Source organism: Sorangium sp. So ce448, from assembly GCF_051520915.1.
GTDB lineage: Bacteria > Myxococcota_A > Polyangia > Polyangiales > Polyangiaceae > Sorangium > Sorangium cellulosum_B.
In genome coordinates, this window is the sequence record NZ_CP150343.1 from 11,944,083 (window position 1) to 12,001,753 (window position 57,671).

42 protein-coding genes, 1 tRNA gene and 1 pseudogene (2 of these 44 cut by a window edge) are annotated in these 57,671 nt (G+C 70.9%); 20 read left to right on the forward strand and 24 right to left on the reverse strand.

The window, feature by feature from the left end; all coding sequences use genetic code 11:
* Positions 1-1,359: the 3' portion of an ATP-dependent chaperone ClpB gene (gene clpB / locus WMF45_RS44995; protein ID WP_437712949.1), read on the forward strand. Its footprint begins 1,251 nt before the window's first position; 1,359 of the gene's 2,610 nt are visible here — the last part of the coding sequence; the start codon falls outside the window, past its left edge; the stop codon is at positions 1,357-1,359.
* A gap of 16 nt (positions 1,360-1,375) precedes the next feature.
* Here clpB and WMF45_RS45000 read toward each other — a convergent pair whose 3' ends face one another.
* The 6 genes from WMF45_RS45000 to WMF45_RS45025 all read right to left on the reverse strand — a co-directional run bounded on the left by WMF45_RS45000 (position 1,376) and on the right by WMF45_RS45025 (position 8,945).
* Positions 1,376-2,617, reverse strand: coding sequence for a CinA family nicotinamide mononucleotide deamidase-related protein (locus WMF45_RS45000; protein ID WP_437712951.1), 1,242 nt, complete (start codon positions 2,615-2,617; stop codon positions 1,376-1,378).
* 160 nt (positions 2,618-2,777) lie between these two features.
* A complete protein-coding gene (locus WMF45_RS45005; RefSeq protein ID WP_437712953.1) occupies positions 2,778-3,650 on the reverse strand; it encodes a formylglycine-generating enzyme family protein in 873 nt (290 codons plus the stop codon).
* 30 nt (positions 3,651-3,680) lie between these two features.
* Positions 3,681-5,321 (reverse strand): carboxypeptidase-like regulatory domain-containing protein, encoded by a 1,641-nt coding sequence (locus WMF45_RS45010; protein WP_437712955.1) that lies wholly within the window; start codon positions 5,319-5,321, stop codon positions 3,681-3,683.
* Complete coding sequence (locus WMF45_RS45015) at positions 5,318-6,031, reverse strand: hypothetical protein (protein WP_437712957.1); 714 nt, start codon at positions 6,029-6,031, stop codon at positions 5,318-5,320. The genes WMF45_RS45010 and WMF45_RS45015 overlap by 4 nt, the downstream gene beginning before the upstream one ends.
* A 50-nt stretch (positions 6,032-6,081) precedes the next feature.
* Positions 6,082-6,654 carry a cytochrome c-type biogenesis protein gene (locus tag WMF45_RS45020; RefSeq protein WP_437712959.1) on the reverse strand — a complete coding sequence of 191 codons (573 nt, stop codon included), beginning with the start codon at positions 6,652-6,654 and terminating at the stop codon, positions 6,082-6,084.
* A complete protein-coding gene (locus tag WMF45_RS45025; protein WP_437712960.1) occupies positions 6,651-8,945 on the reverse strand; it encodes a heme lyase CcmF/NrfE family subunit in 2,295 nt (764 codons plus the stop codon). The genes WMF45_RS45020 and WMF45_RS45025 overlap by 4 nt, the downstream gene beginning before the upstream one ends.
* Positions 8,946-9,103: 158 nt before the next feature.
* On the opposite strand from WMF45_RS45025, the gene WMF45_RS45030 reads away from it, so the two are divergent.
* A complete protein-coding gene (locus WMF45_RS45030) occupies positions 9,104-10,366 on the forward strand; it encodes a LeuA family protein (RefSeq protein WP_437712962.1) in 1,263 nt (420 codons plus the stop codon).
* Positions 10,367-10,465: 99 nt separating this feature from the next.
* Positions 10,466-13,465 carry a carboxypeptidase regulatory-like domain-containing protein gene (locus WMF45_RS45035; RefSeq protein WP_437712964.1) on the forward strand — a complete coding sequence of 1,000 codons (3,000 nt, stop codon included), beginning with the start codon at positions 10,466-10,468 and terminating at the stop codon, positions 13,463-13,465.
* 9 nt (positions 13,466-13,474) lie between these two features.
* On the opposite strand, the gene WMF45_RS45040 is transcribed toward WMF45_RS45035, so the two are convergent.
* Entirely contained in the window at positions 13,475-13,867 is a 393-nt protein-coding gene (locus WMF45_RS45040; protein WP_437528227.1) for a hypothetical protein, read from the reverse strand.
* A gap of 217 nt (positions 13,868-14,084) precedes the next feature.
* Here WMF45_RS45040 and WMF45_RS45045 point away from each other — a divergent pair, with 217 nt between their 5' ends.
* Positions 14,085-14,840 (forward strand): HAD family hydrolase, encoded by a 756-nt coding sequence (locus WMF45_RS45045; protein ID WP_437712966.1) that lies wholly within the window; start codon positions 14,085-14,087, stop codon positions 14,838-14,840.
* Entirely contained in the window at positions 14,837-16,138 is a 1,302-nt protein-coding gene (locus tag WMF45_RS45050; RefSeq protein WP_437712967.1) for a hypothetical protein, read from the forward strand. Before WMF45_RS45045 ends, WMF45_RS45050 begins: the two co-directional genes overlap by 4 nt.
* Positions 16,139-16,184: 46 nt before the next feature.
* On the opposite strand, the gene WMF45_RS45055 is transcribed toward WMF45_RS45050, so the two are convergent.
* Positions 16,185-16,631, reverse strand: coding sequence for an acyl-CoA thioesterase (locus WMF45_RS45055; RefSeq protein ID WP_437712969.1), 447 nt, complete (start codon positions 16,629-16,631; stop codon positions 16,185-16,187).
* Positions 16,632-16,782: 151 nt separating this feature from the next.
* Here WMF45_RS45055 and hpt point away from each other — a divergent pair, with 151 nt between their 5' ends.
* Positions 16,783-17,304: a hypoxanthine phosphoribosyltransferase gene (gene hpt / locus WMF45_RS45060; RefSeq protein WP_437712971.1), complete on the forward strand. Its 522-nt coding sequence runs from the start codon at positions 16,783-16,785 to the stop codon at positions 17,302-17,304.
* Positions 17,301-17,630 (forward strand): tetratricopeptide repeat protein, encoded by a 330-nt coding sequence (locus tag WMF45_RS45065; protein ID WP_437712972.1) that lies wholly within the window; start codon positions 17,301-17,303, stop codon positions 17,628-17,630. The genes hpt and WMF45_RS45065 overlap by 4 nt, the downstream gene beginning before the upstream one ends.
* Positions 17,631-17,663: 33 nt before the next feature.
* Here the strand turns inward: WMF45_RS45065 and WMF45_RS45070 are convergent, their stop codons facing one another.
* From WMF45_RS45070 to WMF45_RS45080, 3 genes are read right to left on the reverse strand one after another with little or no spacing between them, the layout of a single operon-like run.
* The gene (locus WMF45_RS45070; RefSeq protein WP_437712974.1) at positions 17,664-19,052 is read right to left on the reverse strand and encodes a replication-associated recombination protein A; all 1,389 of its coding nucleotides are present in this window, start codon (positions 19,050-19,052) and stop codon (positions 17,664-17,666) included.
* A complete protein-coding gene (locus WMF45_RS45075; protein ID WP_437712976.1) occupies positions 19,049-19,642 on the reverse strand; it encodes a TlpA family protein disulfide reductase in 594 nt (197 codons plus the stop codon). Before WMF45_RS45075 ends, WMF45_RS45070 begins: the two co-directional genes overlap by 4 nt.
* Positions 19,639-20,337: a YggS family pyridoxal phosphate-dependent enzyme gene (locus WMF45_RS45080; RefSeq protein WP_437712978.1), complete on the reverse strand. Its 699-nt coding sequence runs from the start codon at positions 20,335-20,337 to the stop codon at positions 19,639-19,641. The genes WMF45_RS45075 and WMF45_RS45080 overlap by 4 nt, the downstream gene beginning before the upstream one ends.
* 214 nt (positions 20,338-20,551) lie before the next feature.
* On the opposite strand from WMF45_RS45080, the gene WMF45_RS45085 reads away from it, so the two are divergent.
* Together WMF45_RS45085 and WMF45_RS45090 are read left to right on the forward strand one after the other, a co-directional pair.
* Positions 20,552-20,974 (forward strand): hypothetical protein, encoded by a 423-nt coding sequence (locus WMF45_RS45085; RefSeq protein WP_437712980.1) that lies wholly within the window; start codon positions 20,552-20,554, stop codon positions 20,972-20,974.
* Between the two features lie 155 nt (positions 20,975-21,129).
* Positions 21,130-21,588 carry a hypothetical protein gene (locus WMF45_RS45090; protein WP_437712982.1) on the forward strand — a complete coding sequence of 153 codons (459 nt, stop codon included), beginning with the start codon at positions 21,130-21,132 and terminating at the stop codon, positions 21,586-21,588.
* 65 nt (positions 21,589-21,653) lie between these two features.
* On the opposite strand, the gene WMF45_RS45095 is transcribed toward WMF45_RS45090, so the two are convergent.
* Both WMF45_RS45095 and WMF45_RS45100 read right to left on the reverse strand, forming a co-directional pair.
* On the reverse strand, positions 21,654-22,157 hold the full coding sequence (locus WMF45_RS45095; RefSeq protein ID WP_437712984.1) for a Crp/Fnr family transcriptional regulator: 504 nt from the start codon (positions 22,155-22,157) through the stop codon (positions 21,654-21,656).
* A gap of 173 nt (positions 22,158-22,330) precedes the next feature.
* Entirely contained in the window at positions 22,331-22,765 is a 435-nt protein-coding gene (locus WMF45_RS45100; protein ID WP_437712986.1) for an N-acetyltransferase family protein, read from the reverse strand.
* Between the two features lie 172 nt (positions 22,766-22,937).
* Here WMF45_RS45100 and rpe point away from each other — a divergent pair, with 172 nt between their 5' ends.
* The 5 genes from rpe (at position 22,938) to WMF45_RS45125 (ending at position 28,792) form a co-directional block, all read left to right on the forward strand.
* The gene (rpe, locus tag WMF45_RS45105; RefSeq protein WP_437712987.1) at positions 22,938-23,651 is read left to right on the forward strand and encodes a ribulose-phosphate 3-epimerase; all 714 of its coding nucleotides are present in this window, start codon (positions 22,938-22,940) and stop codon (positions 23,649-23,651) included.
* A 245-nt stretch (positions 23,652-23,896) separates the two neighbouring features.
* Complete coding sequence (locus WMF45_RS45110; protein ID WP_437712988.1) at positions 23,897-25,129, forward strand: hypothetical protein; 1,233 nt, start codon at positions 23,897-23,899, stop codon at positions 25,127-25,129.
* Between the two features lie 176 nt (positions 25,130-25,305).
* A tRNA-Ser gene (locus WMF45_RS45115) sits at positions 25,306-25,392 on the forward strand.
* A 588-nt stretch (positions 25,393-25,980) separates the two neighbouring features.
* Positions 25,981-26,202, forward strand: coding sequence for a hypothetical protein (locus WMF45_RS45120; RefSeq protein ID WP_437712989.1), 222 nt, complete (start codon positions 25,981-25,983; stop codon positions 26,200-26,202).
* A 181-nt stretch (positions 26,203-26,383) separates the two neighbouring features.
* Positions 26,384-28,792 carry an AAA family ATPase gene (locus WMF45_RS45125; protein ID WP_437712990.1) on the forward strand — a complete coding sequence of 803 codons (2,409 nt, stop codon included), beginning with the start codon at positions 26,384-26,386 and terminating at the stop codon, positions 28,790-28,792.
* Positions 28,793-29,568: 776 nt separating this feature from the next.
* Here WMF45_RS45125 and WMF45_RS45130 read toward each other — a convergent pair.
* The 4 genes from WMF45_RS45130 to WMF45_RS45145 all read right to left on the reverse strand — a co-directional run bounded on the left by WMF45_RS45130 (position 29,569) and on the right by WMF45_RS45145 (position 34,772).
* Positions 29,569-31,470: a hypothetical protein gene (locus WMF45_RS45130; protein WP_437712991.1), complete on the reverse strand. Its 1,902-nt coding sequence runs from the start codon at positions 31,468-31,470 to the stop codon at positions 29,569-29,571.
* 139 nt (positions 31,471-31,609) lie between these two features.
* Positions 31,610-32,986, reverse strand: coding sequence for a hypothetical protein (locus WMF45_RS45135; protein ID WP_437712992.1), 1,377 nt, complete (start codon positions 32,984-32,986; stop codon positions 31,610-31,612).
* A gap of 17 nt (positions 32,987-33,003) precedes the next feature.
* Positions 33,004-33,531, reverse strand: coding sequence for a hypothetical protein (locus WMF45_RS45140; RefSeq protein WP_437712993.1), 528 nt, complete (start codon positions 33,529-33,531; stop codon positions 33,004-33,006).
* A complete protein-coding gene (locus tag WMF45_RS45145) occupies positions 33,528-34,772 on the reverse strand; it encodes a hypothetical protein (RefSeq protein ID WP_437712994.1) in 1,245 nt (414 codons plus the stop codon). Before WMF45_RS45145 ends, WMF45_RS45140 begins: the two co-directional genes overlap by 4 nt.
* 452 nt (positions 34,773-35,224) lie before the next feature.
* Between WMF45_RS45145 and WMF45_RS45150 the strand changes: the two genes are divergently transcribed.
* Complete coding sequence (locus tag WMF45_RS45150) at positions 35,225-36,304, forward strand: response regulator transcription factor (RefSeq protein ID WP_437712995.1); 1,080 nt, start codon at positions 35,225-35,227, stop codon at positions 36,302-36,304.
* A gap of 223 nt (positions 36,305-36,527) precedes the next feature.
* Entirely contained in the window at positions 36,528-38,978 is a 2,451-nt protein-coding gene (locus tag WMF45_RS45155; protein ID WP_437712996.1) for a hypothetical protein, read from the forward strand.
* On the opposite strand, the gene WMF45_RS45160 is transcribed toward WMF45_RS45155, so the two are convergent.
* Positions 38,912-40,018 (reverse strand): hypothetical protein, encoded by a 1,107-nt coding sequence (locus WMF45_RS45160; RefSeq protein ID WP_437712997.1) that lies wholly within the window; start codon positions 40,016-40,018, stop codon positions 38,912-38,914. The genes WMF45_RS45155 and WMF45_RS45160 overlap by 67 nt on opposite strands.
* Positions 40,019-40,446: 428 nt before the next feature.
* Here WMF45_RS45160 and WMF45_RS45165 point away from each other — a divergent pair, with 428 nt between their 5' ends.
* Positions 40,447-40,650 carry a hypothetical protein gene (locus WMF45_RS45165; RefSeq protein ID WP_437712998.1) on the forward strand — a complete coding sequence of 68 codons (204 nt, stop codon included), beginning with the start codon at positions 40,447-40,449 and terminating at the stop codon, positions 40,648-40,650.
* Positions 40,643-41,272: a hypothetical protein gene (locus WMF45_RS45170; RefSeq protein ID WP_437712999.1), complete on the forward strand. Its 630-nt coding sequence runs from the start codon at positions 40,643-40,645 to the stop codon at positions 41,270-41,272. The genes WMF45_RS45165 and WMF45_RS45170 overlap by 8 nt, the downstream gene beginning before the upstream one ends.
* 1,094 nt (positions 41,273-42,366) lie before the next feature.
* On the opposite strand, the gene WMF45_RS45175 is transcribed toward WMF45_RS45170, so the two are convergent.
* The 3 genes from WMF45_RS45175 to WMF45_RS45185 all read right to left on the reverse strand — a co-directional run bounded on the left by WMF45_RS45175 (position 42,367) and on the right by WMF45_RS45185 (position 53,089).
* A complete protein-coding gene (locus WMF45_RS45175; protein WP_437713000.1) occupies positions 42,367-47,343 on the reverse strand; it encodes an nSTAND1 domain-containing NTPase in 4,977 nt (1,658 codons plus the stop codon).
* Positions 47,344-47,527: 184 nt separating this feature from the next.
* The gene (locus tag WMF45_RS45180) at positions 47,528-51,460 is read right to left on the reverse strand and encodes an SNF2-related protein (protein ID WP_437713001.1); all 3,933 of its coding nucleotides are present in this window, start codon (positions 51,458-51,460) and stop codon (positions 47,528-47,530) included.
* A gap of 177 nt (positions 51,461-51,637) precedes the next feature.
* The gene (locus WMF45_RS45185) at positions 51,638-53,089 is read right to left on the reverse strand and encodes a B12-binding domain-containing radical SAM protein (protein ID WP_437713002.1); all 1,452 of its coding nucleotides are present in this window, start codon (positions 53,087-53,089) and stop codon (positions 51,638-51,640) included.
* 242 nt (positions 53,090-53,331) lie between these two features.
* On the opposite strand from WMF45_RS45185, the gene WMF45_RS45190 reads away from it, so the two are divergent.
* On the forward strand, positions 53,332-54,198 hold the full coding sequence (locus WMF45_RS45190; protein WP_437713003.1) for a hypothetical protein: 867 nt from the start codon (positions 53,332-53,334) through the stop codon (positions 54,196-54,198).
* Between the two features lie 31 nt (positions 54,199-54,229).
* On the opposite strand, the gene WMF45_RS45195 is transcribed toward WMF45_RS45190, so the two are convergent.
* From WMF45_RS45195 to WMF45_RS45205, 3 genes and pseudogenes are all read right to left on the reverse strand, one after another.
* A complete protein-coding gene (locus WMF45_RS45195; RefSeq protein WP_437713004.1) occupies positions 54,230-55,510 on the reverse strand; it encodes a sigma 54-interacting transcriptional regulator in 1,281 nt (426 codons plus the stop codon).
* A gap of 7 nt (positions 55,511-55,517) precedes the next feature.
* Positions 55,518-55,844 carry a hypothetical protein gene (locus WMF45_RS45200; protein ID WP_437719688.1) on the reverse strand — a complete coding sequence of 109 codons (327 nt, stop codon included), beginning with the start codon at positions 55,842-55,844 and terminating at the stop codon, positions 55,518-55,520.
* Positions 55,845-56,576: 732 nt separating this feature from the next.
* Positions 56,577-57,599 (reverse strand): annotated as a pseudogene (locus tag WMF45_RS45205) (serine/threonine-protein kinase); the annotation flags it as partial.
* Positions 57,600-57,626: 27 nt separating this feature from the next.
* Between WMF45_RS45205 and WMF45_RS45210 the strand changes: the two are divergent.
* Positions 57,627-57,671, forward strand: the 5' portion of a protein-coding gene (locus WMF45_RS45210) for a hypothetical protein (RefSeq protein WP_437713005.1). The gene runs 126 nt beyond the window's last position; only the first 45 of its 171 coding nucleotides appear in the window; the start codon lies at positions 57,627-57,629; the stop codon falls past the right edge of the window.

The window sequence follows — 57,671 nt, forward strand, 5'->3', positions numbered from 1 at the left end:
CTGCTCAAGCTGCAGATGGAAGAACAGGCGCTCAAGCGCGAGAGCGACAAGGCGAGCAAGGTCCGCCTCGACGAGGTGCGGCGCGAGATCGCCGACCTCCAGGGGCAGCGCGACGCGATGCGGGCGCAGTGGATGCGCGAGAAGGAGCTCATCTCCGAGCTGCGCCGGAGCAAGCCGCAGATCGAGGAGCTCCGGCTCGAGGAGGAGCGGCTGAAGCGCGCGGGCGACCTCGGGCGCGCCGCGGAGATCCATTACGGCAAGATCCCGGAGATCGAGAAGAAGCTCGAGTCAATCCGCGCCACCCTCTCCCAGGTGCAGTCGAAGCAGAGCTACCTGAAGGAGGAGGTCACCGACGAGGACATCGCCGCGGTCGTCTCGAAATGGACCGGGATCCCCGTCTCCAAGATGCTCGAGAGCGAGATGCAGAAGCTGCTGCGCCTCGAGGAGGAGCTGCGTCGGCGCGTCGTCGGGCAGGAGGACGCGCTCCGCGCGGTGTCGAACGCCATCCGGCGCTCGAGGGCCGGGCTCGGCGACGAGCGCCGGCCGATCGGATCGTTCCTGTTCCTCGGGCCGACCGGCGTCGGCAAGACCGAGCTCGCGCGCGCGCTCGCCGAGATCCTCTTCGACGACGAGCGGGCCATGGTGCGGCTCGATATGAGCGAGTACGGGGAGCGCCACGCGGTGGCCCGGCTGATCGGCGCGCCGCCCGGGTACGTCGGCTACGAGGAGGGAGGCCAGCTCACGGAGCCGGTGCGCCGGCGGCCGTACAGCGTGGTGCTGTTCGACGAGATCGAGAAGGCCCACCCGGACATCTGGAACACGCTCCTCCAGGTGCTCGACGATGGACGCCTGACCGACGGCCAGGGGCACACGGTCGATTTCAAGAACACGATCATCATCCTGACATCGAACCTCGGGACGCCGGCGGCGGCGGCGATCGAGGAGCGAGCGAACCTGCCGGCGGACGAGAAGGCCGAGCTCGTGAGGAGGGCCGTCATCGAGGAGGTGCGGAAGCACTTCCGCCCGGAGTTCTTGAATCGCCTCGACGATCTCATCGTGTTCCGGCGGCTGGCGCGCGAGCAGATGGAGCAGATCGTCGATATCCAGCTCGACCTGCTGCGCAAGCGCCTGGATCGACGCGGGCTGCTCTTCACCATCTCGTCGGAGGCGAAGGGCTACCTCATCGAGCAAGGGTGGGATCCGCAGTACGGCGCGAGGCCGCTGAAGCGCGCCATCCAGCGGAGCATCGAGGACGAGCTCGCGAAGCGCATCCTCGGCGGCGAGTTCAAGCAGGGAGACACGGTGCGGATCGAGCGCGGGGCCGGAGGGCTCACCTTCACGCGCGCAGCGCCGAACTGACGCTCATCAGCCCGCGTCAGCGCTCAGGGAGATTGCCGGCGATGCGGCGGAGGAGGTCCAGGACGGCGTACGCGGCGCCAAGCTGGACCTCCTCGCGATCCCCCGAGAACACCCGGTCGCGCACGACGAGGCCGCCGGGGTGCGACACAGCCCAGTAGCAGAGGCCCACCGGCTTGGTCGCCGTGCCGCCCGTCGGGCCGGCGATGCCCGTCACGGAGATGGCGACGTCGACCTCGCAGAGGCGGCGGACGCCCTGCGCCATCTCGGCGGCGACCTCGGCCGACACCGCGCCGTGGCCGCGCAGGGTGTCCTCCGCGACGCCGAGCAGCCGCGTCTTGGCGCTGTTCGCGTAGGTGACCGCGGCGCCAACCAGGTAGTCGCTCGCCGGATAACTGGTGAGCAGGTGAGAGATCAGGCCGCCGGTGCACGACTCCGACACGGCGAGCCTCCAGCCACGGGCGCGCACGGAACGCCCGACCATCTCCGGGAAGGCGTCGCCCCCCTCCCCGTACACGGCGGTGCCGAGCCGCTCACGGACATCGGCCGTCGCCTTCAAGGCCAGCTCGTGCGCCATCGACTGCGTGGCGGCGCGGGCGTGGACCTTCACGTCGACCTCCGGGTAGTGCACGCGGTAGCCGAGCGTGACGCCGGGATGGGCCTCCTCCACGCCCTTCAGGAGCTCGCCCAGCGTGGACTCGGGAAGGCCGTAGGTGCGGAGGCGGACCTGAAAGGTGTTGTTCGGAGCGGCCGGCCGCACGCGCGGCAGCACCTGCTCGGCGAACATGCTCTTCATCTCCCGCGGCACACCCGGGAGGAAGAACACGGTGGACTCGCCAAGGTGAATGCCGAAGCCGGGCGCGCTGCCGGAGGAGTTCGGAAGGATCTCCGACCCGGTGGGGACCTCGGCCTGCTTCTCGTGGCCCGCGTTCATCGTCTTGCCCCGGCTCTCGACGCGCCGGCGAATGGCGAGCAGCGTGCTCTCGTCGCGCACGAGGTCGGTGCCCATCGCACGGGCCGCGGCACGCGCGGTGAGGTCGTCGGTCGTGGGGCCGAGGCCGCCGGTGGCGATCACCAGCCGGTGCGCGCTCGCGAGCTGGCGGACCGCGGCGACGATGCGATCGACGTCATCGTCGACGGTGCTGGATTCGCTGACCGTGAAGCCCGCTGCGGTGAGCTCGGCAGCGAGCCAGGCCTCGTTGGTGTTGATGATCTCGCCGCGGGTGAGCTCGGTCCCGATCGAGAGAAGCGCGACAGTCATTGGGACTTGGGACTCTAACTCCATCCGGCGCCGCCGGAGCGCGTTTCCGGATTGTTTTACGGTCGGAAAGCGGGGTGGTTTTGTCGCCCCGCGCCATTTGTTCCCCCACCGCATCCCCTCCCCCACCCGCCCGCCGCCGAGCGGGGCGCGCTTGCGAGCGCTACGGTGGATAGACACACCGGAAGCCGAGATCCGGCGCTCGGATGGATACCGGGACAAGGCGACGATTCCAGGTGCGGAGCGCCGCCGCAGCCCCATCCGTCCAGGATCCGCCGTGAGTTCCCGAGAACTCGCCCTCGAGCGGATCAGGGGCCGCCCACTCGGCAACATTGCCGGCCAGATCGAACACCCGACCGCCGGTGTGCACGGCGGCGCCGTCGGGGCGCGAGCCGGCGAGCTCGGGGCCCGTCGCGCCCCAGCCGCACGGGCCCGCTCGCAAGCCGAATGCGGCGCGCCGGCAGACCGCGCCGGTGTCTCCCCACGGATACCGCCGGCCCGGGTCGCCCGCCGCGGCGAAGGCGAGCTGATCCCGCGAGGGGAGCGCCCCGCCCGCGAAGGCGCAATACCGAGCCGACTCGGCCAGGGTGACGCCCGTGACCGGGACCCCGGGCTCGCCGCGCAGCGGGAGCGGGGCGCACGCGCCGGCGTCGACGCAAGCGGCGTAGCGCTGCTCGGTGATCTCGAACGCGTCGAGCGAGAACGCCGGGACGAACACCGCGCGCGGGTCGACGATGCCCTGCGCCTCCCAGTCGCTCGGCCCGAGGCGCAGCGTCCCGGCGGCGATGCGGACGGCCGCGGCCGGCGCGACGCAGCCAGCGGGGGTCACCGAGAGGCCGGCGCCGCAACGCCCCGGCGCGCCTGCGCAGCGGCCGGCGTCATCGAGGCGCTGGCCCTCGCCGCAACACCGCGGGCCGAGCGCGACCATCCCCGGCGCGCAGCGCGCCGGCGGCTCCGCGAGATGGAGCGCGAGCGCGACGGTGGCGCCGATCAGGAGGGCCGCGCCCGCGGCGAGACCGGCCTTCCACCACGGCATCCGCCCGACGTCCGGTGCTGCCCCCACCCCTCAGGAGCGCGGCGATCCAGCGGCGTCGGCCTTGAGCGCGCCGGCGGCCTGCCCGCGCGCGCCGGCGGCCTTCCCGCGCGCCGGCCTGGCCTCGATCATGGCCACGATGCGCGCGAGCGCGTCGAGGAGCGCCGCTCGGACGCGATCGTACGTCTTCGGGCCGACATCGCCCCGCTTGCGCGCGCGCTCGAGCTCGACGAACTCGTCGAGCAGCGCGTTCCGCGCCTCGAGCAGCTCCCGCCGCTCCTCGTCGTCGGGCCCGCGGTCCTGGTCGCGCCGCCGGACCAGGTTCAGCGCGGCCCCGCCGATCACGGTCGCGCCGGCCAGCACCAGCGCGATCCACCGGCCCACGCCCGGCGTCGGCAGGCCGCCGAGCGTGATCTCGACGACCTTCATCCCGCCCTCCATGCGGGTGCCCTGCATCTCGGTGATCAGGATCTTCTTCCCGTCCCGGTTCTGGGTGCGCTGGGCCGCGGGGAAGCCGGCGACGTTCAGCGTCATCGATTTGGACGCCTCGGCCATCACCCGCATCTGGGCGATGCGCGGCGGCAGCTCGATGCGGATCGTCTGGCGCTCTTCGCCCTGGAGCGGGACCTGCCAGCGGAACTGCCCTTCGTGCCGGCCAGGGCTCACGGTGCCGCGCAGCGCCACGCCGGTGCCCTTGACCTCGTCGAAGCGCATCTCCTCGCCCATGCCTTCGGTCTTGTTGAAGGCCTTGTAGTCGCCAGGGAGCGCGAACGTCTCGTTGGGCAGCCAGGCGACGCGGCCGAGGTTGAAGACCTGGAACAGCTGCTCCACCGAGATCGAGTCTTGCCGGAGCTGGAGGTAGACGATGCCCTGCGTCCCGACCATCAGGCCGCTCACGTTCGGCGTGGCCTCGTAGATGTGGAGCACGGCCCGCTTTCCGGCCTCGGCGCTGAGCCCGAAATGCGGGATCGAGAACGTTGCGCCGTCGCGCGTGACCGAGATGCCGTAGCTCGTGCCGCCGGCGATCGCGAGGTTCTCGAGCCGGACGGCGCCCGCGTCGTCCGTCTCCCGGCTGATGCGCTCGCGCGAGTCGCCCTTCGCCACCGAGCTCTGCAAGATGTCGACGTCGACGGAGATGCGAGGGACGGGGTTCCCATCCGCGTCCTGCACGGTGAGCACGAGGACGCCGGGCGGGAGCCCCGTGTCTTCCTGGACGGTGTCATCGGGCGCATCGAACAGGCCCGTCAGCTGCTCCGAGGCGCGCCGGGAGGCCGCATCTGCCGCAGGAGGCTTCCCCACCGGCGGATGGCCCGAAGGCAGCGCCTGCCCCACCTCGGGATGCCCCGGCGGGAGCTCGCTCGCAGCGTCGGGCGCGCCTGCGTCCGCCGCCGCGGCCGTCGAGGTCGCAGCAGGACCGCCGGCGCCGGCAGGCGCGGCGCCGCCCGGCGTCGCCGCCGGCTTCTCCCCCGGCTTCGCCGCTGCGGGCTGCGCCGGCGCGGCCTTCCCGGCCGCGGGCTGCGCTGGAGCAGCCTTCGCCGCTGCGGGCTGCGCCGGAGCGGCCTTGTCCGCCGTGGGCTGCGCCGGCGCCGCCGGCTGCGCCTGCACCGCCTGCGCGGCGGTGATGCTCAGCGAGGCGATCGCGGCGAGCGCGGTACACTCGGTCCAGCGCATCACGAGGCCCTCCTGCGGTCGTTCTCGTCCTCATCGACGCTGGCCGCGGCGTCGTCCGTCGCAGCCGGGTCGTCCTGAGGCGCGCCGAGCGCGCGCTTGGTCCCGCACTTCTTGCAAAACACCGCGTCTTCGTCGTTCAGCGTGCCGCACTCCCCGCACGCCACGCCCTGCGTCGCCGCGGGCTCCGCCGTCGCCGCGGGCTCCGCCGTCGCCGCGGCCTCGTCCGGCTCCTTGGGCGCGCCGTCGTCCTGGAGCCCGGCGCGCCGGAGGTGCCTCGCCACGAGCGCCGCGACCTGCTCGCGCCGCGGCTGCGCGTCGGCGTCCAGCAGGCGGAGGAGCCGCTTCGCCTCGGCGCGGTACTTCGCGACGAGCTCGGCGTAGTCCTCATCGCTGATCTTCCCGACGCTCCGCTCGAACTCGAGGTCCTTGAGCGCACGCAGGACGGCCTGCTTCTGCTCCTCTTCGGCGCGCGGCGCGCCGATCGCGTAGGCGTCGGCGCCGCTCAGCGGCGTCTCCCCGATCAGCACGCGGAGGCTCGCCCAGAAGATGGCGATGACGGCGACCAGCGCGCCGCCCGCGAGCACGAGGATCGCCGCGGGCGGCCCGGCGACGAGCCCCGCGACGCCGGCGCCGACGAGCGCCGCGAGCGGCGCCCCGAAGCGGGCGTAATGCACGATCTGCCGCTCCAGCGGCGAGTCAGTACCCCTGGTCACGGTCTCGTCGGCCGTGGCCGAGGTGGCGCTTTTGGCGGGCTGTTCGGCGCTCATTCGCGGTCTTCGCGGTCCAGGCTCTTGAGCTCCTCGTCGAGCTTGTCGTCGTAATCGTCACGGGCGCCGGGGACAACGCCCTTCGCGGATCGCTGCTGACTGGCGGCGCCCGCCTCGTCGCTGCGCCGCTTCCATCGGCGGAGCGTCGCGACGACGATGCCCGCGCCGACCACGATGGCGCCGAGCGGGAGGAGGTAGAGCAGCCGCTGGCTCCCCTTGTTCGGCGGCACGGCCAGCGCCTCCGCCCCGTAGCGCTCGGCGTAGGCGGCCTGGATGGCCTCGATCGACAGCCCCGACGCGAGCGCCTCGCGGAGCTGGTCGCGGCGCTCGTGCGCGGTGCCGCACGTGCACGTCCCGAGGGTCTCGCGCGGGCAGCCGCACGTGCAGATCAGGCTCCAGAAGAGCTTGCGCTCGATGTCGTTCGCGATGCCGACGACGCCCGAGCGCTGCATCCCCTCGCCGAGCTGCTGGCTGTGGGCGAACTCCGGCGAGCGCAGCAGGACGACGAGGGCGAGGGCGCCCGCGACGAGGAGGGTGATGCCTTGGATGAGTCTTCGCGTGCGGCTCATTCGAACGCCGGCTGCATCGATTCGGCAGCGGTCGGGAGGATGGCACCTTTCGCGGGCGACCGCCCGGGATCAAGCGACGCGCCGGAGCCCGGGGCGCGGACGTCGCCGTCCGCCGCGCCGGGCGCGACCAAGACGGGCCGCCCGAGCCCCTCCTGGACGGGGTGCCCGTAGGCCTGCGACGGGCCGCCGGCGAGCAGGAAGGCGAACACGACCGACGCGGTGACGGACCCCGCCGCCCGCACATAACCGAACGCGCCGGCCTCCTCGAGCGCGATGTCAGGCCACATCGCGACGAGCGCCCCCAGGATGAGGATGCCCGCGCCGAACCACATGAACGAGATCAGGTTGTTCACGTGGATCTGGAACGAAGCGACCTTCGTCTGGGGGTTCGCCATCCCGATGATCACGTAGAGGTCGTTCTTGACGGTGATGTGCCGCGCGACCTCGGTCGACGGCGCCTCCGGGGACGCCTTGTAGATGAACTTCGCGGGGCTGATACGGCCGATCGGCGCGCCGTGGCGCTCGACGTCGAGGTCGGCGAAGACCATCCGCTTCTCGCTGTCGACCTCCATGCGCGGGCCGGCGTAGGTGAGGCGGTACTCCTCGATCTGCACGGACTCGCCCGGGTGGAGGCTGATCTCCTTGTCGACGCCCCACGCGCGGCCGGCGAACCCGAGGAACATCACCGCGATGCCGACGTGCACGATGTAGCCGCCGTAGCGGCGCCGTGACCTGGCGACGAGGTTGTAGAAGGAGGTGAAGAGCGGCTCTTTCCCGCGCTTCTGCCGCGCCGCGATGCCGCGGGCGAACTCCTGCGCGACCACGGCGATGTTGAACGCGGCGATGGCCACCGTGAAGAACGGGTAGGTCGACGCGAGCTTCGCGAGCGCGTCGCCGAACTGGCCGGGGTAGATCGGGTCCACGGCGACGAACGGGGCGAAGCCCACCCTCTTCCCGAGCGTCAGGTGGAGCGCCACCGTGACGACCGTGGCCAGCACCGGCCAGCGGAAGCTCTTCCGGAAGAGCTCCGGCGACGTCTTCCGCCACCCGAGCAGCGGCGCGACGCCCATGAGCAGGAAGACCACGAGCGCGATCGGGGGCAGCCACATGTTGTAGAACGTCGGCCCGAGCGTCGACTTCTGGTCGAGCAGCCACTCGCTGATGCGCGGCCACACCGTCGCGACCGCGATGAAGATCATGATGCTGAAGAAGCCCCAGTTGTTGAAGAGGAACGCGGCCTCGCGCGACAGCATCGACTCGAACTGCCCGTCGCTGCGCAGCCGCGGCAGGCGGTAGACGATCAGCGCGGTGCACGTGGCCAGGATCACGGCCATGAAGCCGACGAACCAGATGCCGATGCCGGACTGGGCGAACGAGTGGACGCTCGCGATGAGGCCGGACCGCGTGAGCCAGGTGCCGAAGATGGTGAGGAAGAACGTCCCGCAGATGAGCGAGATGTTCCACACCTTCAGCATGCCGCGGCGCTCCTGGATCATCGTCGAGTGGACGTAGGCGCTCGCGGTGAGCCACGGGAGGAACGCGGCGTTCTCGACCGGATCCCAGGCCCACGGGCCGCCCCAGCCGAGCTCCTCGTAAGCCCACAGCATGCCGAGCACGTTGCCGATGGAGAGGAACAGCCAGGAGAAGAGCATCCACTTGCGCGTCGCCACGATCCACTCGCTGTCGAGCCGGCCCGTGGCGAGCGCGGCGATCGCGAACGCGAACGGGACCGCCGCGCTCGTGAAGCCGATGTAGAGGCTCGGCGGGTGGATGATCATGTAGAAGTTGCGCAGCTGGTAGTTCAGCCCGTTGCCGTCGAGCGGGGCGCCCGCCACGCTCGTCCGGAACGGGTTCACCGCGAAGATCATCAGCGCGGCGAAGAAGATCAGGACGCTCATCAGCGTGGCGATGACGTAGGGCTGGAGCTCCAGATACCGGCGCTGCAGCCAGACGACGCAGGTGCCCGAGAAGAGCGCGGTCAGGAACATCCACCAGAGCAGCGAGCCGTCCTGCCCGCCCCAGAGCGCGGCGATGAGGTACGGCGTGCTCATGGACCGGTCGCTGTACTGCGCGACGTAGGCGATCCGGAAATCGTGGCTGACGAAGGCGTACGCCAGCACGAGCACCGCGAGGCCGACCAGCGCGATCGTGCCGTACGCGCCGAGGCGCGCGGCCTGGAGCAGCCGCGGCCGCCCGCGCGCCGACGCGAGCCCGACGGCGAAGGTATACGCCGCGGTGACCAGAATGGCGTAAAGGACACCGGTCCCGAACTCAGGTAGGGATTGCCACATCGTCGTGGGCGCAAGCTTAGGCTTGCCGGGCGCGCAGGGCCAGCGCACCGCAGCGCGCGACCGATCACCTGCCTTCACCTGCGCCGTGCGTCATGTCGAGCGCCCCGCAAAAGCTTCGCTTCAGGCCCGGCGTCGAGCGAGGCGCACTATAATAGTGCATGGCGATCGCTGCCTCCGGTAACCGCCCGACCGAGCTGATCTACGACTGGAACGAGGTCGGGCGCGTCGGGCGGGTCATCCCGGAGAACATCGGCTTCTTCGACGAGACCCTGCGCGACGGCCTGCAGAACCCCTCGGTCGCCGATCCGAACATCGAGAGCAAGCTCAAGCTGCTCCACCTGATGGCCAAGATCGGTATCCAGATCGCCGACGTCGGCCTGCCCGGCAGCTCGCAGCGGGCGTTCGAGGACGTGCTCCGGATGTGCAGGGAGGTGGCCGACAACAACCTGCCGCTCCGCGTCGCCTGCGCGGGCCGCACGGTCGTCTCGGACATCACGCCCATGATCGAGATCTCCCAGCGCGCAGGGATCCCTGTGGAGATCTACGCCTTCATCGGATCGAGCCCGATCCGGCAGCTCGCGGAGGCGTGGGACGTCGAGCTCATCGCGCAGCGGAGCGCCGCGGCGATCGACGCGGGCGTGAACGCCGGGCTCCCCGTCGCCTACGTCACGGAGGACACAACGCGCTCGCGCCCCGAGGTGCTGGCGACGCTCTTCAAGGTCGCCATCGATCACGGCGCGTCCCGGCTGTGCCTGTGCGATACCGTCGGGCACGCGACGCCGGACGGGGTTCGCAACCTCATCAACTTCACGCGGGCCATCGTCGCGGGGGCCGGGGCGTCGGTCGGCATCGACTGGCACGGCCACAACGATCGCGGCCTCGCGCTCGAGAACGCGATCTGGGCGCTCCAGTTCGGCGCGGACCGGGTGCACGGCACCGCCCTCGGGATCGGCGAGCGGGTCGGCAACGCCGCGATGGAGCTCATCCTGCTCAACATGAAGCTCCTCGGCCTCCTCGAGCACCAGGACCTCACCCACCTCCTCGAGTACTGCACGACGGCCGCGCAGGCGGTCGGCTGGCAGGTGCCCATCAATTATCCCCTGGTCGGGCGGGACGCCTTCCGCACGGCGACCGGCGTGCACGCGGCGGCCATCATCAAGGCCGAGTCGAAGGGCGACTCCTGGATGGCCGACCGGATCTACTCCGGCGTGCCCGCCGGCATGTTCGGGCGAAAGCAGGAGATCTGCGTGGGCTACATGTCCGGGGCCTCCAACGTGAACTACTGGCTCCGGCAGCGAAAGATCGAGCCCTCGAAGGAGCTCGTCGACGCCATCCTGGCGAAGGCCAAGGCCACGGATCACATCCTGTCCGAGGAGGAGATCCAGGCCGTGATCGAGCTGCACCGCGGCCGCCAGGCCTGATCTCGGGACGCCGGCGCGGCGCCGCGGATCCGGGCACGGCCGCGGGAACGGCGGCGGGACGTTCGGCGTTTTCGCGGATCCGGAGTAGAAATCCAGGCCGTGGCCGAGCAGGACAAGCAACCCGCAGCGGAACAGGACAAGCGACCCGCAGCGGAAGCCGACCGGGCCGAGCGCCGGTCGCGGCTCGATACCGTCCTGGCCGCGATCGCCGCGCTGGTCTGCTTCCTCGCCGCGACCACGCTGCGCGATCTGGGGCCGCGGTTCCTGCCGCGGGCGCCGATCCCGGCGCCGCCGGTGCCCGCGTGGGTGGAAGGGCGCTCGGCAGAGCTCACCGCCACCGTGCGCGACGAGCAGGGGCGCCCGCTGAAGGACGCCACCGTGCGCGTCTTCGCCCTGCGCGAGGACCGCGCCTACTTCGCGGGCGAGCTGAAGACCGATCCCTCGGGCGAGGCTCGCTTCGCCGGGCTGCCGTCCGGGGAGGCCTGGATCATGGCGTACGGCGCGGAGCGGGCCCGCGCCTCGACCCGCGTCGCGCTCGAGCCAGGCCCCCGCGCCGTCGACCTCGTGCTGCGGCCCGCGAAGGTGCTGGACGTGCTGGTCGTCGACGAGGCGGAGCGCCCGATCGACGGCGCCGAGGTGACGGTCGCGACCGCCGATCCCCTCCCCTTCGTGGCGACCACCGCCGAAGGCGGCCGCGCGCGGTTCGATCGGCTCGGGGCGGCGCCCTACGTCGTCCGCGCGTCGGCGCTCGGCTTCGAGGACACCGTGCGGACGGGCATCGTGCCCGGGCCGGCGCCGCTCAGGCTCCGCATGGATCGGCTCGGCGCCCTGACGGTCCGCGTTGTGGATGCGGAGGGGCAGCCGGCCGACGGCGCGACCGTGCTCGCCGCCGGCACCGGGCTGTGGCCAGCGCGCAGCACGACAACGGACGCGACGGGCGCCGCGAGGATCGCCGGGCTCCGCGACGGGGTGTACGACCTCAAGGCCCGGCGCGGCGCCGCCGTGAGCGCGACCGCGCTGGCCGTGCCCGTGAGGCGCGGCGAGGGCAAGGAGGTGAAGCTCGTCCTCGGGCCCGGCCGCCACGTGCGGCTCCTCGTGACCGACGGCGACGGCGAGGACGCGCCGGCCGTGAAGGGCGCGAACGTCGTGCTCGTCGAGCAGGGGCTGTCGGCGTTCCCGCTGCACGGCCGCACGGGCGACGACGGGTCCGTGACGCTCGGGCCCATCGCGCCCGGGTACGCGAGCGCGTCGGCCCTGGCGGCCGGCTTCGTGCCGAGGAACGCCGTGCAGGTCGACGCAGGGGCCACCGAGGTGCGCATCCCCCTGCTCCGCGGCGGCGCGCTCGTGGGTGAGGTCGTCGACGACCGCGGCTACCCGGTGCCGGGCGCGACGATCGAGGTCGTGGGCGCCGACGCCGAGGGGATGCCCATCGACGAGACCACCGCGATGTCCGACTTCAGGGACGAGCACTTCGAGCGCGCCCTGCCCGGCCCGGCGCCGCTGATCCCCGCGGGCGAGCTCGGGGTCATGCCGGGCCCGATCCCGGACCTGCCGCGTGGCGACGCGGTCCTGCCGGCCGCCTCGGTGCGCTCGGGCGAGCCGTGGGTCACGCGCGCCGACGGCACGTTCCGGGCCGAGCCCGTCACCCCCGGGCGCGTCCACGCCATCGTCCGGCACCCGGAGTACGTCGAGACGCCCAGCGAGATCGTGACCCTGCAGCCGGGCGGCGAGGCCCGCGTGCGCGTGGTGATGCGCCAGGGTGGCCTGCTCGAGGGCCGCGTCCTCGAGGAGGACCGCAAGCCGGTCGCCGGCGCGCGCGTGGAGCTGGCCGCGACCGCCGGCTCGCTCGAGCGGGTGACGTACTCCGCGGACGACGGCACGTTCGCCTTCGCCGCGGTCCCCGACGAGGTGCTCGTCTCGGTCTCCCGGGCCGAGTCGCCCGGCGACGTCGTGGCGCGGCTCGTCGTCGAGGTGCCGGAGCGCGATCGCAAGGAGATCGAGGTCGTCCTCCCGAAGGTGCGCGAGGCGGTGGCCATCCACGTCGCCGACGATCGCGGCTACCCGCTCGATCGCGTGGAGGTGCGCGTGCTCTCGCTCGACGTGGCCGTCCCGCTCCGCAAGACGCTGTTCACGGACGACGACGGCGACGCGCTGCTGCCCGACGCCGCCGGCTTGCCGCTCCGGGTAAGCCTCGTGCGCTCCGGGAAGTCGCCGCGCGTCGAGCAGGTCGACGCCGCGCCGAAGGAGCTGCGCCTCGAGATGGGCGCGGCCCTCAAGGCGACCGGCACCGTGACCGGGCGCGGCGGGCGGGAGCGGCTCGAGGGCGCGCGGATCACGCTGTTCTCGACGACCGGGCCGCGCCGCGCGACGAGCGACGCGGAGGGCGCCTTCACGCTCGCCGACCTCGCGCCGGGCCAGTTCCGCGTGACGGTGAGCCGCGACGGGTACGCGCCGGCGACGCTGCGGGTCACGATCGCCGGCGATCCCGATCGCCCGACGGACCTCGGGCGCATCGACCTGTCCGAGGCGGGAGAGGTCGCCGGCCAGGTCGTCGATCAGCGCGGGGACGCGGTGGCGGGGGCCCGCGTCGCGCGCGACCGCGTGCCGACGTACCTGCCGCTCGGCCCGCTGCCGCCGGGCGTGGTGACCACCGACCGCGACGGGCGGTTCCAGCTCGGCGGGCTGCCCGAGGGCACCGCGATCCTCGAGGCGTACAGCGCGGATCTCGGGCGCGCCGAGTCGCAGCCGGTGCAGGTCCGGGCCGGCAGGACGACCGAGCGCGTGAGGATCGCGCTGCCAGGAGACGGCGCGCGGCAAGACCCGAAGGGCGCAGGGAGCCTGGCGGTGACGCTCGGCGAGGAGCGAAAGACCGTGACCGTGGTGTCGGTGCCCCCGGCGAGCGAGGCCGAGGAGGCCGGCATCGAGCCCGGCGATCGGCTCCTGTCCGTGAACGGCGTCGAGGTGCGCTCCATCGAGGAAGCGCGGCGGCGCCTCACCGGGCCGCTCTCGGAGGATGTCGTGGTGCTGCTCGCGCGGGACGGCGATCGCGGCGAGGCGCGGTGGCTCACCCGGGTGCGGAGGGAGCGGGTGCGGCGATAGCCGCCGAGATCAGTTCTTCGCCTTCGTCAGCACGATGGCGCGGCCGTCGCCGATCTCCCAGCGCAGCGTCTGATCGGCGGCGAAGCGGAACGCCGCTTCATCGAGGCCGCCCTCGGGGCGGAGGAACGCGACGGTCACCTGATCGCCGTCCGCCTTCGTCACCTTGAAGGTGCCGCTGCGCGGCGTCTCCGCGGGCACGGTCACCGTCACCTTGCTGCCGTTGAACTCGAGCGCCGTTCCCTTCACCCATCCGGTCGCCTTGGTGAGCTGGTCCACAGGGGCGTTCTCGATGGCATCGCCATACCAGCGCCCCTGAAGACGATCGCGAGGGGTCTTCGAGCAGCCCACCACGGCGGTCATCGCCATCCCCAGGGCCAGAGCGGTCTTGATGCGGTTCTGCATGGGCCTTCCTTCGGAACCTCGAGGGGTCCCGATTTGGAAAATCCTACGAAGAACGGAATGAATAGGCCAACAATGTAGGATATTTCTGCACACTTACGCAGGGTCGCAGGGCCCGGCGAGGGGGTGGGCGCCGCCGCTTCTGGGGAGGGCGAGTTCGCGCTAGGGTTCCGGCCCGAGGAGCCGCGCGGAGGGCGCGCGTTTCCACGGCGCGACGACCTTGAGCACGCTGTTTCACGAGAAGCGCCTCGTCCCTTTCGAGCGGACGCGGCTCCTGAGATCCATCGTCGAGCGCGCGGCCGATTGTTCTGAGGGGCCTCCCGTGATCGTCTTCGATCTGGACGGCACCCTCATGGACAACCGGCCGCGGGTGGTCGCGATCCTCCATGAGCTGGCGGAGGAGTGGCGCCGCAAGCACCCGCACGCCGCCGGCCTCCTCGAGCGCGCGTCGCCCGACGGCATCGTGTACGGGTTCCAGGACAACCTGCGGCGGCTCGGCATCGACGACGAGGCGCTCCACCTGCACGCGTTCGATTTCTGGCGGGCCCGCTTCTTCAACGATCCGCACATCCGGCACGACGTCGAGGTGCCGGGCGCGAGCCAGTACGCGCGCGACTGCCACGCGGCGGGGGCGACCCTCGTGTACCTCACCGGCCGCGACCTGCCGAAGATGGCGCTCGGCTCGTTCGCGAGCCTGCGCGACCTCGGCTTCCCCATCGGGGTCATCGGCACGGAGCTCGTCGTGAAGCCGAGGTTCGAGATGCCCGACACCGAGTTCAAGCGGAGCGTCGCGCCGCAGCTCTCGCGGCTCGGGCGGGTCATCGCGGTGTTCGACAACGAGGCGGCCAACTGCAACCTGCTCCTGGGCTGCCACCCCCGCTGCACCGCGGTCTTCCTGGACACGCAGTGCGCGCCCGACCCGCCGCCGCTCGACGCGCGCGTGCGTGTCATCGACACGTTCGAGCTGGAGCCGTGATCGCCGCGCGCGCCGCCGCGGCCTTCCTGCTGCTCGCCGCCGCCGGGTGCGAGCCGTCGCGCCACGCGCCCGTCGATCCCGTGGACGCCGGCGCGAGCCCGAACGCGAAAATCCTCCCCGCGCCGCTCGCGAACGAGACGCCGGACCTGCTCGACGCGTCCGCCGCCGAGGCGACCGCGAAGATCATCGCCGACGACTACGGCCGGCTCATCATGTCCGAGGCGAGCCCGCAGTCGCCGCTGCCGCTCTCGCCCGCCACCCCCCTGCCGGACGACGCGCTCTCGCCCCGCGAGCTCCCCGGCGTGATGCTCGAGGCGGCGTTCCGCTTCCGTGAGGTGCCGCTGCCCCCCAAGTCGCCCGAGGTGGCGGCCTCCGGGATCCACGCGGCGCAGAAGCTCACCGAGCTGACGTGGAAGGTCGAGCTCGCGGAGACGGGCCGGATGCGGGTCCAGTTCACGTCGCGCGCGCTCCCGCTGCCCGCGGGCTCCGAGCTCCGCGCGCGCCACGACGTGTACGGCGAGGTGCTGCTCTGGCCGTCCCTGACCCAGTACCGGGTCGTGCCGCCGGGGGCGCTCCGCACGCTCCTCGGCGAGCGGCGCGTCGACGTGACGCCGCTGTCGACGGGCTCGGCGCGTCCTGTCGGCGACGGCAGGCGGCTCGAGATCGACGTCCGCAAGGTCGAGGTGCACGGGAGCCTCGGCGCGCTGTACGTCGAGCTCGGCAGGGTCCCCGAGGCCGGCGACGGGGGGCCGCTGCTCTGCCGGGCGCTGCTGGAGATCCTCGGCGTGGATCCGAAGTCGCCCGAGTGCGTGGCCGGCGAGGTGCCGCTCTACGCGAGTTATGCCTGGCAAGGCGGCGGCGGCGTCGCGTTCGAGGTCACGTCGATGGCCCGGCGAACGGACCTGATCTCGACCGACATGCTCATGCCGCCCCCGAGCGCCGCGTACGCCGCCGCCGGGCTCCCGTCGGCGCAGGGCGGCGTCTTCCTGACGCGCGACGAGCTCGCGGCCATCCGAGAAGAGCCGCTCCAGCTGCCCGCGAGCGTCGACCCGGGCGCGCCCGGCGAGGGGTTCGTCGCGGTCAACCAGACCGACGCGCTGCTCTACCTGCTCGTCGACGGGATCCCCGCGGTCGCCGTGCCTCCGGCGAGCGAGCGCTACGTGATCGGGCCCCTGCGCGGGCGCTACGTCGTCCAGTGGCGCACGTTCCTCGGCGAGCGCATCGAGCCGCCGCAGACGGTCGAGATGCCGGCGCGCATCGTGCGCAGCGGGGCCGAGGCGGGGGCGGACGGCGGCTGAAGCGGGGCGGCGGACGGCGGCGGAAGCGAGGACGGCGTCCCCTGCCCTAGCGATCGGCCGTCGTCTCGGGGCTCGCCAGGAGCTGGACGATGTCGTCCGGGATCCGCGTCAGCGTCAGGTTCGATCCCAGGCACGCGAGGAGGATGTCGCCGTCGCAGATCACGTCCTCGCCCCGGAGGATGCGGTAGCTGAAGCGCGCGGTGACCCGCTGGACCTCGCGGCAGGTCGTCTCGATCACGAGGTCGTCGCCGAACCGCGCGGCCTGGCGGTACTTGATCCGCAGCTCCGCGACGGCGAGGTGCAGGTCGCGCCGCACCATCTCCTCGTAGGAGAGGCCGCGGCGCTTCAGCCAGTCGATGCGGCCGGCCTCCAGGTAGATGACGTAGTTCGCGTGGTGGACGATGCCCATGAGATCCGTCTCGCAGAAGCGGACGGCCAGGGGCGTGCGCGAGGTGAGGTGCGGGGGCGCGTCGGGCGGAGAAGGGAGCGGCATCGCGGGAGGCGCAGAGACTAACCCAGTTTCGACCCGGGCAGCAGCAGAGCGACCACGCGACATCAGCGGCATGACATGGGATCGCGGCGCGCGGCGACGGAGGGTCCGCCTGGGCGCTGGTGGCGCGGGCGCCGCGATGTTAGCGGGCACCATGGCGAATGTCCGGACGCTCCTGTCCGCCGAACACATCGGCGATCGCGTGCGCGAGCTCGGCGCGCAGATCACCCGGGACTACGCGGAGCGCCGGCTCGTGCTCGTCTCCGTGCTCAAGGGGAGCTTCGTGTTCACCGCCGACATCGCGCGCCACATCGACCTGCCGGTGCGCATCGAGTTCCTCGGCGTGCGCAGCTACGGCGAGGGCACGGCCTCGACCGGCGTCGTCCAGATCACGCAGGACCTCACCCGCCCGATCGAGGGCGAGGACATCCTCCTCGTCGAGGACATCGTGGATACGGGCCTCACGATCTCGCACCTGCTCCAGCTCTTCCGCACGAGGATGCCGAACAGCGTGAAGGTCTGCGCGCTCCTGCACAAGCCGGCGCGCGCGCGGGTCGAGGTGCCCATCGACTACCTGGGCTTCACGATCGAGGACAAATTCGTGGTCGGCTACGGGCTCGACTGGGCCGAGCGCTATCGGAACCTGCCGTTCATCGGGGTTGTGGAGGCGACGTGAGCAAGCGGCTGCTGATGCTCGAGAAGATGACCCGGGATGGGTCGAAGGATCCGTTTCACTGGTACGCGCTCGCGCTGGAGTACGCGGGCCAGGGCCGCCACGACGACGCGCTCGCCACGTTCGTCGCGCTCCGGGCGATGGATCCGGCGTACGTGCCGATGTACCTCATGTGCGGGACGACGCTGGTGAAGGCGGGCCGCCTCGACGAGGGGCGCGCCTGGCTGGCCGACGGCATCGTGGTCGCGCGCAGCAAGGGAGATCAGCACGCGCTGAGCGAGCTCCAGCAGGCCCTCGCCGGCGCGGGCGGCGACGACGACGACGCGTGACGCCGTGACGGCTGGGCCGGACGGCGCCGCGCCTCAGCCGCCCTCGCCCTCCCCCTCGCCGCGGATCCGGCGGAGGCGCTCGCCGATGGTCCGCTCGTAGCCGCGATCGGTCGGCTCGTAGAACCGGCTGCCCGCGAGCGGCTCGGGGAGGTAGGCCTCGCCCCGCGCGACGCCGCCCGGCTCGTCGTGCGCGTAGCGGTAGCCCTCGCCGTAGCCCTCGTCGCGCATGAGCCGCGTGACCGCGTTGCGCAGCGTGAGCGGGACCGGGAGCGCGCCGTGCTCGCGCACGGCGGCCTGCGCCGCGTGCCAGGCGGTCTTGCAGGCGTTCGATTTCGGGGCCGTGGCGAGGTAGAGCGCCGCCTGCGTGATCGGGTAGAGCCCCTCCGGCATCCCCATGCGCCGGAACGCGGCGTCCGCGGCGACGGCGATCTCCAGCGCGCGCGGGTCGGCGTTGCCGATGTCCTCGGAGGCGAAGATCATCATCCGGCGCAGCAGGAAGAGCGGGTCGTCGCCGGACTCGATCATGCGCATCAGCCAGTAGATGGCGGCGTCGGGATCGGAGCCGCGCATCGACTTGATGAAGGCGCTGATGACGTTGTAGTGCTCCTCGCCGGCCTTGTCGTAGAGCAGCGTCTTGTGCTCGCTCGCGCCGGCGATGAGCTCGCGCGTGATCGTGGAGGCGCCCGCGCGCCCCGCCTCGTCCGCGGCGATCTCCAGCGTGGTGAGCGCCCTGCGCGCGTCGCCCTGCGCGAGCGCCGCGATCGCCGAGAGCGCGTCGTCGTCCGCGGCGATGGCGCCGGCGAGCCCGGCGGGCGACTCGAGGGCGCGGCGCAGGAGCTCGACGAGCTCCGAGGCGCCGAGGCCCTGGAGCCGGAAGACCTTGCACCGGGAGAGCAGCGGCGCGTTGACCGCAAACGAGGGGTTCTCGGTGGTCGCCCCGATGAGCGTGATCGTCCCGTCCTCGACGTGCGGGAGGAAGGCGTCCTGCTGGGCCTTGTTGAAGCGGTGGATCTCGTCGACGAACAGGATCGTCCGCTTGCCCTCGTAGGAGCGCGCGGTGCGCGCCTGGGCGAGGATCTCGCGGAGCTCCGGCACGCCGCCCAGCACGGCGTTGAAGGGGACGAAGCGGGCGTTCGTCGTGTGCGCGACGACGCGCGCCAGCGTGGTTTTACCGGCGCCCGGCGGGCCCCACAGGATCATGGAGGGGATCCGGTCGGCCGCGATCGCGCGCGCGAGCAGCTTGCCCTCGCCGAGGAGGTGGCCCTGGCCGATCATGTCCTCGAGCGAGCGCGGGCGCATGCGCTCGGCGAGGGGGACCGTGGCCTTGAGCTCCGGCTCCCGCTGCCGGGCGGCGTCGAAGAGCGTCGGGTCGTCGCCCGCGGGCCGCCGTCGCGCGCCGCCGCCGCCCCGGGGCGCGCTCATTCGAAGACCGACCGCGCGCCCGCGGGGCGCTCCGAGAGGAGGACCTCGACGGCGCGGCGCGCGCCCGCCGGATCGTGCCCGACCCAGCGCACGGTGCCCGCGCCGTCGACCACGAACGTGAGGGGGACCTGCGCGACGCCGTAGGTCCCGGAGAGCCGCTGATCGAGATCCGCGACGATGGGAAACGTCGCGCCGAGCTCGTGGGCGGCGGCCGCCGCGGCGGCCTCCGAGTCGTCGACGTTCACGCCGATCACGGCCACCCCGTCCGCCTTGCGGTCGCGCCAGAGCCGGTCGAGCGCCGGCATGGTCCGGCTGCACGACGCGCACCAGGACGCCCAGAAGTCGATCACGGTGACCCGCGTCCTGCGCGTGCCGGGCACGCCGACGGTGACCGCCGCCGTGGACTCTGCGTGGAACTCCGGCGCGGCGCTGCCGACGAGCGGGTGGCGCACCGACGCGGGCATCGCGCCCGGCCCGCACCCGAGCGCGAGCAGCGCGCACGCAGCAAGCGTGGGGCGGCGCGCGGCGCGCGCGACGCCACCGCCAGGGAGGGCCGCGCCGAGGCGCGCCGCGGCGGACGTCGCCGTCATCCGCGGGCTCCGAAGATGGCGGTGCCGACGCGGACCCACGTCGCGCCTTCCGCGATGGCTGCCTCGAAATCGTGCGACATGCCCATCGAGAGCTCGGGCAGCGCGGCCCGGCCGCCGTGCGCGTCGCGCAGGGCGCGCAGCTGCGCGAAGAACGGCACGACGTCGCTCGGGTCCTCGAGGAACGGCGCGATGGTCATGAGGCCGATCGGCCGGAGGTGCGCGCACCGGGAGATCGCGGCGAGGAGCGGCGCGAAATCGCCGGGGGCGCAGCCGCCCTTCGAGGCTTCGCCGCCGACGTTCACCTCGATCAGGACGTCGAGGGTGCGGCTCAGCGCGGCCGCGCGCCGATCGAGCTCCACGGCGAGCTCCTCCCGGTCGACCGACTGCACGACGTGCGCGACGCGCGCGACGAGCTTCGCCTTGTTCCTCTGGAGCTGGCCGATGGCGTGCCACACGAGCCCGTCGAGATCGGCGAGTGCCTCGGCCTTTTCGACGAGCTCCTGAGCATAGTTCTCGCCGAAATCGCGCTGCCCGGCGGCGTAGGCGGCGCGGATGGCCTCCGCGGGCTTCCCCTTGGACACGGCGATGAGCCGGACCTCCTCTGGCCCCCGCCCTGCACGCGCGGCGGCGCTCGCTATCCGGCGCCGCACCTCGTCGAGCCGCGACGCGACGTTCCCCAGGTCTTCCGAAATCACGCCGCACGATACCGCGAGCTGCCGCCGTGGACACCAGGGGGACCACCCGCAGCGGACGGTCCGCGCAGGTCGCGGCGCGGAGGGAAGTGCCGGATCCAACCGCCCGAGCGGCGTGCCAGAGTGTGCCTGAGCACCGCGTCAACGGCGGACCGATCGAGGCGCTTTCAGGCTATTTTCATGTGGCATGTTGATTGCCATACTCGGCGTACCCGCCATGCGAAGCCTGCTGTTCCTCACCCTGCTCCTCGCGGTTGGATGCTCGTTCAACCCGCAGCCTGAACCGCCGTTCGATGACAGGGATCCTTATCCCTCGGGGTCGACGTCGACAGGTGCGGCGGTCGGCAGCTCGGGTTCGGGTGGCAACGGCGCCGGCAACACAGCGGCAGGGACCAGCGCTGGCAGCGGCGAGACCACGGGCGCGGGCGGCAGCGGCGATGGGGGCGCGGCGGGCGGCCACGGTGGCGCGGGCGGTCAGGGCGGTGCTGGAGGGGGCGAGGGCGGTCAGGGCGGCGCGGGCGGCCAGGGCGGCGCGGGCGGTGCGGGCGGCGCGGGCGGCGCGGGCGGCGCGAGCGGCGAGCCCTGCGGTGTGGGGGGCGCTGGAGGCGCCGGAGGCGCTGGAGCGGTCGAGTGCGGCTGAAGGAGCACGCGGGCCGGGTCTGACGGCGGCGTCGACCCGGCGATAAGAGCGAGCGAGAAGCAGCCGACGGAGCGCGCTCGACGCAGCATTCCCGCGGACGAGGGCGCCGCACAAGCGGGCAGGGAGATGCGCAGGGTGCTATGAGGAGGGAGCTTATGCGCCAGCTTGTCGTCCTTGTGTTCGGGGTCGTCCTCGCGGGCTGTGTGTTCAATCCACAACCGGAGCCTCCCGCCGAGGGGGGCATCGGGTGCGGTGATTGCGAGGACGTCGGCGCGACCGGCGCAGGAGGGGGCATCGCATCCGGCGATCCCAGCGAAGACGACGGCGCGGGCGGCGGTGGCCTCCTGCCACCAGACGCAGCCGCCAACGGCGCCGGTTCGACTGGGTCCGCTAGCAGCGCCGGTTCAACCAGCGCGGGTGGCGAACCGGCCAACCCTGCCGGCGGCGGTGGTGCGGGCGGCGCGGGTGGCAAAGCCGACGGCGGTGGCGCGGGTGGCGAAGGCGGCGCCGGTGGCGACGCCGGCAGCGGTGGTGCAGGTGGCGCGGGTGGCGGCGCTGGCGGCGCTGGCGGCGAAGCCGGCGCCGGTGGAGCGATCGGCCCAGACGGCGGATGAGGCGACCGCTGGGCGCGGCGCCCGCAGGCAGAGCGCCCGGCGTCGACTGACGCGGCGGCGCCGGCTCAGATCCCGGGTCGCCGCGGCCGCGCGTACTCGTCGAGCATGTTCGCTACCAGCTCGGCGAGCAGGCTGTCCGCCACGCGAAGGCGGCGCGACATCTCGCGCGCGATGTTCAGCACCAGCAGCGTGTACGACTTGAGATCGCGCCGGTAGAGGGCGTCGAGATCGTGCGCGGTGACGCGCAGCAATCGCGACGGGGCGATCGCGCGGACGGTCGCCGAGCGAGGCATCACGTCGAGGATCGACATCTCGCCGAACCAGTCGTTCGGCCCGAGGACCGCGACGCGCGCCTCGACGTCGCGCTTCGACCGCTTGAGCACTTCCATCTCCCCCGAGAGCAGCACGAACATCTCGCGGCCGTTGTCGCCCTCGCGAAAGGCGACGGCGCCCGGCTCCAGATCGAGCAGCTCCAGCGTGTCGGCGAGGGCCTGGAGGACGTGATCGCCCAGGCCTCCGAACAGCCCGATCTCGCGCAGCTGCGTGATCAGCGAAGGGTTAAGGCTCACCTGGATGCACCGAGGGCGCCCGCGGCGACCGTCCTGCGGGCTGACCCGACAACGCCTACCACCACGTCGCGAACATGCCCGCCTTCTCGCATCGCTTCACCTCGCGGTCCCGAGCAGATGTACCCCGTCGAGTGCGTACGCCGCAACACGCGCGTGCTCCGCGCGATCCGCGCCTAGAGGTCCTTGGTGAACACGATCCGCGGACGCCCAGGCCCGGCGTAGTCCTCGACCTCGGCCGCCGACCAGCCGACCGCGGCGTGGAAGCGCACCGAGCCCTCGTTGCCCAGCGTCGTGATCGCCTTGAGCTGCCGGCAGCCCTCGCGGCGGCAGTCCTCCTCGAACGCCGCATAGAGCATCCTGCCGACGCCGCGGCGGCGATAGTCCGGGTGAATGCCGACGAGGTGCACGTACCCGACCGCCGCGTCCGGGCACCTGAACCCGAGCAGGAAGCCGACGAGCAGCCCGCGATCCTCGATGACGCGCGCGAGCCTGCCGAGCTCGTAGAAGAAGATCGGGTGCGCGAGCGCGCTGGTTGGGCCCGCCCACCACCGATCGATCTCGCCCACGATCCGGTCGTAGTCGGGCTTCGTCAGCGGCCGTGTCTCCATGCATCACCTCACTCGAACGGTTCGGATCCCCAGACTTCGATCTGCAGCGTCCGCGCGCACGACACGAACGCTTCGAAGACCTGCGCAGCCTAGCAGCCGCGCCGGCCTCCCCGTAAGCGCGCTCGTGGATGCTCGGCTAGCCGCCGCGCGTCACGCCTGCTAGCGCTACCCTGTGCGTCACGACAAAATCATCGTCGCTCCGTCGATCCTGTCGGCTGACTTCGGTCGTCTCGCGGAGGAAGTGCGGGCCGCTGAGGCCGCTGGCGCCGACTGGATCCACGTCGATGTGATGGATGGCCGGTTCGTGCCAAACATCACGATCGGGCCGCTCGTCGTCCGCGCGGTTCGCGCCGCGACGCGTCTTCCCCTCGATGTCCACCTGATGATCGTCGAGCCCGAGCGCTACGTCGCGGAGTTCGCGGCCGCCGGCGCCGATCGCATCTCGGTCCACGTCGAGGCGTCGCCGCACCTGCACAGGACGCTCCAGCAGATCAGGGACGCAGGCGCGAGCCCCGGCGTCGTGCTGAACCCCCACACGCCGGAGGAGTCGATCCGGCACGTGATGGCGGACATCGATCTGGTGCTTGTGATGAGCGTCAACCCCGGGTTCGGCGGCCAGCAGTTCATCCCCGGGGCGCTCACCAAGCTGCAGAGCCTGCGCCAGACGATCGACCAGGCAGGCCTGGACATCGCGCTCGAGGTCGACGGCGGCGTCGCCCCGTCGACCGCCGGGCAGGTCATCGCCGCCGGGGCGCGGGCGCTCGTCGCGGGCTCGGCGGTGTTCGGCGCGGTGGCGCGGGGCGAGGATCTGCCGTTCGATGCGCGCGTCGCGCGGTATGCCGAGGCGATCCGCGCGCTCCGCGCGCCCGGCGGGGAGCCGTCGTGACCCGGCGCGTCGAGGACGCTGCTGCGGTGGGTCGGGGGCGCTGCGCGATCGGGTTGGTCGGGGCGGCTGTGCTCGCGGGGTGCGCGCCGACGGCCGCGCCTGCGGCGCCGCCGCGAGCGCAGGCCTCCGCTGTGGCGCTCCCTGCGGCGTCGGTTGCGGCTGGACCGGCTGGGGGCGCAAGCCCGGTGGATGCGGGCGAGGTTGATGAGGACGCGGCTCGCCTGACCGACGGCGAGATCGCGCGTGTGCTCGCACGCGTGGCGAAGGCGCGGGGCCTGCCGGTCCGCAGCGAGGTGCGGAGCCGCGTGCTCGCCCGCGGGCAGATCCTGGAGCGGGTCCGCGCGCACGTGGAGCGAGAGATCCCCGAGGGCGTGCTCGATCACCAGCGCGAGGTGCTCGCGGCGCTCGAGCTCATCCCGGCCGACTACGACTTCACCGCCGGGATGTACCGCCTGCTCGAGGGCCGCATCGCGGGCTTCTACGAGCCGGAGGACGCGACGATGTACCTCGTCGACGATCTCAGCGAGGCCGAGGCCGAGGAGACGCTGGCGCACGAGCTCGTCCACGCGCTCCAGGACCAGAGCTTCTCGCTGGGGAGGCTGCTCGACTTCAAGCTCGGCGACAGCGATCGCCTGGCGGCCACACACGCGCTCGTCGAGGGCGAGGCGATGAGCGCGATGTTCGACGTGCTGGTCGGCTCGGCGTTCCAGGTCGACGAGTCGATGCTCCGCAGGCTCGTGGCGATGTCGACGGCGCTGTCGTCCGTGGGCGACACGCCGCTCGTGCTGCAGGAGTCGCTGGGCGCCCCGTACACCGACGGCTTCGCGTTCGTGCAGGCGCTGCGGCGGGACGGCGGGTGGGCTTCGGTGGACGCGGTCTGGCGCGCGCTGCCGGAGACCACCGAGCAGCTGCTCCACCCGGAGAAGCTCGCAGCACGGGAGCCCGCCGTCGCGGTGGCGGTGCCGACGGCCGCGGCGCTCGGCCCGGGGTTTCGTGTGGTCTTCGATGACGTGATGGGCGAGCAGGCGCTGCGCATCGCGTTCGCGGCGTATGCCCACCGCGATGCGGCCATCGGCGCGGCGGCAGGGTGGGGCGGGGATCGGTTCGCGGTGGTGCGGCGGGACGACCCGGAGGACCCGTCGCGGAGGGAGTTCGCGCTCGCGTGGCGGCTGCGGTTCGACAGCGCGGCCGACGCGGCAGAGGCGGGGAAGGTGATCGAGCGGCGCTTCGGGAAGGTGTGCAGGCGGCGGCCGACGCTCGGGCCGATCGCGTGGACGGCGCGAGGGAGCGACGTGGCGATCGTCGCGGGGCCGTACGCGAGGCGCGGGGGAGGCGGGGGAGGGGAGGTCAGCGCGGTGGGGACGTGCGCGGGGGCGGGGAAGTGGCTGGCGGAGGTGATGAAGGGCGGGGTGGGGGGGCAGGGCGCCGGGGCGGTGGCGGCGGTGGCGGGGGCGGCGGCGGTGGGGAGGGAGAAGTAGGGGCGGTGGCGAGGGCGGTGGGGGCGGGAAGAGACGCGGTGGGGGACGGAAGCGGCGGGGCCGGGGCTGGAGGGCACAGGCGATGCCCTGAGCAGGCAGGGTAGGGGGCGGGTTCTCAGGGCGGCGTTGACAGGGGGCGATAGAAGAGGCAGAAAAGCGAGTCGTTCTGGATGTTTGGAGGAGTGGCCGAGCGGTCGAAGGCAGCGGTTTTGAAAACCGCCGTTGGGGCAACTCAACCAGGGGTTCGAATCCCTTCTCCTCCGCTGGTTTCTGCAAGGATGTCGGGTAGTTCGCGCGGTCCGGGACGTGGACGGGAGTGGACACGCGCGGACAGGTCTGGACGCAGGTTCTGGCAAATTTCTGGCACGGCAGGTTCCTGATTCCGGGCATAGCTGTGTGAGGCGGCTTACGGCGCGAGCGGCCAGGATTCGCGGTCGCCCTGCGACGAGCTCTCTCGATAGCTCGTGGCCTGGTGACGCATCGCCCGGATGCGTCGTGCTCGGGGCCAGGATCTCCCGAGCTTTGACGACCTCGCTGCGTACTGCCGGAGCACGCACATCCAGCCCAGCGCCGAGCGAGAGGCTTGGCGCCGGCCATCGCTAACGGGCAGGGCACCACGACGAGACCACCGCTTCGCGAAGCGAGAGCGCTTTGAGGAGAACGATCCGTCCAACTTGGACTAGTGGCTCAGGCGTGAGCGCGTTTCGGACGAAAACGTGATCGAGATGGAGCGGGAGGCAGATCGGATCTGCCCCCTTGTCGAAAGGGCAACCCAACCTGTCCGGCGAGGTCCGGCTGGTGCCCATCGATGACGTGGTTGTTCCCATGACGTGGTTGTTCCCGAGCGGTGAATGCGCCAGCGCGGCGGCATCACGTCGATCATCGAGTCCATCCGGGACATCGGCCTCATTGAGCCGATCATCCTCCGGCACGACACGCCATGTCGCGCGACCTCCACCATGTCGCGCGCCCCGATCCGCGGCGTCACGCTCAGTACGCCGAGTAAGAGCCTCAGCCATGTCCCTGCGGCTTCGCCCGAGCGTACGCCTCCCCACCCGGTCCGTAAGAACTGAAACTCGATGAGCCGGGGGATTTCGCTTACGAGCATGCCAGGTGCCGGCGATGATCACGTCGAATCCCTCGCCCACCGCGGACTTGTAGGTGGCGGTTCCCGTGCGCCGTGGCGAGACCGTGCAGGGCTCGCTCGCCGCCAGGGCTGGTACGCTCGCGCGCAGGTACTGCGGAGATCGACCCATGCCCGACCGCACTGACTTCCTCGACACCATCAGCGAGCACTTTCGCGAGGAGCTCGCGACGACCATCGCCCGCTCGGAGCGCGGCCGCACACGGATGAAGCTTCGGACCTTTCTCGAGGGCTTCGGCTATACCGCGAGCGCCCGGGTGCGGCAGACATCGCTCTCGTCCGCGCTCGAGAACATCCAGAGATGGGGCTACGCCCACAAGCTCAGCGGCAGCACCGTCAACGACTACATCACCATCTGGAAGAGCGACGCGCCCGTCAGCAGCGAGCAGCCCCAGCGCGCGGCGCGCGACGGCGACGGGAGCGCACGGGGCGTGGTCGCGTGGAAGGACGGCGAGCTTGATCTGCCGGTCGATCCGCTCACCTTCGGCTTCCACGTCGACGATGCGCCGACGGGCGAGCGCTCGGGTGCCCTCTGGCACGACATCACGGCGGCGATCTGGTTGTGCCGCACGGTGTGCCTGATGGTCGATGCGTCCGACGAGATGTTCACGCTGCTCGCCGGCGTCCTGGCGGCGCTCACACGGCGGCGGGCGCTGACGTTCCGGTTCGACGACATGGGGCGGTGGGTCGCGCAGGCCCCCGAGGTCCTCACGCTGTCGCGCCTGCGCTCCGTGACCGGACAGGGCGATCGCCGCGAGAGCGACGACTTCCCCGGCGTCGGTGCGGTCTACCTGATCCGAGACGACCCGCACGACGTGGTCGACGACGAGCTCACGGCGTTCGTGCGTGAGGCGTTCATCCCGCACACCTACCGGGTGCGCGCGATCTTCGCGACGACGACGGCCGACCCCGGCCCTGACGCGCGCCGCGCCGCCGACGATTCGCACTACCCTCAGCTTCTCCGCTGGCTTGCCGCATACACCGGTGCGCCGTCGGTGGAGGCAGACTGGCAGGACGGCGACGTGGAGGTGCAGCTCTCGAGCCTCTTCGCTGATGCGGCCCGCGCGGCCGATGCGCTCCTCGATCGGGCCACGTACGAGGTGACGCATCCCAAGTTCGACGCGGGCTACGAGGGGACTGAGCACATGGTGCTCAAGGCTGTGATGTTGGAGCACCTCACGACCCGCTTCCCGAACGAGAACGTGCTCGTTGAGCGCGTGCTCGAGATCCCCGCGGATGTCGACGAGCCCGAGGCGGATGTACCGGACATGAAGGTCGCACGCCCCGACCTTCGCGTGGTGAAGAAGCTCTGGGTCGAGGTCGAGACACTGCGCGGCATCGCGCTCCGCGGGTCGAACCCCTTCTTCTTCCTCGAGAACAAGCTCCGCCGGAAACGGGCTGCGATGCTCGAGTGCGAGCAGGTGTGGCTCCTCTTCCCGCGCGACGTCGCGTTGCTCGCCCGGCACCAGGTCTCCGCAATCGTACGGAACGTTGCTGGCGACGCGCTCGATCGCGTTCGCCTCGGCTTCGTCGATCTGCAGGACCGTCGCCCCATCTTCGTGCGCCTAATCGGTCCTCCTCGCCAGCAGGTCCGCATCCGAGGGGTCGCGTGGCGCGAGGCGCGCAAGCCGATCGTGGAGCGGCCACTCGACTGGACCGACGTCGCTGGTTACGCCGATCTGAAGGCCCGCTTGCAGAGCGATCTGCTCGCGCCGCTTGTCGAGCCGTCCCGCTACCAGAGCTTCGGCGTGAGCGCCCCGAACGGCTTGCTGCTGTACGGGCTCCCAGGGTGCGGCAAGAGCTTGATCGGACGCGTGCTGGCGGGTCAGGCGAGCCTTACGTGCCGGCGGCTCGTGCCGAGCGACCTGACCTCGATGTGGCTGGGCGAGGGGGTCGAGAAGATCCGGGAGGTCTTCACCTGGGCCCTGAAGCAGGCGCCCTCCATGTTGATCCTGGACGAGTTCGACGGCGTTGCCCCGCAGCGGTCCGAGGTGAACATGCACACGGACGAGAAGCGGCAGGTGAACGAGCTGCTCGCGCAGCTTGATCGCCTCTCGGGGCGCTCTGTCGTCGTCGTCGCGACCACGAACTACGCCCGCGGTATCGACTCCGCGGTGCGCCGGAGCGGCCGCTTCGATCTGAAATTCCCCGTCTTTCCGCCGCAGGAAGACGACCGGCGCGAGATCTTCGAGCACTACCTCGGCGGTGATCGCATGCGCGGCATCCGTGGCATCGACCACATCGACACGCACACGCTCGCGGCCAGCACGCGGCTGTTCACGCCGTCGGACATCCGGTGCGTCGTCGAGGGCGCGGTGCGCCGAGCGGTGTGGCGCGCCGGCGATCACGACGCTCCCACGCTCGACACCGGAGAGCTGCTGGCGCGCGTGGGCGAACACCCGCGCACGATCCAACGCGACGACGCTGACCGGTGGCTCGAGGAAGCCCGCCTCGAGCTCGGGCGTGCGGACGCTACCCTCGAGTGGCTCGAGCGGGAGGTGCGGGACATCTTGAGCTAACAACAGGCTCGTTAGGACACTGGCCGCTGGATCAGGGGACGTGTCGGCGGGCGGCCGGATCTCCCTGTCGGCTCCCCGAGGCTCATCCCAATCTCCAGGCCTTAGCGGACGACTGCACCCTCGCGCAGGAGTAGCAGGCGAGGAAAATTGGACGCCCCCGGTGTCGGGCAGCGTGCCGGTCCACATCCAGCGGCCGCAGTTCCTGGGCCATCTCGGCGACTTCCCCCCTCGTCCGCAGCCAGGTCGAGCCGTCGTTGGACACCGCGGTGATCACCAACTGCGCATCTTCTCCGGGCAGTCCATGCGCTGCGACTTCGTGTGAACGGGCGGACGAACGTCCCGACTCGATGGCACGTCACGCTCTCGCACCGGGATGGATTCCCGATCGTCCGTGGCTCGCACCTCTTCGTCCCGACGGAAGGACGATCACGCCCATGGCAGCCGGACATGCTTCCTCGCGAGCGTTTTGTACCATGATCTCACCGCCTCCTTCGTGCTCGACGCCGGCGGGCCGTTGCGCGTCCGCTGGACCTTCGAGCTCCTAGATGACCATGCCCACCTGGTGGCCCGACGCTTGCTGACGCGGAGCTATCCCAGGGAAACGCCCCTGCCACAGCTCTGGCCGTGAGCCGAGCTTCAGCGGCAGCGAGGGCCCGGCTGCCAGGTTATTGCTGATCGCCAGGGCGGGGTCGAACCGAGGCAGGAGAGCAGGTGGCTGCGGGCCGAGGCCCGCTGCGCTCCGGGAGAAACCTGCCCGGGCGACCGGAGGGGCGATCTCAGCGCTGCGCCGTCGCCGGGGAGCGACCGGCCCCCGGCGACGGAGCCTGACCGGCGTCGCAGCCCCGCTCAATCTCCTGTAGCTCTGCGCGGTACGCGCGCAGGTCGGCCTCGCGGAGCGGGGATACCGTGTCGTCAATTACGGCGCGACGCTCCACACGGGTAACGAACGCTTTCACCCCGCTTCGGGCCGCCTCACAGTACGACGCCTTCCAGCGCTCGAAGTAGGATCGCACCGCCTCATCCTTCTCCTGAGCCAGCCGAGCATCGAACGTCCTCGGTGAGCAGCCCGCCCCGAGGCCCGCTTGCAGACAGTACATCTTCGTCGCATCGAGCGAGGCGCGGATCGCCGCCGCAACCACGCCGCCGAGCTGCCGCTTATCCATCTCGATGTCCTGGGCACGCAGGAGCGCCAGCGCTGCATCGAACAGCGTCGGGTCGGCGCGGAGGCTGGCGAGCGCAGGCGCGTGCAGTACCTTTTGCAGCTCGCAGCGGGTGCGGTCGTTCACGAGGCCCGGATCACCGGCTACGAGCAGGCTCCCGAGCACGCGGCGGTACGCTTCAGCTACCCCAGGGGGCACAGCATTCACGAAGGATCCCGTAACCGGCGTGGGCGCGCAGCGTGACGTGTCCGCGGCAGACGCGCGCCCGCCCTGCGAAGCTAGGGGCACACAGCTCGCCTCCGCGGGGGCGGTGAGCAGCGCGTTGTTCATGAAGCAGAGCGCCAGCGCGCCGAGGTGACCGCCCGTGCTGATTGCTGGATCTGACCGCCGTGCATCGTCGTCACGCCGCTGGTTGATCGGCTGCGCGAACACGATGCCTGATGCATTAACGAGGGCCGCCACGCTGCTCAGCCGCACCTCGTCGTCGTCCGTCAGCTCCACGGCGCGCGCGAGCGCCCTCTGCGCGGCGAAGAGAGCCTCCTCGCCCGGCACGGCCTCGCCCTCGCTCGGACCGAGATAACCGCGGTCGGGCAGGATCTCCAGCCAGCGCGTCTCCGCCTCACGCATCGCATAGAGCGCGCGCACGTTCAGCCGGTCATAGATTAGCTCGCGGAGCTGCTCGTCGATGCGCCTCAGCGCGCCGCGCTCGGCCAGCGAAGGGACGTCCAGCGGGACGGCCCAGGTCGCAAGGACCTGCTCATCCTCCACCGCGCCCGCCTCGGCTCGTCGAAGGCGGGTCAGATAATCATGCCAGGGTACCCCAACGCGCTCGCGGAGCTGATCATTGGACCGGTGCCCCCAGCGCGCGCTGATGGCAAGGATCACCCTCGAGGTCTGCTTTAAGCGATCCTTCACCTGCACGTCCTGGCTCTCGTCACCCTCTGCCGCGGCGAGCTTTACGTCCTTCAGGCGATCGAACCGCGGCACGAGCGCCGCCCATGCCTCCGCCTCCTGGGCGAGTGCGGCGCCGAAGTCGCCGCAGAGGGTGTCCACATCACGCTCGCCGACTGCGCCCGGCGCTTCTCCCTCCCGCGCGGCCAGCCGGAGCATCAAGCGATCGGCGAGCGCATCGACCTGCATCATCAACTCGCCGAGCCCCCGCGCGCGTCCTCGCTCGGAGGGCGCCAGCGCCACGAGCCGCTCCTCCGTCCACAGATAATGGCTGCCCCAGGGCTGCCGGCCGTTCGGTAGCCTCTTGCGCCGCTCGGGCAGGTCGGTCAGCGAGTCGTCCCCGAGGAGCAGCGCCGATCCCTCCCGCGGCGTCGCGGTGTACCAGGTCACGAAGGCCCCTCGGGCCTGGCGGAGAACATCCAGCAAGGCCGCGCGAGGGATCTGGCCCTCGCGATAACAGGCGTCTGCCCGTAAGGCGAGATCCATGATCTTCGGGAAGCGATCCTCCGGGGGCCGCCTTGATTGACTCGCATCTTTATCGAAGATCGCGGCACTGTCCTTGACCATGCTCGCGCAGGCATGCCGCGCGTGCTCTGTCCCGCCCCTCGGCGCCGCGGCGGGACGAGGGGCCGACGAGCAGCCAGCCGCCAAGGCGAAGATGATCACGGCTCGACTATGACATCGCATAGCGTTCATGAGCAGACGCCTAACGGCCCCGGGGCGAGCCGCCCTCGTTGAGGGTCCTGTTGCATTCCAGGAGAGCGGCGTGCATCTCGGGGATGTCCTGCTCGTCCGGGTCCCTTGCGCCGCGCTTCAGTCCGCCCGAGACCGAGAAGGGACTACCACACGTCAGCCCTTTCGACCGGGCGGCTTGGATGGCTTCGCTCAGATCGGTAGCCAGCAGCGAGAGCACCCGTTTCCCAGGCGCGCTCGGATCTCCTCCAGCTCCGCCCCCGCCGCCGGAAGCGGCGCCGGTGCCGATGCGGCTCAGCTCGATCCGCGGCGGCCCGGCGCCTACACCGCCGCGCGCCGGCGACTTCCGCCCAGGCTCGCCGTCGACGCGCGGTGGTCCACCGGGTTCCGGCTGCGGCGACCGCCCGGGGCCATCTCCCGAATTCCCCTGACCGCGGGGCATCCCCGGGGTACCGGGCGTCGTCGGAGCGAGGCCCGCGGGCGGGGGCACCGGCGGAGGTGTGGCGATGGCCCCCCTGGGCGGCGGGGCTGTGGCCGTGGCAGATTGCGGTGCAGGCGATTCGCGGTCTTCACGCAACAAGGGACCAAGGTTCACGACCTCACCGGGATCGATGACCGCCTCCTCGTCCCAGGGCCCGATCGAGAACACCGGAGCTTCGAGCGCCGGAGCGTCGTGTGTACCCGCGGCTGCGTACGTCCCTGCGACGCTCGCGCCTAGACCGAGGGTGCTCAGCAGCACGAGCGTCCCGGCGCGCAGCTTCACCGCCGGCATCGGGATCGCCTGCACGCTGTAGATTTCCTTCGCTGGCGCCCACTTGATCTGCTGGAGATCCTCGGCGACCGGGGCCGTGTGGTCCCCAACATCAGGCTGCTTCACCCGCGCGAGCGCGCTTGTCAGCCGGTCGCTGTGCCGGCGGCAGTCGCGGGATTCGTGAAACCACGTGAACGGCCGCCGCTCTGCTCCAGACCACGCTGCGCCGCGTCGCTTGAGCCAGTGGGTGAGGCAGTCGCGGCAGAACGGCTCGTCCATCGCCAAGGGATCCTGCAGGAGCCCGCCCAGCAGCGCCTCGGTCGCGAGAACGTGGAGCTCGACGAGCTCGTTCCGGGGCGGAAGCGAGGCGAAGCCGCCTCGCTCCGCCCGGGCCACGAGCGCCTCCGCCACGCGCTCGCAGAGGGTGCGGGCGCTCCAGCTATCCACCGGGTGGGCGCTCTGCTCCGTCACGTGCCCCCAGCAGGAGTTCTTGAGGAGAAAGACGAGCCCCAGCGTCTCGACCGCGACGGGAAACCAGAACGTGACGAACGCCTCGGTCCACCCTTCCTCCGCTGGATTGTCGGCGAACCCGCCGATCGCCTCCACGGACCAGCGCTGCGCGTCGTCGAAATCGTACATGGCGCTGCCTCCGGCCCCTACGACGGGCTACGCGCGACAATGAGAGGGCGGAGCCTCGCCTCGTGCAGGATCCATTGCAGAGACGCACAGGCATAGAAGTCGGTCCTGCGACAGCTCACGATCACCTCGGGCTTCCTTCCGGCCGCTGCTCTCTCCCAGAGCTTGCTGCCCAGGTCGTCAAGCGACGTCCGGTCCCCCGGCGGCAGACCGAACCCGCCCGGATGGCACGGGATGTCGAGCTCCTGGCCCGCCCTGTAGGCACCCTCGATCTCCTTCGGCACCTGCTCGAGCTTCACCTTGCAGCCCCCCGGCCCCGCCGGCGTGCCGGCCTGGGCCGGAGACCTGCTCCAGCTCACGACGAGCTTGCCGGCCACCGAGCTACGCGCGTCGGTACCCCCCACGGCGACGGGCAGATCCATGAGGCCCGCGCTCTCCATACCCGACGTCGAGACGAATGCGAAGCCAATGAAGACGAAGGAAAGAAGAGTGTACATGTCGAGCGCGCTGAGGAAGAGATCCTCGCGGGACGAGACGCGGCGGCTCACGCTTTTCCTCCCGTCACCCCCGGCGCCGGCTGCCCCTTCAGGTTGCCCGGGTGGCCGAGATACCCGCCGCCGACGCCCATGATCCTGTAGGTGTGCTCCAGGACGCGATCGGCGCTGAACGCGAGGATGCGCATGAGCAGCCCCGCGAGAGTGGCGCTCATGGCGAGGCCGATGCCGTTCGAGAAGCGCCCCCGGTCGCCGGCGCCGAAGACGGACGGGTCGAAAACGACGAGCAGCGCACACGCGCTGAGCAAGAAGCCGAGCGCCGGGCCCACCACCTCGAACCACTCGAGCATCCGGCGCACGCCGATAGCGCGTCGGTCCACGCGATCGAGGTGCGGGATCACGGCGGAGACTCCCGTCCGCTCGTCCTCCTGGACCTTGTAGAAGCGCCGGACAGCCTGCGTGCCCGCGCCGAAGAGACCAATCACGAGACCAACGAGGAGGCACGCGAGCACGACGTCGACGCAGATCATGAACGCGACGAGCACGGGTACGCCCCGGAGGACGATCCATCGCGTCGTGTCGGCGATGATCCGCTGTGGGTCCTCGGGCTGGATCACCTCGGCACCGCCGAGGATCTGCGCCGCGATCGCACACGGCTCGGCGAATTGCTCGCTCGGCGAGGCGCACTCGGCGGCGGGCACCGGTTGGCTGCCGTTCCGCATGACCTTGATCGAGCTCACGTGGATCGCGCCGGCGTAGGGCGTGGTCACGCCGCCGATGCTCCGGCTGGGCAAGAGCCACAGATCGACCGGGGTCGATGCAGGCGTGAATCCGATCGTGACGGTCCGCGTCCCGCCCGTCTCCGCCGCGCTCTCGATCCTGCACGAGGAGACCTCGATCCCCTGCGAAGCGCCGAGCTTCAGGTGCTTGTTCTTGAGCGCATCGTCGCTGCACAGGGCGACGGAGCCTCCCCCGCGCAGCCAATGCTCCCTGGCGCTACGTGCGCTGTCCGCGAGCAGGAGCCGGTCGCCATCGAAGTCCGCCGTGAACTCGACCGTCAGCTCTTTAACGTTCGGCCAGATCCTGAGATGGAACGCCTGCTCGCCGGGCGCCGGGCGGAGCTCCCAGGCCCACGGCGAGAGGAGCCACACGTAGAGGAGCCCCGCGAGGCTTGCAGCAATGACGAGCAGCACGCCGAGCCGCTCCATCCACCACCGGCCGGCGCTGGACCGCGAGGGCGCCGGGGCGGGTGCCAGCGCCGGCGCCGGCGCTGGCACCCCAGCAGGTGATGGCACGGCCGCAGCGGTTACGGCTGCAGGGATGGCGGGGGCCGGGCTCGGGACGGGACCGGCGACCGTAGGGCTCGCGGCGGAGTCCGCCGCCGGGCCTCGCGAGGAAGTCGAGGACGACGTCGGGTCGCCTCCGTGGGGGTGGCCCGCGGTGTGCGGGCTCAGATGCTGACTGTTGTTCTCCATCGCTGCGATCGCCGAGCCCCCGAACGAGGGAGCATCGGCACCGCGGATGAGCATACGAAGCGCTCGCGCGGTCGGGTATACGCAGGGCTACGTAGGGGCCTGCCCCTGGGCGGTGTAGAGAATCTGCCCGTCTCCACGGATCGAGGCTCCCGCAGAATCCGCAACGATCTTCGACGCTTGCTGTTCCAACATGCGATCGACGACGAAGGGGGTCTCTCCCCGTGGTAGGCTGGCAGCGTTCGACTTCCATCTGTCTCGCCGGGAGATGACTGATGGCACACGCCGCATCGCGCGGGTCGCGACAGCAGCAGCTCCTCTCCGCCGTCCTCGAGGCATTGCACCAGACGCCGGATGTCCACGGGGTTTTCGAGGTCGCATTCCCGCTCCTCGCGCAGATCGTGCCGGTGGATCAGGGCGCGCTCTGCATCTCGAACCCTGCGCTGGCCGGCGGGTATGACTGGGCCACGCTGGGCTTCGCGGTGGACTGGTTCAGCGCCTACCCGAACATGGCGCCGCACGACTTCGTCCGCCGGGCCGTCGCGGGCAGCCCGAACGTGGTCCTCCGCGACTCCGAGATGATCACGCGCGCTGAGCTCGAAGTGAACATGATGTACCGCCGCTCGATCGATGTCGGCATGCCGCTCGAGCAGGTGATGTCGGTCATGCTGGCCGGCGACGCGGGCTGGCACGCGGGGATCAACCTGTACCGGGGCCGCCGCCGCCCGTTCTCCGACCGGGAGCGCGACGCCCTCCAGCAGTTCGCGCCCCTTTTTGCGAGGGCCGTGCGCAAATGCAAGCTGCTCGCCGAGGTATCACGCAGGGGAACCCTGCTCGAGTCGATCCTCGCGCACCAGGGGTTCGAGGCGGTGGTGATGGCCTCCTGCTTGGAAGTGATCGATCGCACCGCGGGTGCCGCTGCGATCCTCGGGCGCTGGTTTGCACCCGCGGAGCTCGAGCGGGGCGAGCTGCCACGCCCCTTGCGCTCGCTCCTGGAGGAGACAGCGCGCCGGGACGAAGGGCGCGTCGGCCCTCTGCCCCCATGGACGAGGCAGGGGGCCGGCGGCGCGCGGCTGGAGGTGACGATCCTTCCGTTGCCCGACGCGCCCTACCGGACGGTGTGGGCGATCCTCCTGAGAGAGGTGCAGCGGCCCGAGAATAGTTGGGATACGCGGCTGACACCGGCGGAGCGGGCGGTGGCAGCCCGCGTTCTGCGCGGGTGGGACAACCAGCTCATCGCCCAGGATCTGCGCTGCGAGAGCGGCACGGTAAAGAAGCATCTTCAGCACATCTTCGATAAGCTCGGGATCAGCAGCAGGACAGCGCTCTGCGCCCTCGCGATGCGCGCGCGCTGAGCGCCTCCCCGCCAGCGCGCCCGCACCTTGCGACGGCGGAGCAACAGATCCTCCCGTGGAGTCCGAGGCCGGCAGGGGCGTCGCGTGGCGGTCAGAGGGGGAATCGAAACCTTCTGCGCTCCCGCGCTCGCCTCAGGGCCGCGACCATACCACCTTGGTGGTATGATGTGGTGCGCATCGCCGCGACTAGGGTCGATCCGCAAGCAGCGCAAGGAGGTCGCGTATGCCATCGACCCTAGGACATCGATTCTTCATCCTCCCCTCGCTCCGCGGCGCGCAGAGCCAGGGACTCTCCCTGCTGATCCTGACAGACGGCAACGAGCGGGCGCGCAGGTGGCGCGGCGGCTATGCCGCCGGGGCAGCGGCCCTCGTCGCCGCGGCGGAGCACGTCGCCCGCATGCCGGACGTCTCGCGGCTGATCGCCTGTATCTTGTCACCCGATAACCTCGCCCAGCGCCCCGACGAGTTCTTCCGCGAGCTGCACGAGGCCTTTCTCGATCTCGGAGCCGCAGTCGAGGGAGGGCGCGCGCTCGCGGGCGTCCGTCTGGGCCTCTGCGGGCGCCTTGGAGGCCTGCGCATCCGGGGCGGGGCCGCCTCGGAGCTGGCAGACGCGATAGCGTCGACCATCGCACTCACCGCGGAGCGCACTCAGCCCGGCCTCCAGCTCCTCTTCGGCGTGGACTACCCCGACAGCGTCGCGCTCGATGTCGACGTCCACCTCGTCCTGCGCACCGGCATGGAGGAGGCGGGCGTCCTCAGGCTGAGCGGGCTGCGGGTGACGCCCGGCATGGTGAACGTCGGCGTGCAGCGATTGTGGCCCGATATCGTGCCCGCCGACATTGACGCAGCGCTCGAGGTGGCGCGCCGCCACGCATACCCGACGCTTCGCTCCGGCCACCCCCTCCCGCTCGCGCTCGATTTCGTCACAGCGCTGGAAAACGCCGGCATCGAGCAGCCCATCGCGGTGACGATCCCCACGCATGCTCACCGCAGCGAGGTCGCGCGCGCTCTCCGCGAGCGCCTTCCGAACGTCTCCCGCGTCGTACGGGTATGCAGCGCCGACGGCCGCGGGCAGCGCCCTGCGCGGAGCGGCTCTTCGCACGTTGTTCACCTCCTCGCCGCGGATCAAAGCCCGGTGGACGCCGCCGACGCCGGCTACACCGCGCTCCTCGCGTCGGGCCAAACCGGGCCGGCCTTCCTGCTCCCGGCTGCTCCGCGGCCAGGCTACGCCAACGTGCACGCGTGCGCGCCCGACGTCGACGGCTGGATCGAGGGCATCCGCGAGGCCATCCGGTTCGCCGCCGCGCACCCTGCGCTCCGCGGGGCGAGCCGCGCGCGCCAGCTCCAGTCCGGCGCCTCTGCGCCGGGATCGCCGCCCGCGCAGGACCTCGCTCCGAGCACGCTCGCCGATCGCTTCGCGCAGGCAGCACTCGATCGAGCAGCTTCGGCCGGCCTGCTCCTCTCGGACCCGTGCTTCCAGCAGGCTGCCCGGAACTACGCCCTCACGGCCTTCTTCACGTGTTTTGGCGCCGGTCTCGGCGATGACGCGGCGAGCTCCGCCGCGTGGGAGCCGGGAGCGCACCTGCTCGCACGCTATATGCTCACGGTCGCGGCCGGCGACGAAGGCGTCTTCGACCTCGAGCTCCCCGACGAGGCAGCGCCGGAGCGACTCGCTCGGATCAGCTCCAGCGCAGCCTTCCTTCAGCGCTCGTTGCGATGTGAGGCGACGTTGGGCGCCCCGCCGCCGCCAGTGCGAGCGCTGGTCACGTCCATCGCTGCGCAGTGGGAGGAGATCCTCGACCGGCACCGCGACCGGAGCCACCCGGCGCTCCTCGATGGCTGGCGGCGCGGGCTCTCGGATCTCTACGAAGCCAGCGTCAAGGAGTACCTCGACGTCGTGACGGACAACCCGCTCGTCGACCACCTCATGGCCGGCGGCGAGGCGGCGCGCAACGCCGCGCAGCAGGTCGAGCGCCTGTACGCAGCGAGGGGCCCGGGCTCGGTTGCCATGCACCTCCGCGCCGCGCTGGCACGGGCCGCCGGAGCACGCCACGTCGAGGCCGCGCGCGAGCTGCGGCTCTGGCTCTACGTTATCGATGTCGCCCCTTCCGTGGGGGCTGGCCTGCTCTTCCGGACCGCGGCGCTCGCCGTCCAGCGCGGTGACGTACCGGAGGCAGGCCTCGACGCGCTGGACGCCGTGGCCTCGCTGCTCGACCTGCGGGTCCGGCTCGCCAACGATCTCGCCAGCTCTCATGGTCCGACCGGGCGCGACCGGGATCCGAAGCGGAGCGCCCTGTCGGTCATGCTCGGAGCGAGGCCGCCGGCCTCACCGGACGAGCCGGCGTACGCGAGCTGCCTCGCGGCGTGCCGCGAAGCGCTCGCCTTGCTCGACCGCGAGCTCGCCCGGGCGATAGCCGCCCTCGATGCGGTCTGGCCCGGGCTCGCGCGCATGGTGCGGCGCGGAGCGCTGGTGGGCCGGCTGGTGTACGAGCGTGGTCATTACGCCACGTTGTCGCGGGAGGAGATGCTGTGGATCGGCGCGGAGGCGGAGCAATGCTCCCGCTCGACAGACCCCTGCTCCGGCGGGCTGCGTGATCCAGGCTCGGCTCAGGCACGCCTGGCCGAGAACCTCGCAATCAGCTCGTGGCGCGAACCGACCTTCAGCTTCCTGTAGACGTTGTTCACGTGGGTACGGAACGTCCCGATGTTCATCTTCAGCGCGCCTGCGGCGCCCTCGTAAAGCAGGCTCGTGTCCACGAGCTGCTTGGCCACGGCCTGCTCCGTCGGCGTCAGCTTCTCCAGCGCGGCGGCGGCCGCGGGGTGCTCCGAGGGCAGCAACATGGGCGTCTCCCTCAGCAGCAGCAGCGCGATGTCCTCGTCGGCGGCGTGGCTCTCAGCGCGCAGCCGCACCCGCGAGACATCGAGGTGCTTGCGCTCGGCCGTCGACGTGATGCTCCACGTGCGGGCGCCCTCGGTTTTCGCCAGCGCCATGTCGGCGAAGTCCCGCAGCGCCGCGCGCCGCCTGCTCAGCCCGAGGCCGGGACCGAACGTGGCCACCACCTCGTGGGCCCGGCGGTTCGCTTCCCTCAGCGCTCCACGGGCGGAGAGGCAGACGTAGCCAAGCTCCCCCTGCTCAACGATCTGCGTCAGGATGGGCTCCGAGGGGATGAGCGGCACGTCGATCCGCCGCGCTGCTTCGCGCAGCACCGGCCCCATCAGCGCGAGCATGCGTTGGTCCTCGTCGGCGAACCGATCATGCCGCGCCTTGAGCAGCGCCAGCACCACCTGCTCCCGCTCGCCGCCCGGCCGCCGCCGTTCCAGCAGCTTGACGCCGGCGCCTTCCCCGAGCCCGTGGCGGTGGAGCTCCCGCATCACCCGCAGGCTCGGGCGCAGCCGCTCCCCGACCGTCTCCCGGTCGAGGAGCAGCCCTCCCTCCGGGGCGTCGATGACGGGCGCGAGCACATGGTTGAGCAGCGCCGGCTCCGTGCCCATCCATGCCTCGAAGATCGGTTCCGGTACCCGCAGGGCATGGGCGCACATCCCCTCGCCGGAGCCCTGGCAGAACGAGAGGAGCAACCCAGCCTGGACGGGCACGCACCCCGCGATCGCGTCGAGGAGCCCCACCGTCGTCCCTTGCGCAGGCAAGCGGTCCAGGGCCTGGATCGCGCGCTCTAGCCGCGTCTGCTGCTTCGAACCAAGCGGCGTGTGGCTCATCGACGACCTGAACCTCCCGGTGCGGATGAGAGCCTATCACGCGCGCGCCGGGTCCCACCACCTCCCTTCTTCTGCCACAGCGCTCCGGAGTCCGTCCCTGGAGCCGCGGCGCGCCAGCCCAGGCGCCCGCGCGCGGCCCGAGCATGGCAGGCCTACGCGGTGAAAGCTCCGAGAACTTCTGGGTTGTTCCTGCCCTATCGGGGCCGAGCGGCAGCGCGAGCCGGGGAAATCCGGCAGCCCTGCCGGCGCCGCGCCGCTGGTATGCAGCTTGCGATTTGCCCGGGCCAGGCGCCGGCCGCGCGCGGAGGCTCGGATCGAGGATCTTCGCGCGCGGCCTCATGAGCGCGGGCACATCGGCGCGATCGAGCCCGCGGCGCTTGCTGCGCCGCGGATCGCTGCGCCCGCGCGCGAGCTGATGGAGGCCCATCATGACGAGGTTCAAGGTCAAACGTGCGGAATCGCCGGGAGAGCTGCGCGCCCACCTGAGGAAGCGGTGGGTCATCTTCATGAAGCAAGCGGGGTATTCGCAGGCGGTCGATCCGCCGAGCTCGATGGAGTTCGATCGTTTCGATGCATGCCCGGCGACGGCGCACTTCAACATCCTGATCGAGGACGAGGGCGAAGATGCATAGGATCATCGGCGCAGGTAGGGTCGTGCACGCCAGTGCGGAGCTGGCGAGGGCACGGGGCTCAAGGTATGGCTTGCCGCTGGAGGAGGTGCTCGAGATCGACCTCTCGCACATCGCGCCGGTCAGCGAGCTCGGGGAGGTTGGCCGGCTGTGTGTTGATCTCGACTGGAGGAACAAGGGCGCCATCGCCGCGCTCTGCGTCGCGATGTGCGACGAGAGCTTGCTCCGTGGATGCGAATACTGGATCTCTGCGGCCAACACCGGCACCGACTGCGTCGAGCAGGCGGAGCTCACGGCGCGGGTGATCGAGGAGCAGGGGTTGATGCGCGGCGATATCGTCGCGACCCCGAGGGTGGCGGAGGTGCCGCCATCCACGCCGCGGTTCCGGTTCTACAGCGACGAGGAGACGCGGCGGATCCTCGAGGGGGACGGCGTGGAGAAGCTCCGGCTCCCTCCGGTGATCGCGATGGACGCCCGGCTTGGCGCCCGATACTTCAAGCCGGTGGTGCTCGACCGCCACTTCCACATGTACGCGATCCCGCTCCTCGCTCCCGTGCAGCAAGTCCGGAGGAACGCGGAGCGGCTGCTCCGAGCGGCTAGCCGTCGCGGCGCGCACGCCGCCTGACACGGCCGGCGCCGCGCCCTGAGTAAAGGCATCGACCCGACCCGCCCGCACTGGGTGTCGCGCTGGACGACGAGGCCGCTCGACGGCTGCCGCCAGAGCTCGGCCTCGCCGCCGGCGCGCCACCGCCCGAGGCGGTGCATGCACGACGCCCGCTCGCAGGCGGCGCACGGCGCCCGCGAGCGGGGGCCGGACGCCGTGCCCGTGGCGGACCAGCGGTACCTTCTTACGAATGTCGGCGATGGGGTCCTCCGCCGGCGATCCTCGGGGAAGTTCCTGGAAGTTCCTGGCCACACGCGGCGGACACTAGACGTAACCATGCGAAATTATTAATTTAATTCCATGGCGCGGGGATTGCCCCAGAGCCCGGCGTGCCCGCTGCGGCGCCGCGCGAGGCGCGCAGTGCCCGGGAAGGTTGGACCAGGCCGACAGCCTCGGACTGCGCGCCGGTGCGCGTCGCCGCGGGGGCGCAAGGAGCGCGACATGAAAGGCGACTTTATCGTCCAGATGGGGCTGTATGTCCAAGAGTTGATGGCGAGCATCGAGGAGCACCCGGTCCTCGGTCCGGTCACCAAGGGGACCGCGACGAAGTCCGTTTACGAAGAGTTCTTGAAGGGCAGCTACCACTATGTCCGGTACACGAAGCCGCTGCTCACCAGGGCGGCCAAGGCGCTCCAGGCGTGCGACCAGGAGTCCGGGGAGACATGCGCCGCGAAGTCGGGAGAGGAGGACGGACACGAGCGGTGGCTGCTCGAGGACATGGAGGCGCTCGGCGCCGACGCCTCGGCGCTCCTGCGGTCGCAGCCCTACTGGGAGCACCGGGCGTACCGCGCGCTGATCGCGGCCTGGCCGTACGGGGTCCTGGTCGCGGCGCTCGTGCTGGAGAGCTTCGGGGACGCTTACGCGCAGCGCAGCGCGAGCAACTTGCGCGCGCGGAGCCGGATCCGCGCGGTCCGCAGGGGGGAGGGGCTGAGCTTCCTCCAGGGCCACGGCGTGGACGAGGAGCACATCGTGGAGCTGAAGGCGCGGCTCCGGAGGATCAAAGACCCGAAGGTCCAGCGCCACATGGTGGAGCTCACCCCGATCATTGGTCGCCTCTATCTCGGGTTCTTCCGGGAGCCGGACAGCCGGAGGAACCAGCGGTCCAAGGCAAGGGTCGCGTGCCGCCGCAGCGAGGCCGGGCCCTCCAGGGCCAGGCGGGCGACCCGCTCCAGGGTCGCGTCGTCGTCCGACTCGGCCCAGAGCAGCAGCGCGGCGCGCTTGAAGCTCTCCTCGGGATTGTCGAGCAACGCGCTCACCTGATCCGGCGTGAAGGCCGCGCTCACGGCGCAGGCCCAGCCGGCGCGGCATAGCTGCTCGAAGCCCTCTCCCACCTCGGCGCTGGTCGTGAGCCCGTCATCCTGCGCGCACGCCTCGCCCAAGGTACCGGTCAGCCAGACGCGCAGCGGCGGGGGCATGGTGGAAGGTGCACCTTGCTCCCGCGCGGCCTCCATCAGCCAGATCATCTCCTCCGCGTCCACCTGGGCGAACTCCCGCGGGTCGAAGCGCAGCGCCCATGCGAGGTGCTCGGTCGCCCGGCACCGGAGCGCCCAGCGCAGCCTCGAGCGGTCGTGGGGAGCGATGCGGAGCGTGTCCGGGTCGAGGTAGGCGTCGAAGCTGTCCCTGAGCTCCCGGAACCAGCCTGCGTACGCCGGGGCCCCATCGCCGGCGGCCACCGCCGCGGCGCGATGAATCAACCACTGGGCGACCATGAGAAGGTCCTTGGGATCCTCGGCGCGGATCTCCGCCCACGCCGCATAGGCGGCGCGGAGCTCGGCGAAGTGGGCGCCGAGCGCCGGGACACCCCAGTCCTCGGTCTGCCCGAGCGCCCGCATCAGGCGGGGCAGCGCGGGGAGCTGCTCGACGGGGCATCCGATCGGCGGCCATATCGCGTGAGGTGAGGTGAGCCCAGAGGCCGTCACCAGGACCACGTTCAGCCAATGCTGGACGCGCTCGACGGCGAGGGTCTGCGGCGCTCTCTCGAGCAGCGCAGGCGTCTTGTTGAGCAGCGCGATCAGCCGCTTCTGGTGCGGCCGCCAGCGCTGCGCGACATCGGTGTCACTCCATTCGGCGAGCGCGCGGTCCAGCGCGCAGTGGTCGTCGATCGTCTGCGGATCCAGGCCCTCTGGCATGGTGAAGCCATGCTGCGATGCGAGGCGCGCAGCCTTGTCGAGAACGCCCTGGGAGAGCAGGCACAGGGCCCTCCAGCGTCGCCACGCCGAGATGGACGCGTCCTCTGCGAGCGCGACGCCGCTGCGCCACAGCGAGAGGGGGGGCATCTCCGCGATCTGTCCGCGCAGGGCGTCGAGGCTGGGCAGCTCCTCGCTGGCCCGCAGCCGCTCCGCGAGCGAGGCGCCGAGGCCGGCGACGAGCTGGGCCACCTGCGGCTCGACCACCTCCCGCTCTGCTGCTGCGAGCAGAGGCCCAGGGCGGGCCCAGAGCAGCACCTCGGAGAGGCTCGCCTGCTCTGCGGTCGAGTAAGACGCAGAGAGCCGGAAGCCGAGCATGTCGCGCACCTCGGCGTCGGTGATCAGCGCGCTGGCGAGCTGCCTCCAGCGGGGCCACATCGCCTCGTCGTATGCACAGCGTGGGAAGATCTCCAGCCAGCAGTGCATTGCCTCCGCGGGATGCCGACGCCCGAGCTGACCCACGATGGTGATCAGCGCGGGGGCGAGCTCGCCGAGCGCGAGGGCATGATGCCCGGCCATGAGCTTGCGGCGCACGTCGTCGAATGCATCGATCGGACGCAGGTCGTCCGGCAGCCGCGCGAGGGCCAGGAAGACAGGCTCGGGCCTGAAGGCGAGGTGATCCTCCTCGTCGAGCAATCTGCGGCAGCGCTCGAGGAGCTCTCCATGCAGGCCCCGCCGGCCGAGCCCGATCAGTAGCTCCGCGTAGAGGTCGGCGCCGAGCTCTTCCTCGGCGTCCAGTCCGGGCGTCACGCCCAGCGTGCGGAGCTCCTCGTCGGAGGCGGCGTCGAGGACGGCCGGCAGCGCCTCGCGAAGCATCGCGCGATCGTAGTCGGACAGAGAGCCTTCCCTCTGGCAGCCCTCGTCGTCTCGGGTGGGCTCGATGAAGTCCAGGAACCGCTGGGCATCGCTGCGTGTGAGGCCGAGCTGGAGTAGCAGCTCGAGCGCGTGTCTGCCTTTCGCTGCGTCCTCCTCCTCGTACAGGGCGTCGAAGACGACCGTGATCAGGTAGCGGCGCAGCGCCTCGTCCGCGCGGAGGCGATCGTGGTCCCCGGTCTTCTTGAGCTGGACCAGCGCTGCCGAAGCGAGCGCCGCGTCCGCCTCGCGGCTGAGATCGAGCAGGAAGTTGTGCGGGTCGAGGCCCGCCTCCGTGAGGAGCGCGAGCCAGGGGTGGACCGGCAAGTCGTGGCGCAGCGAGTAGCGCAGCACGCCGAGCCGCTGCGCCGTTCTGCTGGCAGCCCGGCGCTCCGGCGAGGTGTAGAACGCGAGCAAGTCCGCTCGGGTGTAATGCTGCTCCGCCGCAAGCGGGCCCGCCTCCAGCGCCCCGACGAGCGCGTCGTGCACGAGCTCGTAGGCCTCCCGCTCCGGCACGAAGCGCACGAGGCGCTTGTCGACCAGCATGTCAAGCGCAGCGCGCGCCGCGGCCGGATCTGGGAAGTCGTCAGCGAGCCGGTCGCGCTTGAGCTGTTGCCTGCGGGAGTGCAGGGTGAGGCGCCGGAGGACCTGGAGCAGGCTCGCGCGCTGCTCGCCGGCGGCGAAGACCTGCAGCGCCTCGTTGACGAACTGCTGCAGCACGTCGGTGCGCCCGATCGAGAGCGGCTCGTCCAGCGCCTTGTCGGCAGGCAACCTGCCCTCGAGGCGCAGGGCCTCGGCGTGCTCGAAGAGCGCATGCCCATAGAGCTGGAGCGCTGGAAGGAATGGTATCCCCTCGTCCGAGGTGCGGTCGACGATCGCCTGCGCCAGCGCGGGCGCGAGCGTGTAGCCCTGCACGCCGAAGTGATGCAGCAGCACGTGGACGGCCTGAGCTGGGGTGAGGGAGGGCAGGTTCACGCTGTCGTGATAGAGGCCACGACAGGCGTCCTTGTAGGGGTGCACATCCGCCAGCCGGTCGCGCCGGATCGAGAGGAGTATCCGCAGGTCCGGGTGCCCCTCCAGCGCGCCCGGGAGGGCCTCGAGCAGAAAGCCGCGCCGGAGCTGATCGTCCGCCTGTGGATCGTCGAAGAAACGCTCGAGCTGGTCAATGATGATGAGGTGTGGGCCGCTCTGCCGGGCGCGCGAGACCAGCGCGTCCCAGCGCTTCGGTAATTCCCCCGTCGCGCTCTCCAGGGTGACGCTGGCCGGACCGTGCAACCTCTTGAAGGCTGGCATGAGCGCGGCCTGAAGGAAGCTGCTCTTCCCGACGCCGGACTCCCCGAAGAGGAGCAGGGCGCGGTACTGCTCCAGCATCCGGAGCACCGCCTCGCGGCGCTCCTCGCGCCCCGAGAGCATCGACTCGTCCTCTTCGCGGTACGCCTCGAGCCGCCGGAACGGGTTCCGGCGCCGGTCCACGCGCCGGAGGCCGGTGGGGATCCGCTGCTCGGGGAGCCCCGAGAGCAAGCCGAGCAGCAGAGATACACGATCTGCGCCCGCGATCCCGCCGTGGTCCGCCACGAGGATGGGCGTGACGCCCTGGTGCCGACGGCGTCCGGCACGGGTGTGACCATGAACGATCGCCAGGATCGTCCTGCCGTCGCCGTCGCCCTGGCTCCATCGCGCGAGCTCGCCGAGATCCGGATCGTCGAGGGGCAGGCCCACGGCGAGCGCCTGGTGGTCGCGGAGGAGCGCCCGGAGCGTGGTCCGAAACTGGTCGTCTGCGAAGGCGCGGGCGTAGTCCTCGTGGCTGAAGACGAGCGTGTGCGGGTGCTCGAGCGTGCCCCGGATCTTGAGGATGGACAGCAGGTCATGGCGGCTCCATGCCAGGTCCTGCGGGAGAGAGAACACGCAGAAGGGTCGACGCAGCTGGCGACAGGCCTCCTCGATCTGTCGGTCGACGGCGGTCGTCACGACATGGCGGACAGGGAGCTGCGCGACGAGCTGGTGGACCGGGGCCAGGGGCTTATGCCAGTCGTCCAGGAGCTCGAGGAGCTCGTCCCGGAGGCCCTTCGGGTCGTGCTCCTGCTGGTACAGGCTGCAAAGGGTCCGGAGATCATCGTTCGGCGCCCCCGTCGCCTGCTTGAAATGGCGGACGAGATCGGCGACGGATGGGAGGCCGCAGCGGGCTGAGAGCTCGGGGCCCAGGAGGAGCAAGGCGCGACCGCCACGCAGCGCACGGGCGAACCGGCGTAGCGCTTCCAGATCCCGGCGGTTCAGGTCAGGAAAGTGCGCTTCGAGCGGATCCCCCGACGGCACGGCAGGGCTACTCCCGGCTACCTCGGCGGGGGCTGGCCCCGGGTCAGCGGACGCGGCGTGGTGCGGGGCTGAGGACGATCCTGTGCTGGACGCTTGCGCTCTGCTCTCCGCGGCAGCCGACGCCTGTGGAGGGGCGACCTGCTCGTCAGCTGGCGGCTCCGTGAAGGCTGCGACGTACTTGCGCAGCCCCGTCGCCTCGGCGTTCACCAGGAATTCTTTCGCTCCCACCTCGCCGAGCCCAGCCGACTCGGTTGCAGGAGCTTTCCGGAGCTGGCTTCTGGGAGACCCTGGCTTCAGGCCGTCCATCCAGCAGGACAGCGCGAACAATGCGGTGTAGAGCGGACGCGGGCCGTTGATGTCGATGAGGTCCCACAGACCAGGAGGGCTCTTCTCGCCAGGGGTCAGGCCCTCATTTATGACATCGTGTGTCGCCTCGACAAGTGCCTGAATCCAGTTCCTGACTCCCCTGAAATCCGCGTCCTTCGTCAGATGCTCGTTCGGATTTTCATCGCGATCCGGGCTAAGGGACGCCAGCTCGCTGCGCGTCTCCTTGCTGAGGTTGGGCCACTGGGCCCTCAGGCGACCATAGACGGAGCTGACGTACCCCCGCTGCAGAGCAGCATGCTCGGTGTTGAGCCGCCTCGTTCGTTTCTTCCAGTGGGGGTAGCTTTTCATCGGCATCGGGGTTCGCTGCCTGCGGATCCTACATCATGCTGGACGCGATGTAGCCCCGCGCTCCGCGCCCGCGGCTCTCGCAGCGGACCTGACGGGCTGCGGAGAGAGCTCCTTCCTCTCCCCGGACGAGCACGGCGCTCTTGGCCGTGCGCGATCTCCTATGCCCGCCAGCACCAAGCGCCGGCGCCCCTCAGGCCTCCGACGAACGCCGAGCGGGTAGTGACGCGGGATCCGTCGATGCTTCCGGCACGCCCACGATGATCGCCACGACCCGATTGCCGGCAGGAGGTATCACCTCGATGCCGTCGAACACAGGCCGGAGAGCCTCTGTCGGGATCGGCTCCTGCAGCAACATCGGTTCGAGATCGGTCAGCGTCCACGGCTTGCGCGTGCGAGGGCGGTCGCGGAGCGCCCGCTCGCGGTACGGCTTGAGCAGACGGATCCACGCATCCGCCACGGATCGCGGGTCAGGGTGCTCCTCCCGCACGTTCGGCCGCACGGCGGTCAGGAGGGACTGCACCACCTCGTGCCGTTTGAGGTCGCCGTGCTCCCAGGCTTGTTGGCTGTAGCACCCGAGCACGCGCTCGGCGAGCTCGAGCGCCCGGCGGCGGCGGACCGGGAGCAGCTCTCTCTCCGTGTCTTCCAGGCGCCGCGTGAACGACTCGACGAGAGCGCTGGCGGGTTCTTCGAGCACCGGGACGACGGGCGGATTCGATGCGAGGCGCTCCCGGAGGAGGTCCGCGATGGCGGCGAGGTCCGACACAGGGGAATGACAGATGGACTCGAAGAAGACCCAGCGCGGCGCGTCCCGCTCGCGGCCGCCCACCGCGCAGAAGGCCCAGGGACTCGCGGATCGCACGGTACTCACGCCGCTGCCCACCTTGGCCTGGCTCGTGCGGATCTTCGCATAGATCTCGTCCGGCACCAGCGCGTGCTTGCCGATGAGAGCCCGCACCGGCCTGAAGGCGTCGGAGATCGGCAGCACGGCGGAGGGGTTGTCGATCCGCGCCGCGTCGGCCAGCTCCCTGACGTCGAGCTGCCGATCGCCGTCCATGTCGCCTGGCAGCTCCAGGTTCGAGCCGATGAGATCGGTGACCATGACGTGCCGCTCGCGGAGGCGGTCGCGGTGCCGTGGCGCGAAGCTCGGCGGATCCCGTGGCCACCATATCTCGACGTCATCGTGCCGGCTGTTCATCCGATCGACGCGCCCGGCCCGCTGCTCCGCGGTGCGGATCACGGTGGGCGTGTCGAGGTGCACGACGCACGAGGCCCCCTGCAAGTTCAGCCCCTCGCTGAGCGCGTCCGAGCATAAGGCGACGAGCCTCTGTGCGGGGGCATCGCGTCCGAGCTGCGCCTGGGCCTTGCGTTTGCCGGCTGCCCCGCTCTGGCCCGTGAACAGCTCGACGGTAGCTCCGCGCGCCTCCAGATCCCGCTTGAACATGGCCAGCGAGATGAGATGCGAGTCGAACGCGAGGACGAGGCCCTTCTTGTCCTGCAGGTCGAACAGGTGGTTGACCTTCGCGCGCTCGCGCGCGCCGGAGAGTCTGGTGGCGAGCGCGGCGATCCTCACATAGAGCTCCGCGTCGGCCGCGCACGTCTCGGCGTGCGCGGCTGGATCCCAGAGCCACGCCGGTGCGCTGGCCTTCAGGGCGGGCGAAAGGCGCCATCGCGGCGGTTTGCCTGCGATCCCCTCGAGCTGACCCAGCACGTTGCCCGTTGCGTCCTTGGGTATCGTCTTCGCGTTGATCTCGAACTTCTCTGCGGCCTCGTCGGTGCCGTGGATGTGCTCGTAGAGGGCGGCGGGCGACGACCGGAGGCAATCGCGCACGAAGTACATCGCGAGCCCGCGCGCGGCGCGGACGATGCGTTTCACATAATCCTCCTCCGTCATGCCTCGGCGCGAGAGGGTGCGGGGTAGCTCGAGCTTCGGGCCGATGCGGGCGACGCCCGTGAGCTTGGCCGCGAGGTCGTTGATCTCGTCGGCGATCGGCGCATCGCTCTCCGATGCGTCGCATGGATAGTAACGCGCGTGGTGGCGGGGGTACCGCGCGCTCCGGCCGTCCGGGAGCCGGTACGCCTCCGCTTGCTCGTTGGCGAGCTGGTTCAGCTCGCTCCGGGTCCGTCGCACCATGAACTTCTCGATCTCGCGACGGATGCGCTTGAGGTCCTCCGCAGGGGGCGGCCCCTTCCTGCTCCGCACTACGCGCTTCAGCTTGCCGAACGCCTCGAGCGCGTCATCGTCGAGGTTGTCCGCGCCGAGCAGCTCGATGAGCGACACGAGGTCGCTCTCCTCGCGGTTGATGGGCGTCGCCGTGAACAGCAGCGCATGATCGGCATAGTGGAGGAGGAGCCGGTCCGTTCGATGGGACGGGTTCATGAAGTTGTGGGCCTCGTCGACGACGAGCAGCTCCGTGTCGTTGATCCCCTTGAGCAGCGCCTTGTGGCGGCCCGCCTCGCGGTTGCTCAGCGGTCCGTGGGACTCCACGACGAGTGGCAGCTTCGTCTCGTGGAGGGCCTGCTGCCAGCTGTCGACCACCGGGGGTGGCACGAGGATCAGCGGGTTCGGATGGCGCAGGCCGCCGCGGCGCAGCTGCAGGTCATAGGCGCCGCGGATGATCCAGGCGCCCATGCGTGTCTTCCCTGAACCGGTGGCGTCGGCGATGACAACGCTCCCCACGTTCTCCAGGATCCACAGCGCTTGCGCGAGCCCCTGCCGCTGGTGCGGCCACAGCGGTCGCTCGAGCGCCTGGGGATCGTCCGCGGGGACGTAGCGCTTCGCCCACTCGCCCTCGAGAACGGACGCGCAGGCCCTCGCCAGCGCCTCCTGCCACGTGGTGGGCTTCAGCAGGATATCCAGGAGGTCGATGAAGCCCTGGCGGAAGTCGGCCGCCGTCGCCCAGAAGCCTTCGGCCAGCGCGCGCCCCTCCGAGAAGCGCTCGGGCTCCGTCGCGGCTTCGAAGCGCACGTTTCCCTCCGACTGGCCGCCGAAGCCTGCGTGTGTGAAGTTGCTCGACCCGACGGTCACGGCGCCTTCGGCGACGAATATCTTCGCATGCAGCGGTCGCCGCGACCGCGGCAGCCGCACGTCGACCAGCCCTTGCTCCACGAGGGCCCGTGCCCGTAGGACCGCGGCGCACAGCACGGGAGAGATCCCCTGATGGAGCCAGTAGTCGCGAAGCTCGTCCTCGAGGTCCTGCGACCCGGCGACGAAGCGATCCCGGCGCGCTGGGAAGGGCTCATTCCCGAAGAGCAGCCGCACGGACTGCGGCCCGGGCCGGTCCGCGCGGCATGCGAGGAAGGGGACGATCCGGTCGAGCGACGCGTACCCGGCCACGACGAGGATGTCGCGGGAGGGCATCAGATCTTCCTCCTCGACGACGTCGCTCACCTGCTTCTTCGCCTCATTGTGTGGGAATCGCCGCGCGTCCGGCCAGGCGATGTCCGGCACAGGGGCACGCGGCTCGGGCCCTTGGCTGCGCGACTGCCCGAGCGGGAGCTGCTCGCCCACCTTCGCCTTGCCCTTTCCGCCTCCGTTCCGGGGTCGCCTCTGCATAGCGACGTACGGCGCACGGAGACGCGGCTCGGGCCCCTGACCGAGCAACTCCCCGAGCGGGAGCTGCTCGCCTGTTTCTGCGTTGCCTTTGCCGCCTCTCCGGGGATGCCGTTGTGGTCGAAGGCTCCCTGACAGGAAGAACTCAAGCCACCGCCGGAGCGTGCTGGCCCGCCGCGCGCGCAGCTTCGCGCCGAAGTTGCTGCACGCCGCGAGGAACGCGCTCGCGGTCCCCGGATCGAGCCTGCCCAGCGAATCGACGCCGGCCCAGGCGAGCCAGGCCGCCCCGCAGGGGGTCGCGGCGAACAGCCCCGCGAGCCGGCTGCACTGGTCGCTTCCGGACAGTCCAAGCACGCGGCGTCCGGCGTCCGTCACCGCGAGGTCGACGTCGATGAGTCCAAGGATGCGCGCGGCCTGCGTGTAGTAGTGGACGTCTCGCTCGTCGTTGAATCCAGGAGCGGCGTGCCGATCGCCGCGGTGCTCGAGGTGCTGCACGAGGTGCAGCACGCGCGCGAGGACGTTCGCCTGCGGCACATCGTTCGACGCGAGGCGTGTGGGCTGCGACGTGGTCATCCCGGAGTCCCTTGCTCGAGGGCGAGGCTCACGCGGCCGGATCCGCCGCTGGCCAGGTGACGACGAGGTCGACAACGACGGTCCATCGGCGTCTCCTTGCTCGCTCGTGACCGGTTCGTCGCATCACGTCTCGGGTTCGATGGTGTATCACTTCCGTCTGCGCGGCTTTGGGCCAGCTCACGGGAGGGGAAGCAGCATGCGCCGAGCTCCGCGCCCCTGGCCCTCCCATCCCAGCACGCTCGACCACGGCCACTCTCCCGTCACGCGCAGGCCGAACGCTTCCGGGTTCCGGCCCATCGGCGACAGCCGCTCGAGCTGGAACTCGTTGTGCTCGACCATCGCCCGCAGGCTCGGCCGCCGCAGCTTCACCTCGTCCTCTACCCATGCGAGCTCACCCTGCTCCTCGGCCGGTGTCGTCCCCGGAAATCCTGTGATGTAGTTGACCACGAGACCCACGCCGGCCTTGCGGGCATCGTCGAGCGTTCGCCTGAAAAGGGCGACGGACTGCCGCTTTCCGATCAGCCTCTGGCTCTCAGCGTCGATCGTCTCGAGCCCGATTTCCAGCGTGTCGCACCCGCCGGCCGCGAGGCGCCGCAGCGCCGCCTCGTCGAGCGCGGGGTGGAGCTTCGTGCACGCGCTCCACCGCACGCGTCCTCCGATGCGCACCGCCAGCGCCGCCAGGCGCTGCGGCACGACGAGGCTGTCCTTGAACGCGACGGAAGCTCCGTGTTCGGACCCGAGCTGCACGACGGGCTCCACGATCGCCTCGTCGAGGGCTCGGTAGGTGCCCTCGATGGTCGGGTAGGTGCAGAACCCGCATCGACCGTAGCTGCACCCCCGCGACGCCTGGGCCGGCAACGTGAGGCGCGGCAGGCCGTAGAGCTCGAGGTCCTGGAACACCGGCGCGTGTCCCGGGTCGTCCGCGGCGCGTCGAGGCTCTCCTTGCCCCGCCCGCACGCAATCCGGCGGCAAGGGCGCCCGGCGCGCGACGGCGTCGAGCAGCTCGACGAAGGTGCGCTCGGCGTAGCCAAAGGCAAACGCGTCGACCATGCGCCCGAAGCGTGGGTCGCGCACGATCCGGTCCTGGAGCGCGGTGACGTGCGGCCCGCCCCAGACGACGCGGACGCCAGGCCAGAGCGCTCTGGCGACGATCCCAACCGCGAGGCCGAAGAGCACCTGCCCGCTGAACAGCACGCTGACGCCGAGCACGTCGGGGCGCTCGCGCTCGGCGAGGACGCTCCGGATCCACGTGCCGTGAGCTGACGCTGCGAGGCGCTCGGCGGCGATCTCCAGGGCGTCGTGCGAGCACGTCAGCGTGAGGTGGGGATCGGCGCCATCGAGGTGCTCCACCTCGGACAGGTGCGCGCGGAGCAGCGGCAGGAAGACGTCGCGCTGGAGGTCGGAGAGCAGTGAGCCCGGCTTGTCGTGATCACCGACGATGGTCGGCGGCGGCACAGCAATGCGCGGCGGCAGGTGGGCCCGGATCCAGCGGATGCTCAGATCCAGGACGTCGGCCTCGTGGCCGGAAGCGCGAGCAGCAGCGACGAGGAGAGCCGGTCCCAGGAGAGGACCGGCGCTGTACTTGAGCAGTGGAGGCACGATGACGAGCGCGCGGGCGGCGGTGGGCATGACATGCTCCGGGATGGTGTCGGGACCCGCTGCCAGCGGTGCAACGCGCGAGCCGCGCCGGAGGAGCTAGCGATCACCGCTTCCGTAGCGTCTTGCGAGGCTCCGACCGGTGATCGCGATTGATCGGAGGATCTGCCTGATCGATCGCGATCAGGTGCGGGATGCGGCTGACGCCGCGAACTGCCGCGTTATCAGCCTGGCACGCGGACTGCGTGGGACGGCAATCAAGGAGGCCGAGCACCATGAGCGTCTGCGATCTGATCAAGAAGAGCGAGGTGAAGGACCTGCTTGACCGCGTCATCCCACCGTACCAACGCATGCTGCGCGTGCCCATCCGAGTCGCGCCGCGTGGCGGCCGGTCCACCCTCACCGGCACCGCCTTCGACTACGCGCTCCGTTTCGAGCTCCAGCGCCGCTTCCCGAGCGCATGCGACCGCGGCTGGGTCGCGGAGAGCGTGCTACGCGTACTGAACGCAGGGCTCTCGGTCGCGCCCGTCGATCGCCCTCTCATGGCCAGGATCGTCCGCCGCGCCCACCGCCGCGTGGACAATGCTCGCGTCTTCGTGCGCAAGCACCTACGCCGAAAGAACCCCGATCGCGCGTGGATGGGCCGGCTCGCGGAGCACGCTCTGCGACTTGCCCGGCTCGACCCCATCTACCGCGTCGGGTACATCGGGGATGAGCTGTTCGCCGAGAATAGTCCGCAGCAGATCGACGAGTTGCTCGATCTGCTCGCCTGCGTGCCCTTTGATGGCCTCATAGGCACCGAAATCCTTCTGAACCCGACGTTCGGCCGGTACTCGTCGCTGGTCGGGGGAGCGGACGCGGACCTCGTCATAGACCACCGCCTGATCGACATCAAAGTCACCGCGGAGCCGAACGTCGAACGCGAGATGGTCCGTCAGCTCATCGTCTACCTCATCCTCGTTCATTGCGCTCGGAACGATGGCGAGCCGCTACCGCCAATACAGCTGATGCAACTGTACTTCGCGCGACATGGGCACCTCTGGAGCATGCCAGCCGAGCCGATCTTCACGCACCCAGCGTACGCCGAGATACAGCGAGTGATTCTGCAAATCGCCGGGAGGATCTGGCGGCAGCAGGGCTAACCAGAGACGTGGATCCGGTGGGTGCATTCGCTCAAGGAATACCGTATTCCTCAAGGAGTCGAATCAACTTGCCGCGTGAGATCCGGAGCCGTCTCGCGGCCTCGGACTTATTTCCCCCACAGGAGGCAAGCGTGCTCACGACCACGTCTTTCCACGGACGCTGAGAGTCAGCAGAGGCTTGTGTACCAAGCACCTGCTGCACGATCGAGGCCTTCAAGCCGACGTCGGGGTCTAGGGACAACACGAGCCGCTCAAGCTCCCGAACATTCTCAGGCCAGTCGTGGCGCATCATCGCGACGACCGCATCGGCGTCCACACGTACGCGGGTGCGATCGAGCGGACCGCGCAACGCACGCCAGCACGCCTCGAAGATCGCGTAGATGTCCTCTGGCCGGTCCTTGAGGTTCGGCAGGCGCAACCGAACATTGAAGCGCGCGGAAAGGTCGCGACGGAACGCGTTCTGCCCGACCATCTCGGACAGCGGCTGGTTGGTCGCGGCGATGACGGCGACGTCGACGTGCGTCGGCCGGCTGGCACCGAGAGAGAAAACCTCGCGTGACTGGAGGAAGCGCAGCAGCTTCGGTTGAATCTCGAGCGGCAAGGCCTCGAGCTCGTCGAAGAAGACCACGCCGCCCGCGTTCGCACGGAGCACCCCGACGTTCGCGTGGACGCTCCCCGAGAACGCACCCCGCTCCCAGCCGAACAGGTGGCCGTCGAAGAGCTCGCGCGGGATGGTGGCGACGTTGACCGGAACGAAGCGAGCGTCGCGCCCGAGCTGCCGGGCAATCTCCCTGGCGAGCAGCTCCTTGCCCGTCCCCGTCTCGCCTTCGATGAGCACGTTCAGTACCGAGGGCTTCGGCAGCGAGCGCAAGCCATGACGCACGCTGCCGAGGCCCCATGGGCCGACCAGCTCGCCCAGTGGTGGCTCGGGCCTCGGGTCTCCCACGAAGAGCTCACGAAACACGAGAACCGTGTTCCCGATCTCGAGGATCGCTCCGTTCATGAGCGGCGCCGGTGCGTGGGGTGCGAGGCGGACGCCGTTGAGGCAAGTTCCGTTGCGCGAGCCGACGTCCTCGATGTCCAGGCTGCTCCCACGGTGTCGAAAAGTGATGTGGCTACCCGAGACCTTGGGGTCGACGATCCCTGCGTTCGCCAGCCAGATGCGGCCGACCGGCTCCCCTGGTCGTGGGAGCTCAACGGCCACCTGCTCCGGGAAGGTCGCGAGCACGAGCGGTCGGCCGCCCGGCGTGGGCGACCCCGTCGGTGGCCCGTGCTCTTCGGTGGTGGGCAGCGTCGGTGGTCGTTTCGACATGGCCCCGTCAGCCGTCGTCCAGGTACGCGAAGACCCGCGCGAGGGCAGTGTCTCTGGGGCCGGCATAGAGCGATATTCCGCGGCAGAGTGCGCCCGTCGAGATCCCTTTCTCGTTGGGCGCGCTGGTTCCACGGGTCAGCTCTGCCCCGTCCTCTTCGACCCAGATCTCGAGACCGCCGGACTCGAGATCTGACGTGCGTACGCGCAGCCGGTTGTCCCGGTCCCCATCGCTCGTACGCGCGGCCTGCGAGAGCGATGTGCAGACCGTCGCGCTGGACGACGTGATGCGCCGCATGCAGACGCGGCTGAGCGGGTGGGTCTTCGCCAGATCCACGGTGAAGGAGTCCGCGCGTCCCGACCGGGGCTGCTCGGGCGAGCGCGTCGCCACACCGGTGACCCGTAGATACCACCACCGATCGGGCAGAAGCGCGGTGCATGTGCCCGGCGTGCACGGGCGGCCTGACCTGCACCGTGCCGCGTCGCCACAGCACGGGATCGGTGCAGCAGGCTCCACGTCGGGCATGGGACCTGTGGCCGGGGCTGTCGACGGGGGCAGGGGTGCTGGCGCGCGCGCTGCGAGCGTCGCGGTGGCCACGACATAGGACACGGTACCAGCGAGCAACAAGGCACCGGTGACTCCCGCGGCGAGCCACCGGGCCGTGGCGTGTTGCCGTCGAGGCTCGTGCGCAGCGCTGGGCGTGGCGCCCGGAGATCGGACCGAGGTCGTGTCGACCGTGGGCATCGGGGTCACGAGCGACGGCGGGACCGAGCGCGGTGGAAGCCCCCATGGCGTCGTCGTCATCGGGGCCGTGGATCCGGGCCCAGCTCGCTCCGTGGCCGAGACCGTCGGCAAGAAGGCGCTGAAGGCGGGCGTGGAGGCGCGTCGTCCGGGGTCGGTCTCCGTCCGCGGGTCCTTGGCTTCCGTGGGCGCCACGAGCACCGAGCCGACGGCCGGCGCGCCCGGAACGTGGCCTGCTTTCAAGGCCGCGACAAGCGCAGCGCCGTCCGTCAGGCGACGAGCTGGGTCGAGCGCGAGGCATGCGCCGACGACCCAGGCTGCCGGGGATGCAGGACCCTGAGGGGGCCAGGGGCGACGACCTTCAGCGGCGTCCCTGTACGCCGCCGCGTACATCTCGATCGGGGCATCGAATGGCAAACCCGTGGGGTGCGCGCCAGCGAGCACCTCCCAGGCGAGCACACCGAACGCGAAGACGTCGCGCGTGAAGCCGTCGGACGACGGCCCCCAGCGGCCTGGAAGCAACAGTTCGGGTCCCACGTAGGGCCGGGTCCCGATGAACGCGCCGGTTGCGGTGACGCCTTGCGGGTTGCCGACAGCCGCGGCGATGCCGAAGTCCACGAGCTTCATGCCGCCGGGCGCGTGCGGCGCCTCCCAGAAAGCATCGGCCACCAGGATATTGTCCGGCTTCAGATCCCGGTGGACGATGCCGCGAGCGTGCACATGCTCGAGTACGGCGGCGAGCTGAACAAGCAGCGCATCGCGGTGCCGTGCCGTCATGTGCGCGTCGCGCGCCACATCAGCAAGGGAACGGCCACGTACGAGATCGAAGACGAGCCCGAGGCGCTCCTCCGCGGGCAGCTCGAACAGAGCGTGGCAGGTGACGATCGCGGGGTGCTTGAGCTTGGCGACCGCCTGGGCCTCACGCCGGGCACGCTCGGCGCCATGCTTCGACAGGGCGGCAAGATCGAAAAGCTTCAGCGCCTTCTCGGCGCCGTCGAGGAGATCGCGGACCCTCCAGACCGATCCCTGCGCTCCCCTTCCGAGCGGATCGAGCAGGACGTACCGATCGACGCGGACCCCCGAGCGCAGCTCCACGATGTTCTGTCGTACATCACTTCGGGCGACGACTAGAAGAAGGTTCGGGCGACGCGCGCCTTCTGCCCCCGGATCGCTTCGGAAATGCTTCGGAAAATTGCCCTGCCGGGCGTCAATAGACCCGAGGTCGCCGGCGGCACGGCGGTGCTCGCTCCGGGTGCGTTCGGACCGTACCTGATGTCTCCCGCGCGTGCCGCCGCGGCGCGTCCGTTCCGGTGGTAACCAGCGGTGCGCATGCAGAGCCGCTCCTTCCACCTCACCTCCAGCCGGCCGAGAACTGTCTTGGCGGACGTGCCCCTCGGCGCGCCGTCGAGGATCGACAGCGTG

What these genes read in the sequence shown, in the direction of transcription:
- WMF45_RS45000 (WP_437712951.1), bottom strand. Translation starts at nt 2,617, where the DNA reads ATGACTGTCGCGCTTCTCTCGATCGGGACCGAGCTCACCCGCGGCGAG.
- WMF45_RS45005 (WP_437712953.1), bottom strand. Translation starts at nt 3,650, where the DNA reads ATGCCGTGGTGGAAGGCCGGTCTCGCCGCGGGCGCGGCCCTCCTGATC.
- WMF45_RS45020 (WP_437712959.1), bottom strand. Translation starts at nt 6,654, where the DNA reads ATGAGCCGCACGCGAAGACTCATCCAAGGCATCACCCTCCTCGTCGCG.
- WMF45_RS45025 (WP_437712960.1), bottom strand. Translation starts at nt 8,945, where the DNA reads ATGTGGCAATCCCTACCTGAGTTCGGGACCGGTGTCCTTTACGCCATT.
- WMF45_RS45030 (WP_437712962.1), top strand. Translation starts at nt 9,104, where the DNA reads ATGGCGATCGCTGCCTCCGGTAACCGCCCGACCGAGCTGATCTACGAC.
- WMF45_RS45040 (WP_437528227.1), bottom strand. Translation starts at nt 13,867, where the DNA reads ATGCAGAACCGCATCAAGACCGCTCTGGCCCTGGGGATGGCGATGACC.
- WMF45_RS45055 (WP_437712969.1), bottom strand. Translation starts at nt 16,631, where the DNA reads ATGCCGCTCCCTTCTCCGCCCGACGCGCCCCCGCACCTCACCTCGCGC.
- hpt (WP_437712971.1), top strand. Translation starts at nt 16,783, where the DNA reads ATGGCGAATGTCCGGACGCTCCTGTCCGCCGAACACATCGGCGATCGC.
- WMF45_RS45070 (WP_437712974.1), bottom strand. Translation starts at nt 19,052, where the DNA reads ATGAGCGCGCCCCGGGGCGGCGGCGGCGCGCGACGGCGGCCCGCGGGC.
- WMF45_RS45075 (WP_437712976.1), bottom strand. Translation starts at nt 19,642, where the DNA reads ATGACGGCGACGTCCGCCGCGGCGCGCCTCGGCGCGGCCCTCCCTGGC.
- WMF45_RS45085 (WP_437712980.1), top strand. Translation starts at nt 20,552, where the DNA reads ATGCGAAGCCTGCTGTTCCTCACCCTGCTCCTCGCGGTTGGATGCTCG.
- WMF45_RS45090 (WP_437712982.1), top strand. Translation starts at nt 21,130, where the DNA reads ATGCGCCAGCTTGTCGTCCTTGTGTTCGGGGTCGTCCTCGCGGGCTGT.
- WMF45_RS45100 (WP_437712986.1), bottom strand. Translation starts at nt 22,765, where the DNA reads ATGGAGACACGGCCGCTGACGAAGCCCGACTACGACCGGATCGTGGGC.
- WMF45_RS45120 (WP_437712989.1), top strand. Translation starts at nt 25,981, where the DNA reads ATGCGCCAGCGCGGCGGCATCACGTCGATCATCGAGTCCATCCGGGAC.
- WMF45_RS45125 (WP_437712990.1), top strand. Translation starts at nt 26,384, where the DNA reads ATGCCCGACCGCACTGACTTCCTCGACACCATCAGCGAGCACTTTCGC.
- WMF45_RS45130 (WP_437712991.1), bottom strand. Translation starts at nt 31,470, where the DNA reads ATGGTCAAGGACAGTGCCGCGATCTTCGATAAAGATGCGAGTCAATCA.
- WMF45_RS45135 (WP_437712992.1), bottom strand. Translation starts at nt 32,986, where the DNA reads ATGTACGATTTCGACGACGCGCAGCGCTGGTCCGTGGAGGCGATCGGC.
- WMF45_RS45150 (WP_437712995.1), top strand. Translation starts at nt 35,225, where the DNA reads ATGGCACACGCCGCATCGCGCGGGTCGCGACAGCAGCAGCTCCTCTCC.
- WMF45_RS45155 (WP_437712996.1), top strand. Translation starts at nt 36,528, where the DNA reads ATGCCATCGACCCTAGGACATCGATTCTTCATCCTCCCCTCGCTCCGC.
- WMF45_RS45160 (WP_437712997.1), bottom strand. Translation starts at nt 40,018, where the DNA reads ATGAGCCACACGCCGCTTGGTTCGAAGCAGCAGACGCGGCTAGAGCGC.
- WMF45_RS45165 (WP_437712998.1), top strand. Translation starts at nt 40,447, where the DNA reads ATGACGAGGTTCAAGGTCAAACGTGCGGAATCGCCGGGAGAGCTGCGC.
- WMF45_RS45170 (WP_437712999.1), top strand. Translation starts at nt 40,643, where the DNA reads ATGCATAGGATCATCGGCGCAGGTAGGGTCGTGCACGCCAGTGCGGAG.
- WMF45_RS45175 (WP_437713000.1), bottom strand. Translation starts at nt 47,343, where the DNA reads ATGCCGATGAAAAGCTACCCCCACTGGAAGAAACGAACGAGGCGGCTC.
- WMF45_RS45180 (WP_437713001.1), bottom strand. Translation starts at nt 51,460, where the DNA reads ATGACCACGTCGCAGCCCACACGCCTCGCGTCGAACGATGTGCCGCAG.
- WMF45_RS45185 (WP_437713002.1), bottom strand. Translation starts at nt 53,089, where the DNA reads ATGCCCACCGCCGCCCGCGCGCTCGTCATCGTGCCTCCACTGCTCAAG.
- WMF45_RS45190 (WP_437713003.1), top strand. Translation starts at nt 53,332, where the DNA reads ATGAGCGTCTGCGATCTGATCAAGAAGAGCGAGGTGAAGGACCTGCTT.
- WMF45_RS45195 (WP_437713004.1), bottom strand. Translation starts at nt 55,510, where the DNA reads ATGTCGAAACGACCACCGACGCTGCCCACCACCGAAGAGCACGGGCCA.